Raw genomic sequence first — 55,428 nt, 5'->3', positions numbered from 1 at the left:
GGCCTGCTTACGCCCGATTCAGGCAGCGGCACGTGTCTCGGCTATGACATCGTGCGCGAGAGCGAGCAGATTAAGCGCAACGTCGGCTATATGACCCAACGCTTTTCATACTGGGAAGACCTGACGATCCGCGAGAACCTCGACTTCGTCGCGCGCATCTATCAGATGAACAATCGCCGCGAAGTGGTGGACCGCTCGCTGGAATCGCTCGGCCTGCAAAGTCGCGCGAACCAGTTGACCGGATCGCTTTCGGGCGGGTGGAAGCAACGTCTCGCGCTGGCTGCATGCATGCTGCACGCACCCAAACTTCTCTTGCTCGATGAACCCACCGCCGGCGTCGATCCCACCGCGCGCCGCGACTTCTGGGAAGAACTGCATCGGCTGGCCGCGAACGGCATCTCGGTGCTAGTCAGCACGCACTACATGGACGAAGCCGAGCGCTGTCACAAGCTCGCGTATATCGCCTATGGAAAACTGCTTGCGCAAGGCACCGCGAACGAAGTGATCGCATCGCAAGGGCTCGCGACGTGGCGCATTCATGGCGATCAGTTGAGCGCATTATCGGAGCGGCTGCGCAAGACACCTGGCATCGACCAGACCGTCGTATTCGGCTCCACGCTGCACGCAAGCGGCAGCGATCAAGCGGCGCTGGAGCGCGCGATCTCCGATGCGGTCAAAGGCACCGCACTGCGCGCCGAGCAGATCGACACGGGACTCGAGGACGTGTTCATCTACTTGATGAGCCGCTCCACCGATAACTTCAAGGCACAGTCATGAACGCGCGCAACGGTTTCTCGCCGATGCGCTGGTGGAGCATCGTGCTCAAGGAGTTTCTGCAATTGCGGCGCGACCGCATAACGTTCGGCATGATCGTCGGATTGCCGATCGTTCAGCTTGCGCTCTTCGGCTATGCGATCAACACCGACCCCAAGCACTTGCCGACAGCGGTAATCGCCGGCGAATCCAGCCCGTTCACGCGGAGCTTCATCGCGGCGATGAGTCATTCGGAGTACTTCGATATCATCGAAACGCTTCCCGATGACGAAGCCGGCAGGCGCGCGCTCGCACAGGGCCGCGTGCTTTTCGTGCTCAACATCCCGGCCGATTTCTCGCGCAAGCTTTTGCGCGGCGAGCGTCCGGCCTTGCTCGTCGAAGCCGATGCGACCGATCCCAACGCGGTCAGCAGGGCAACGAGTGCGCTCAATGGCCTTGTTCGTTCCGTTGCATCGAAGGACATCACCGGCCCGCTCGCGTCGCTCAATGGCACGCCCGCCGCGTTCGACGTGCAGGTTCACAATCTCTACAACCCCGAAGGCATTACGCAATACAACGTCGTGCCGGGGCTCATGGGCGTGATCCTGACGATGACCCTCGTGATGATGACCGGCATCGCCATCACCCGCGAACGCGAACGCGGCACGATGGAAAACCTGCTCGCGACGCCCGTGCGCCCTATCGAAGTCATGACGGGAAAGATCGTGCCTTACGTGTTCATCGGACTGATACAGGCAACGATCATCCTCGTGGCGACTCGCTTCGTCTTCGGCGTTCCGTTGATTGGCAATCCCGTCGCGATCTATCTGGCCGCATTGCTTTTCATCGCCGCGAACCTGACGGTCGGCATCACGCTGTCGTCGCTCGCGCAAAATCAGCTTCAGGCGATGCAGCTCACCGTCTTCTATTTTCTGCCGAATATCCTGCTGTCCGGCTTCATGTTCCCGTTCTCGGGCATGCCGAAGTGGGCGCAATTCATCGGCAATCTTCTGCCGCTCACGTATTTCAACCGTCTCATTCGCGGCATTCTTCTCAAGGGCAACGGCTGGGCAGACTTGTGGCCGTCCGTGTGGCCGCTGGCGCTTTTCACGCTGATCGTCATGGGCATCGCGCTGCGGTTCTACAGGCGCACGCTCGACTAGGAGACACGCCGATGAAAACCGCGCTGGCCGTTTGCCTGCTCATGCTGGGCGGCTGCACCGTCGGCCCCGACTTCCACGCGCCCGCCGCGCCCGATACGCAAAGCTATACGCGAAGCACATCGCCCGCTTTCTCGACAGCCGATCACGCGTTGCCGCAGTGGTGGAAGCAGTTCGGCTCCGATGCCCTGAACCGCCTCGTCGATGAAGCATTGCGAAACAGCCCCACGCTCGCGCAGGCACGCGCGCGGTTGACGCAAGCGCGCGAGGACTATCAGGCGCAGGCGGGCGCGACGTACTACCCCGCCATCGACGCATCGCTCTCCGGTTCGCGGCAGAAAGTAGACCCCGCCGCGTTCGGCGTGCCGGTGCCGAGTCCCGGCCCATTTACGCTCTACGACGCCTCGGTGAGCGTGTCGTATTCGCTCGATATCTTCGGCGGCGACCGTCGTGCGCTCGAAGCACTGCGCGCGCAAGTCGACTATCAGGTGTTCGAACTCGATGCGGCGCGGCTGTCGATTGCGGGCAATGTCGTGTCGACCGCCATTCGCCGAGCTTCGTTGCAGGCTCGAATTACGCTGACGAAAGGCATCGTCGATGCGCAGACGCAGCAGCTATCCATCATGGAAGCCCGCATGGCGGCGGGCGGCGTTTCACGCTTCGATGTACGCAGCCAGCGCACGCTCCTCGAACAAACGCGCGCGAGCGTGCCCGCACTTCTTGCTCAGCGCGATGCGGCCGATCACCGGCTCGCGATTCTGCTGGGCGTCGAGCCATCCCGCGCGGATTTCGACGCCCTCACGTTCGATACCTTGCGCGTACCCGATGACGTTCCGCTCACGCTGCCTTCGACGCTCGCGCGTGAACGTCCCGACATTCGCGCGTCGGAAGCGCTGCTACATCAGGCGAGCGCGAATGTCGGCGTTGCGACGGCGGATCTGTATCCGAAGTTTTCGCTGTCGGCGGGCGTGGGCTCGCAGCGCACGAGCATCCACGACATGCTCGACAAGCTCAACGTTTGGAACATCGGACTCAACCTGTCGCAGCCGCTCTTTCGCGGCGGTGAATTGCGAGCGAGAAAGCGCTCGGCTGAAGCCGCCTACGATGCCGCTGCGAGCGCGTATCGCGAAACCGTGCTGGATGCGCTTCAGCAAGTCGCGGATACCTTGAGCGCATTGCAGAACGATGCGGACGCCCTGCGCGCCCGTGATATCGCAGCGAACGAAGCGCAAGCGAATCTCGACACGACCCATGCACGCTTTGCTGCGGGCGGCGTGAGCCGCTTCGACTTGCTCGACACACAAAGGCAAGCGCTGCAAACGCAGCTCGATCGCACGCTTGCCCATGCCAGCCGTCTCAGCGATACGGCTGCGCTTTTCCAGGCGCTTGGCGGTATCGAAAGCGAGACGCTGACGTCACGCGCATCGGCGCGGCGATGAATAGATCGCGACGCAGCGATCTGTTCTGCAAATGGCGCTTCGCGCAGTTGATCGCGCAGAAGAAGCTCGCGCTCACGCAGGGCGATTTGCGTGAGCGCGATTCCGTATGGGTGATCGCTGGATAAAAGCACGCCCGGGTCGGTGCCAAGACTCTTCTTCGCATCGGGACCATGCTGCCTTTCGCCATATGCAGACCGAAACGGCAAGCCCCTGCTACTCGCCGAACTTCGCCTGCACCGCCCGGCGAATCTCCGCGAACGCCACCGGCTTCACCAGATGATGATCGAAGCCCGCTTCCTTGGATCGCTGGCGGTCATGCGCCTGGCCGTATCCCGTCACGGCGATCAGCAACGCATCGGCGGTGGCGGGACGCTTGCGCATCTCCGCAGCGAGCCTGAAGCCGTCCATGCCCGGCAAGCCGATGTCGAGCAGCACGATCTGCGGCAAGAACACTTCCGCGATCTTCAACGCCTCGGCCCCGTCGTGCGCCGTGCGCACATCGAAGCCGTCCGCTTCGAGCAGAAGCGACATGGCGGTCGCGGCATCGACGCTGTCATCGACGAGCAGCACGCGCTTGCCGCCGATGATCTGCGGCGCTTCATCGGCGGGATGCTCCGCCAGCGGCGGCGCCTTCGCGAGCGGCAGCCACACGACGAACTCGCTGCCCTGCTGCAGCCCCGCCGAATACGCCTCGATACGCCCACCCTGCAATTCGACCAGCGTCTTCGCGAGCGGCAAGCCGATGCCGAGCCCGCCCTCCGAGCGTTCGAGCGAGGTCTCCGACTGCACGAACAAATCGAAGATATGCGGCAGGATGTCCGCCGCGATGCCGATGCCCTTGTCACGCACCGCAATGCGCACTTCATCGCCGAATTGCGCGGTTTCGATGGCGATCTCGCCTTCCTCGAGGCTGTACTTCGACGCATTCGAGAGCAGGTTGCCGAACACCTGCGCGATGCGCACGCTGTCGCCGACGATGTAGAGCGGCGCATCCGCGAGGCGCGTCGTGAGCTTATGACGCTTGCGCTGAAGCGCAGGCTGCGCGGTCTCGATCGCCGCTTCCACCGCTGCCGCGATATCCACCGTTTCCTGGCGCAGCGTGATCTTGCCCTGGGTGATGCGCGCGACATCGAGCAAGTCGTCGACGAGGCGGCTCAAGTGCCGCACCTGCCGGTCGATGATCGTTCGCACGGTCGCGAAGTGCTGCACGGACGGTGCGCGCTGCGGATCGAGCAGATCGACGGCATTGCGAATCGGCGCCAGCGGATTGCGTAGCTCGTGCGCGAGCATCGCGAGAAATTCGTCCTTGCGGCGGTCCGCATCGCGCAACAGCATTTCGGCGGCCTTGCGCTCGGAAATATCGTTGACGATGCCCGCGATACGCACGGGCCGCCCATCCGCGCCGCGCACCTGCGACGCACGCTCGGCCACCCAGCGCGGCCCGCCGTGCGCCCGCGCGATACGATATTCGACGTGATACGGCGCGCCGCTCGTCAGCAATTGCCGATATGCCGCCGCCACGTGTTCACGGTCCAGCAAGTGCACGTCGCCGGACCAGTGATCCCGGCCGGGATGCGGCGCCGGCGCGCCTTCGCCCGCATCCCACAGCCGCGCGTAGGCGGGACTGACGTAGAGCAATTGATTGGCAGCGGGATCGAGCATCCAGAAGACGTCGTCGATATTGTCCGCAAGCTGCCGGAAGCGTTCTTCGCTCTCGCGCAGCGCGCTTTCCGCGAGCCGCACGCGCAGCAGCGCGCGCACGTGCGCGATGAGTTCGGCCGGCTCGACGGGTTCGGTCAGATAGCTGTCCGCGCCGCCTTCGAGACCGCGAATGCGATCGAGGCTATGCACGGCCGCCGCCGATGTCTGCAGCACCAGCGTCCCCGCGGTTTCCGGCGACGCCTTGATCTGGCGGCACACCTCAAGCCCGTTGATATCGGGCAGCTTGACATCGAGGAGCACGAGATCGGGCGATTCGGCGCGCACGCGTTCCAGTGCGGTCGTGCCGGTCCCCGCTTCGATCACGTTGAAGCCGGCCCGCGACAGGATGCGCGTCTTCGCGTACCGCGCGCCGTCGTTATCGTCGACGTTGAGGATCAGAACCTCGCTCCAGTCGCTCTTCATGATGTCGTTCCTTCCCCGCGAAGCGCCCCGTTCACTCTGCCCGACACCATGTCCAGCACGCTCGCGAGTTCGCCGCCCGAGATCGGCTTCTGCAAGAACGCTGCCGCGCCCAGCGCGCCGGCTTCATCGCGATCTTCCGGTTCGCCGAGCACGACGACAGGAATGTCGCGCGTGGCCGCCTGCGCGCGCAGCGCCGCAAGCCAGATCCACGCCTCCGACGGCGCGGGCCGCACGGCAAGCAGCAGCGCGGCGGGCGGCGTGCGGGCGAGCGCGCGGCTCGCTTCATCGAGCGTCGCGGCGCTCGTCGTGCGATACGGCGATTGCCGCAGCACGGCTTCGCAGTCGAGCCGCTCGATCGGATTGCTTGCGACGAGCAGCACCGCCGGTCCCGTTTCGCCGTGTGCGGCGCTTTGCGCGGCCTCGGACGCGCCATAGAAAGCGGGAATCGTCGCGCTGAAGGTCGATCCGCGCCCGAGTTCGCTTTCGAGCGATACATCGCCGCCGAGCAGCTTGCATAGCTTGCGGCAAAGCGGCAGCCCGAGCCCGGTGCCTTTGACGTATTGCTGAAGCCGGTTCTCGACCTGGCCGAACTCTTCGAACACGACCTGCTGATGCTCCGGCGCGATGCCGATGCCCGTATCCGTCACCGAGAACGTGATCAGACGGCGCACTTCGTCGTAGCTTGCGGACACGCGCACTTCGCCGCGCTCGGTGAACTTGAGCGCATTCGACACGAAGTTGCGCAGCACCTGCGCGACCTTGGCTTCGTCGGTGCGGATCGGCGGCAAGCCCTCGCACGGCTCGAATATCAGCTCGACGGTATTGCCCGGCGTGAGCGGCCGCAGCATGCCGCGCAGCGCCGAAAAGAGCGTATCCACTTCGAATTCGACGGCACGCACTTCGATCTTGCCCGCTTCGATCTTCGCGAGGTCCAGCAGATCGTCGACAGTTTCGGACAAGTCCTCCGCCGCCTTGCGGATGAAGCGCACCTGCTTTTCCTGCTCTTCCGTCAGTTCGCCGTCGATGCGTTCCAGCAGCAGCTTCGAGAGCGCGCGGATCGACGAAAGCGGCGTGCGGAATTCATGGCTCATGTTCGACAGAAACCGCGACTTCGACTCATCCGCGCGGCGCAGATGATCCGCGCGCGCATCGAGTTCCGCATACAGCGCGACGACGCCGCGGTTCGTGTCTTCCAGCTCGCGCGTGAGGCGTGTCAGCTCTTCCTGGCGCTCTCGCAAGTCGGCGAGCGCGCCGATCAGTTCGCGATTCTGGCGCGCGAGTTCGGCGGTCGAGTCTTCGTTGTCCTGCCGCGCGAGCGTCGCCGCGACCGCGTGCGCCGCGTTCGCATCGGGCGATGCGCTCTCGGGCAGCGCCTTCGCGAGCGAGATCGACGTGCCGCCGTCGGGATCGTCGGCGATCGCGCATTGCTCCATCAGCCGTTGCGCGGCGAGCAGGCCGAGCGCGGCTTGCGACGCGTCGTTCTTCATCGCGCGAAGACGCTCGCCCGCGCCCGCGCCGGCGCGAAAGCGGACGACGAAACGCGGCGGATAGGTCGCGTTGTCGAGCAGAAATTCCGCGCGCGCGTGCGGGCCGGCCGCCAACACCGTGCGCGCGGCTTCGAGCACCGACGTGGAGATGCGCGTCTGGTCCTGCGTCGAGAAGCCGAGCGCGGCGCTTGCATCGCGCGCCTTGCGACGCGCCGCGACGATATCGCGCTCGCCGTCGATCTCCATCGAATAGAGCGCGAGCGCCATCATGCGGCTCCCGTCGCCCGTGCGACGAACACGGTCACGTCGTCGCGGCCGCGCGAGAAATCGCGATACAGCACGGCGGCGGCGAGCGCCGGATGCCGCGTGCCCAGGCCCGGATAACGTTCAAGATCCCAGCGCGATCCCAGCCCGTCCGAATGCAGCACGACGAGCGAGTCGGGCGGATAAGGCACATCGAACTGCTGCGCGCGCCGCGCCGAATGCCCGACGATGCCGCTATGCGACACCAGATGCCGGTGCGAATCGTGCGTCCACACGCTCGCCGAGATATTGCCGATGCCGGCGAAAGCGACCTTCCCGCCCGCCGCCGATTGGCCCAACGGCATCCGCGCAATGCCGACCGCCGCGCCGCGCGTCGGGCGCAGCGCCTCGTTGGCAAGCTCCATGATGCGTTCGAGCGGCGCGTCACCGTGCGCGCCCAGCACGCGCGCCGCCTCGATTGCGGCGACGTTTGCGAGCGGGCCGTGGCCGAGACCGTCGGCGACGAGCACGGTGAATGCATCGTCGCCGGCGCGACAGGACCATGCATCGCCGCTTACGGTTTCCGTGTGAAGCGGCAGATTCACGACGCCGTAGCTCACGCGCGCATCGTGCGCTGATGCCGTGCTCGGGCCGTTCCAGCACACGACGCGCAGCACCGTGCCGTGTCCCGGCATGCTCCAGATGTCGAGCTCGCCCGACAGACGCCTGATGGCGCCCATGCCGTTGCCGGGGCTGCCGGCTGTCGTATAGCCGTCTTCGAACGAACGATAAAGATCCTGAATGCCCGGCCCGCGATCGATGCACAGCACTTCGATGCCGTACCGCTGCGGGCCGTCCAGCAGCGGGCGCACGAGCAATTCGCCGCTGCCCGCGTGCTTCAGCAGATTGGTGCCGCATTCCGTGACGACGATTGCAAGCTGGCCCGCGACCGTCTCGTTGAAACCGAGTCCGCGTGCGAGTTCGCCGATCGAGCGTCGCGCGAAGGCGATCTGACTCGCCTCGACGATCTCGTACCGCTGCTGCGCCGCCATTGATTCCTTTAGAACGGTTTCCATTTGGTGATCGAGACGTGCGTGCCCTCACCCGGCGCGGAGCGGATGTCGAACTCGTCGCACAGGCGTTTCGCGCCGCCGAGGCCGAGTCCCAGGCCGCTGCCCGAGGTAAAGCCGTCCGAGAGCGCGCGGGCGATGTCGGGGATGCCGGGCCCGTTATCGACGAATTCGAGCTTGAGGCCACGGCGGCCATTGCGTTCGACGAGCGTGCAATGCACGTCGCCGCCACCGCCGTAGATGAGCGTGTTACGTGCCAGCTCACTCGCCGCCGTCACGAACTTGGTCTGATCGATGAGGGACAAGCCCTGCGCCACGGCCTTCTCGCGCACGAACTGGCGCAAGCGCACGATCTGCTCGTCGGAGCGGATCGGCAGCGTATCGGGCGGTGACGAGGCGGCCGGCATGGCCGTTGGATAGAAGGTCATCATGGACTGGTTCACTTGCGGCCGTCAGGCTGCGCCGCCGCCGGTGAGAAGCGCCATGCCCTTTTCCACGTTGAGCGCGGTCCGCACGCCCGACAGCGTGAGCCCGAGCTCGACCAGCGTGATCGCGACCGAAGGCTGCATGCCGACGACGACCGTCTGCGCGTCGAGCACGCGGGCCATCGCCGCCGTATTGCCGATCATGCGCCCGATGAAGGAATCGACGACATCGAGCGATGAAATGTCGATCAGCACGCCGTTCGCACCGTCCTTGACGATGCGGCTCGTCAGATCGTCCTGCAGCGTGAGCGCGAGGCGGTCGTGCATGTCCACCTGAATGGTGACGAGCAACAGCTTGCCCATCGTGAGAATTGGAATGCGATCCATCGCCTGGCCCTGTTCAGTCGCGTTGCATGCTGTTGAAGAACTCGCGCGCCGTCATTCGGGCGACGACGAATCGTGCATGCCGGCGGCCGCGCCGTTGCGCGCCGCGTGCTCCTGCGCGCCGGCCATCGTCACCGACTTGCCGGTGCGCTGCAACGCGACGACGAACGCCGCCGCGAGCGTGGCTTTGGTCGTCACGTTCGACAGGTTCACGCCGAGATGCACGATGGTCTGAGCGATCTGCGGACGAATGCCGCTGATGATGCAGTCCGCGCCCATCAGACGCGCGGCGGCGACCGTCTTCAGCAAATGCTGCGCGACGAGCGTATCGACGGTCGGCACGCCGGTGATGTCGATGATCGAAATAGCCGCGCCCGTCTCAACGATCTTTTGCAGCAGGTTTTCCATCACGACCTGCGTGCGCGCGGAGTCGAGCGTGCCGATCAGCGGCAGCGCGAGGATGCCGTCCCACAGTTGCACGACAGGCGTGGACAGTTCGAGCAACTCTTGTTGCTGGCGCACGATCACTTGCTCACGGCTCGCCTGGAACACTTCGGTGGTGTACAGGCCGAGTTCATCGAACAGTGCGCTGATGGTCCACGTCAGATCGGCGAGCATGGCGGGTTCGTTCGCCAAAGCGGCGCGCAGGCGTGTCACGAGCGGCTGCTTCAGCGAGAACACGAACATCGCGGTTTCAACCGGCGAGAAGCCCTGACGCGCACGCTGAGCGGACATATCCGCCAGAAACGCGCGCACTTCGTGCCATTCGGTTCCCTTGAAGTCCACCCGGTCCGAAGCGCTGAGCACCGTCAGCAGCAGCGAAACAAATTGCGAGAACTGATTGCGAAGCTCCGCTTCGCCGACGAGCCCGCGACGCGACGCGATGGCGTGCTGCTTCGTGATCCATTCGTTCAGCAGTTCCGTCTGGTTGTTGCCGAATACCTGGGCGAGCCGTGTTCCGCCGACCATTTCCATGCCGAGTTCCCCGTGCGAATAGTGATTTTGCGGGCGACAAGCCCCGACGAAGATGCTTTCGCGTTGCTGAAAAAGGAGGCAGCGAATGATCGCGCACCGATGTCGAGCACCTGAAGGCGCTCGGAATGTAGCACGCCATCTCGAAATTCGACAGTGCGCGGGACTCAGTTTTGAAAGAGATCGCGCAGCTATTACGGCGAGGCTTCGAGACTGGCTGCGCAATCGGGAAATGCTTCCGTCTGCGCTCGCTCATGCGGTCACATGTTCCGTGACGATGGGCCGGAATCAGCGGCCGTCGTTCGCCATACCGCAGATAGCAGCCCGAATATTTTCCGGCGTTTCGGCGGTGCAATACTGAACCGGCATCCCAAAACGCGACGCCGGAGCGCCAATGTCCCACACGACTCATCCCGTCGACGAAGTGCTGCCGGTCGGTCAGATGCTCGCCGTCGGCATCCAGCACGTGCTCGTCATGTATGCGGGCGCGATTGCGGTGCCGCTGATCATCGGCGCGGCGCTCAGGCTGCCGAAAGATCAGGTGGCGTTTCTCATCAGTTCGGACCTCTTCGCATGCGGCGTCGTGACGCTCGTGCAATGCATCGGCATATGGAAGTTCGGCATCCGCCTGCCGGTCATCATGGGCGTAAGCTTCGCGCCGGTCGGTCCGATGGTCGCGATGGCCACATCGGGCGCCGGGCTGCCCGCGATCTTCGGCGCGACGATCGCGGCGGGCGTGTTCGCCGTCGTGATCGCGCCGTTCTTCGGACGCCTGATGCGCTTCTTTCCGCCGATCGTCACCGGCACGATCATCCTCACGATCGGCATGACGCTGTTTCCGGTGGCGATCAACTGGGCCGGCGGCGGACGCGGCGCACCGCATTTCGGCGATCCGCGCAACCTGATGATCGCGGGCATCGTGCTGCTCGTGATTCTGCTCATCAACAAGTATCTGCGCGGCTTCATCGCGAACATTTCCGTGCTGCTCGGGATGGCGATCGGCTTCGCGATTGCGCTGCCGCTCGGCCTCATCGACTTCTCCGGCATCGGGCGGGCCGCGTGGTTCGCGCCGGTGCGGCCGTTCGCGTTCGGCATGCCGACCTTCGATATCGCGGCGATCGCGTCGCTGTGCCTCGTGATGGTCGTCATCATGGTGGAGTCGCTCGGCATGTTCCTCGCGCTCGGCGATCTCGCGCTGCGTCCGGTTTCGCGCGCCGACGCCACGCGCGGCCTGCGCACGGACGGACTCGGCACGGTGATCGGCGGCATCTTCAACACGTTCCCGCACTCGTCGTTTTCGCAGAACATCGGGCTCGTCGGCATAACGGGCGTCAAGAGCCGCTGGGTCGTCGCGGTGTCGGGCGTCATCCTGATGCTGCTCGGGCTTCTGCCGAAGCTGTCGAATCTGATTGCGTCGATACCGGTGGTCGTGCTGGGCGGCGCGGGCATCGCGATGTTCGGCATGGTCGCCGCGACCGGCGTCAAGATACTCAGCAAGGTCGATTTCGACAGCAAGAACAACTTGCTCATCGTCGCGATCAGTCTCGGCGTCGGCGTCATTCCGCTGACGGCCCCGACGTTCTTCGGCCAGATGCCCGCGTGGGCCGCGCCGCTCACGCATAGCGGCATCACATTGACCGCCGTTGTTGCGATCCTTCTGAATGCGCTGTTCAATCGCGGCCATTCGACGGACGACGTCCAGCGCGAGCTCGCGGCGGACATGCCCCTGAGCCTGCGTCAGCGCGATGACAACGCATGACGCTCTATCATGCGGCTATTCCGACACTATCCGCCGCGCTCGATGATGGAACTGCTAGGGCTTCTGCTTGCCGCCATCGCACTCGCGTACCTTGCTGCACTGGGCGCGCTTTACTGGCTGCAAGGCCGCCTCGTCTATCCATTGGAGCAGACGCAAACGGTCGTCGACGCCACGCTCGACGCTCATACGCAACTGATCAGCGTCAGGACGCAGGACGGCCTCGATCTGATTGCTCGCTATAGAGCGCCGCCCGATGCAGCCTCGCCGACCATCCTGCTCTTTCATGGCAACGGCGAAGACCTGACGCAGCGGGCGCATATTGCGCTCGAATTGATCGAAGCCGGTTACGGCGTCCTGCTTGCGGAATATCGCGGTTATGGCGGCAATCCCGGCAAGCCGAACGAAGCGGGCCTTTATGCCGATGCGCGCGCCGCTTATGCGTATGCCGCCGAGCGTTCGCGCTCCATCGTCCTGCATGGCTATTCGTTAGGCTCGGGCGTCGCAGTGCAGCTTGCAAGCGAATGCCGCATCGATGCGCTGATACTCGAAGCGCCGTTCACCAGCATCGTCAATGTCGCCGCTGCGCGCTTCAGGCTCTTTCCCGTGCGATATCTTGCACGCGACCGTTACGACAACCTCGCCAAAATCGCATCAATACACGCGCCGCTTCTGATTTATGGCGGCACGCGGGATTTCGTGATTCCGCCCGCGCATTTCCAGCGTCTTTTCGATGCCGCGAAAGGCGACAAACATCTCGCCTTCATAGAAGGCGCGGATCATATCGACGTCTGGAGCAAAGGCGGACGCACGCACGTGATGCAATTTCTCGCATCGCTCAAGGCGCGCGACAGGCAAGAAGTTCACGGCGCAGACTGACGACCGTGCTTTAAAAATTCAGTCGCCGGATGGGAACCGCTGCAAGTGCGCTTCGTCAGAATCAACTCGTATCCGATGAGCCATGCGCCGACCGGCGCGCTCCATTTACCGATTTTTATTCGATACCTGAGAGGAGCGGTCAATGTTTCAGTATCCCGGCAATATCGCTTATCAAATGCCTTCGCTAGCACGCGCCAACCTGCAGGCGTTTCTCAACGCAAGCGGCCGCTTCGCCAGCGGTTTGCAGGAACTCACCGAACTCAACGTTCAAACGGTGCGCACGGTGATCGAAGAAAGCAGCAACCTGCTGAAGCCCGGTGAAGACGCGGGCGCGAGCGTGCTCGGCTGGCAATCCGCGCTGTTCGCGCAGTTTCCGTTGAAAGCGGCCTCGTATGGACAGAACGTCTGGTCGATCATCACGTCGACGGAAGCGGACATTCTCGGCGAAGTGCGCAGCCAGTATGAACGCAACGGCATCACACTGAAGGGCCTGTTCGACACGGCCGCAAGCGAAGCGCAACAAGGCGCGCAATCCGCTGCACAAGAGACTGGCCTGGTCATCACGAGTCTCGCCAATACCGCAAGCGAAGTAACGCAAGCGGCCACGCAAGCCGCGCAGGAGACGGGCGGCGTCATCCTCGACGCAAGCGGCGACATCGCCAGCGAAGCGGCGAGCGCGCCCAAGCAACTCGGCGAAACGGTGGAGACGCCGATTGCGAAGGCGTCACGCGCATCGTCGAAACGTCAAAGCTAGGCAGCCGCTTTCTTTCTGCTGCGCGATTCCTTCAGCACGACCCACGCGGGCGCATGATCGCTCGCGTGCGGTTCGCCACGCACCCATTTGTCGACGCCCGCATCCTGCAGCTTCGAAGCGAGATCCTTGCTCAGCAGAATGTGGTCGATGCGTAGCCCCGAATTCGTCTGCCAGTGCTGACGAAAATAATCCCAGAACGTGTAGATGCGCTCGTCCGGATGCTTCTTGCGCAGTGCATCGGTCCAGCCTTGCGCGAGCAGCCTGGCATACGCGGCGCGGCTTTCGGGTTGCAGCAGCGCATCCTTCAGCCATGAGCGCGTGTTGTAGATATCTTCGTCGGTCGGCACGACGTTGTAATCGCCCGCCAGCACGACCGGGTGTCCGCTCTCGAACAACGACGCCGCATGCGCGTTGAATCGCTCGAACCAGTCGAGCTTGTAATCGAACTTCGGGCCGGGCTGCGGATTGCCGTTGGGAAGATAGAGACAGCCAATCAGCACGCCGTGCACGGCCGCTTCGATATAGCGGCTATGCGTATCGTCTTCGAATCCCGGCAGACCGCGCCGGCTCAGGATCGGCTGCGTATCCTTCGCCAGAATGGCGACGCCGTTCCACGACGCCTGCCCGTGCCAAAGCGCGCCATAGCCCGCCTTTTCGATGGCCGCAGCGGGAAACTGGGCATCCGTGGCCTTCAATTCCTGAAGGCACACGACGTCCGGCGCTTCGCGTTCGAGCCATGTCAGCAAGGCATCGATACGCGAGCGAATGCCATTGATGTTAAAGGTGGCGATTTTCATTCGGCGGTGTCCATCTGTCGATGGCGTGTTTTTGACGATCCTACGCGCGATGCACGATGCGTGCCGCGCGTCTCGTCACACCGCTGCGCCTACGACTGAACGCCCCAACGCCGGACCGTTACGCGCTCGACGGTATCGAACACGAGATGCTCGACGGCGAGCCCGATTACGATGACCGCCGCAAGCCCCGCGAACACGCGGTCGGTGTAAAGCTCGTTGCGATTCTGAAAGATGTACCAGCCGAGACCGCCCTTGCCCGAGCTTGCACCGAACACGAGTTCCGCCGCGATCAGCGTGCGCCACGCGAAAGCCCAGCCAACGCGCAAGCCGGCAAGAATCGAAGGCAAGGCGGCGGGCACCAGAATTAGCACCACATGGCGCAAGCCGGTGAGCCCGTAATTACGCCCTGTCATGCGCAAGGTCGATGGCACCGCCTGAAAACCCGCATACGTATTGAGCGCAAGCGGCCACAACACCGAATGAACGAGCACGAAGAGCAGGCTGCCCGTGCCCAGCCCGAACCACAGCAACGCAAGTGGCAACAGCGCGATGGATGGCAAGGGATTGAACATCGCGGTGAGCATCGAAAGGATGTCGCGACCGATGCGCGTCGAAACCGCAAGCGATGTCAACAGGAACGCGAGCGCCGCGCCCAGAAAATAGCCGCGCAACAGCACCGACATGGATATCGCGACCTTCTCGATCAGTTCGCCGGACAGCACGCCCTGCACGAACGCTGCGCACGTCGCGCTGAAGGTCGGCAACAGCAGATCGTTATCGACGAAGCGCGCCGCCAGTTCCCATATGCCGATCAGCACGAATGCAATCAGCGTCTTGCGCAGCCATGCGCGATCGGTCAGGCGCTTTGCAAGCGGCAAAGGTGCTTCATGCCGGACCTGATCCGGTGTCGACGGAACCGCTTCGAACTCGGGCCGCACGGGCGGCTCCATGAATTGCGGCGTGCTCATCGGGCGGCCTCCTCTTCGAACAGCAGGCGATGAATGCGCGCGACACTCTGCTGAAACTCGCCGCGCCCCACGCTTTCCTGCGAATACTGATGACTGTTCAATTCGGCGCGCACACGGCCCGGATGCGGCGTCAAAAGCAAAATGCGATTGCCGACGATGAGCGCCTCTTCGATCGAATGCGTGACGAACAAGAGCGTGAACCGTTCATCGCTCCAGAGGCGCAGCAGTTCCTCCTGCATGCGGCGGCGCGTGAGCGCATCGAGCGCGGCGAAAGGTTCGTCCATCAACAGCACGCGCGGCTGCATGGCGAGCGCACGCGCGATGGCGACGCGCTGTTTCATGCCGCCCGACAGTGTATGCGGATAAGCGTCTGCAAATCGCGAGAGACCAACTTTGTCGAGGAAATGAAGCGCGCGCTCGCGTGCTTCCGCGCGGCTTAGTCTGCGCGCCACGCGCAGTGGAAACACGACGTTCTGCAATACCGTCTTCCACGGCGGCAGCTGATCGAATTCCTGAAAAACGACGATGCGATCCGCGCCCGGTCCCGTCACGCGTTCGCCATCGATCTCGATGCTTCCCGCCACCGGCTCGATGAAGCCCGCAACCGCCTTGAGCAACGTCGACTTGCCGCAACCCGATGGGCCAAGCAATACGAAGCGGTCCGCACCATACACGTCGAAGCTCACGTCATGGGTCGCGCGAACGAGACGTTCTGGCGTGCGGTATTCGAGCGTGACGTTACGCGCGGATAGCAGTTTTCCGCTCGTGGCAGCGGCGCGGCCGCCTTCGACCGGATAAAGCAAGTGGGGATTTGCAGCCATGTCAGCAACGCATCAAAGCAAACCATCAAGATACCGGCGCGTGCTTCGTGCGCTAAACAATCATTGAGCATATCCAATGCATGAGCATGGATAAGCGCATAAGTGCTTTAGCTGCCGTCCTTCGTCGCGGGGTCGCTGAAGAAGTAGTCCTGCCATGACTTCGGCTCGTTCCTGATCACGCCCACGCGATGCATGAATTGTGCAAGCGCGAACGTGTTCTCAGGCGCGACCTTGAATTGCACCGCCGGATCCTTGATGACCTTCACGAGCAGATTGCGGTCGATCTTCGCCTGATTCACGCGCAGGTAGATATCGGCGGCATCTTCCGGATGCTGCGTGACGAAGCGCGCGGCATCGGCGAGGCCATCGACGAAAGCGCGATACGTCTTGGGATTCGCGTTCCTGAACTTTTCGGTGGCATAAAGCACGGTGGCGGAGCTGGGGCCGCCGAGTACATCATATGAATTCAAAACGATATGCACCTTCGGATTACCCGCCAGCTCTTGCTGCTGAAACGGCGGATTGCCGAAGTGCGCGTTGATCTCCGTGCCGCCCGCGATGATCGCCGCTGCCGCATCGGGATGCGGCACCGCCTGAGTGAGTTTGTCGAGCCGGTCGTATTGCTTGTCGCCCCATTGCTTCGCCGCTGCGTATTGCAGAACGCGCGATTGCACCGATACCCCGACCGCCGGCACCGCGATGCGGTCCTTCTCGCTGAAATCGGCGATGGTCTTCACGCGCGGGTCGTTCGACACGAGGTAATACGGCAGATTACCGAGCGATGCGACGCCCTTCACATTCTGGCGGCCGTGCGTGCGGTCCCAGATGGTCAGCAAAGGCCCCACGCCTGCTGCGGCAATGTCGATGGAACCGGAAAGCAGCGCATCGTTGATGCTCGCGCCGCCCGAGAGTTTCGCCCAGTCGACCTTGATATCAATGCCCTGCTTCCTGCCTTCCTGTTCGATGAACTTCTGATCGCGCGCCACGTTGAGCAGCAGATAGACCACGCCATATTGTTCGGCTATGCGCAGCGTGCCTTCGGCGTGGACAGCCGGCACGCCTGTGCCGATCGATAGCGCCAGCGCGGCGGCGAGCGCGCGCCATGCGCCCTTCCCTTGTCGAGAATGCATCGGAAACCCCGTGTTTTATGGACTATTCGTGTGCTGTCAGAACGGCGTGTCGCCTTCGATCGTCGTGCGATACAGCTTGCGGCGCTGATCGTCCGGCGTACCGGCGGCGAGATGCATGACCGAGCGGTTGTCCCAGAACACCATGTCATGCTCGCGCCACGCATGGCGATAGACGAACGCAGGCTGCACACTATGCGCGAAGATTGCATCGAGCAACGCGCGGCTCTCGTCCTCCGGCATCCCGATGATGCGCGTCGTGAAATGCTCGCTGACGAAAAGCGCTTTGCGGCCGGTTTCCGGATGCGTGCGCACCATCGGTTGCACGACGGGCTTCACTTCCGCGATCTGTTCCGCAGTGAGATTGGGTCGCCACGGACTGCGCTTTTGCAGCTCCGCATATTTGGCGAGATAAGTGTGCTCCGCCGTGCGCCCCTCCACTGCTTGTCTGAGATGCGCCGGCAGCGTGTCCCATGCAAGATGCTGATTGGCGAAAAGCGTATCGCCGCCAGTGGCTGGCAACTCTTGCGCATGCAGCATCGAGCCGAGGCTCGGCTTCTCCTTGTATGAGAGATCCGAGTGCCAGAAATGGCCGGCGTCGCCGAGGCCGATCGGCTTGCCGTTCTCGACGATGTTCGACACGATCAGCACTTCAGGATGCCCGCTCAGTGCGAACTGATGCAGCACGTGTCGCTGCAAGGGGCCGAAGCGCTTGCTGAACGCAACTTGTTGCTCGGGTGTGATGCGCTGATCGCGAAACACGAGCACGTGATGGTCGAGATGCGCATGATGGATGCGCGCAAAATCGGCCTGCGCGAGCGGCCTGGACAGATCGAGACCGATCACCTCGGCGCCTAGCGGGCCGTCGAACGGACGAATCGTGATGCGTTGCTCGACGGCTTCTTCGGAAGCGTCGTGGGTCGAAGAGAGAATCGTCACGGTTGCTTTTTAAACGGCGAATAGACGAACAATCTACGCCGCACGCGACGCATGAGCAAACAACGATACGCGATTTCGTTATTCGCCCATACGCTAAGGACTCACTGAATCATCGAGCGCATCGAAGGGCAATTCGACCTGCACCGGCGCGACGAACGCGTCCGCTTCTCCCGGCACGCTCAACGCACTGACGCGCAAGCCGAGCAGGCGCAGCCGCCTATCGAGCGGAATACGCTTTAAACACTCCGTCGCGGCGCGGCGAATCTCGGTGGCGTCGGCGGTTGCGACGGGAATCGTCAGATCGCGCGTGACGGTGCGAAAGTCGTCGAAGCGCAGCTTGATGCCGACCGTTCGGCCGACATAGCCCTTGCGTTGAAGATCGTCCGCGACGCGCTTGCATAAGTCAGTGAATTTGGCCGATAAGGTCGTGCGATCGTGCTTCGGATGGAGATCGCGCTCGAAGGTAGTTTCGCGGCTCATCGACTTCGGCGTGGAACTGACGACCACGTCACGATCGTCCTGTCCCTGCGCAATGCGCGCAAGCCACGCCGCATACGTGGGGCCGAAATGCGTTTGCAGAAAACCGAGGTCGGCGGCCGCGATATCGCCTACCGTCACGAGGCCAAGCGCCGCGAGCTTTTCGTTCGCCTTCGGACCGATGCCGTTCACCTTGCGCGCAGCCAGCGGCCAGATGCGTGTGGGCAGATCGTCCATTGTCAGAATGGTGAGACCGTCGGGCTTGTCCAGCTCGGAGCCGATCTTTGCCAGCAGCTTGTTCGGCGCAATGCAGATGGAGCACGTCAGGCCGGTCGCTTCGTACACGGCGTTCTTCATGCGCTTGCCGATCTCGGCGGACTCTCCCGGCAGATCGCTGACGTCGATATAAATCTCGTCGATGCCGCGATTCTCTATTTGCGGCGTGAAGCTCGCAATTGCCGCTTTGAAAAGGCGCGAATAGTGACGGTATGACTCGAAGTCAGTCGGCAGCAAAATGGCGTCGGGCGCAAGCTGCGCCGCTTTCATCATGCCCATTGCAGAAAAAACGCCGAATTTGCGTGCTTCGTATGTGGAGGTCGTCACCACGCCCCGGCCCGCGTAATCGCGCAGGCGCGCGAAGCGGCGTGTGCCATCGGGAAGCGTCTCCGGCATCGCGTTGCGCCCTCCGCCCACGACGACCGGCTGCCCGCGCAGTTCCGGATAGCGCAGCAGTTCGACCGACGCAAAGAACGCGTCCATGTCGAGATGCGCAATACGTTTAACGGGGCTAGGCGTGGCGAGTGTCGAGGGTGACGCGTTCATCGACGGATGAAAGACTCAAAGGCGGCAAGGCCGGATAGAAAATGGCCTACTGTACATTCATACAGTGATTTTCGCCAGTGCCCCGCCCGATGCTTACTCCGGCGTGCGTTTTTCCGCGAGCGCACGGCGGCAGTCGTCGAATACCTGTTTGACGACGTCGGATTGATAGTTGAGGTCTTCGCTATCGAGAATTTCTTCGACGGCGTCGCGCGCCCAATCGGCTTCGAGCATCGCGCAATGACGCGTCGCAAGATCGCGGGCGATGGCGGCCAGTTTCGCGATGGTCAGCCAGTCCGCGAACCGCTGATGCCGGTCGAGCCATTTATGCGCCGCTTGCACATGGAACGACGCCGCCGGCCAGTCGCCATTCAGATAGAACGCGCCCAGGCTGCCGCATGTGAGCCAGCACAGCAATTCGACGCGATCGCGGGCACTGAGAGTACGAGGGACATCGTTCATGGCGGCAGTTCACGAAAGACGTTTCGACGAGAAGCGCTAAGCACGCGCTTACGTTCGGTATTGAAACACGATAGCACGTGATGGTGCGGCGCGGCACTGCTCGCATTGGTCGAGATCGTGCGGTGACGAACGCTTTCGTCTGCCTCATTAACCGCTAATTCACGAAGCCTAAGCTGCTTTGCATCGACGGCTGCTACCAGGGCCCGGCAAGCGAGACCGTCGATTCCTCAGTGAATTGTTGATGACGGAGCCCATCATGTTCGAACGCCTTTCTCAATCCCTCGTCGAATTCATCTCCTCGCGGCGCGACGCCGGGACCGATGCCTACTTCGCTTCTTCGACCGATCTCGCGGACCTCGAGCGCCGCATGCGCCACGTTGAACAGGAAGCGCCCAGCTATACGCTGCCTTTTTGCGGTTCAGTGAGATCGCATGACAATGCAAGCCGCCTTTAACGGCTTATCGCCTTCAGCGCGCGTCTATTTCGCATCGTCGCGGCCGGGCTGGCCAAGCATCACGGTCCAGCCAAGACCGCGCACATTGCGAATCACGCTTGCACCGAACTTCTTGCGCACCGAATGAATGAGCACGTCGACCGCGTTGCTCTCGACTTCCTTGCCCCAGCCGTAGAGACGGTCTTCCAGTTGATCGCGCGAGAATATCGTGCCGGGGCGTTCCATCAATGCGTGCATCAAAGCGAATTCGCGCGCCGATAACACGCCTGAAGTCTCGCCGCATGTCAGCGTGCGTTGATCGAGATTGAGATTGATGGACTCGTCGCCCAGACGCGAGACCGCATAGCCCGCTTTCCTGCGCAGTACCGCGCGAATCCGCGCCAACAACTCGGGCATGTCGAAGGGCTTCAGAAGATAATCGTCTGCGCCGAGATCGAGACCTTGCACGCGCGTGTCGAGGTCGTCGCGTGCGGTGAGGATCAGCACGGGCGTCGCGTTGCCCGCCGTGCGCGCCTGTCGCAACAGTTCGATGCCTGTCATGCCCGGCAAGCCGAGATCGAGCAGCACCACGGTGTATTCGGCGGCGTCCATCGCCTTGCGGCCCGCGTTGCCGTCACGCACCCAGTCGACGGCGTAATCCGCGTCCTTCAGTGCGCGCATCAGACTCGTGCCGATCTGCACGTCGTCTTCGATCAGAAGAATTCGCATATTGCACCTTGCTCATCGCAATGGGCAGACGTCAAAGCGCGAGGCGCTGCAAAAGCACGACCGGTCTTGAGCGGTTCATCGCGCCGCGTGGCGAATGAATTGTAGTCGGCGCTCACGCGGTTGCAGCATTGCTTCGCGCGGGCGCATCGTCCGTGCTTTCATCGACGGGTAAGCCGAGTGCCGCGACGATGCCGGAACGCCCGTCGTCGCGATTGCGCAAACTCACTTCGCCGCCATAACGCACCGCGATGGCCTTGACTATCGATAAGCCGAGCCCGCTGCCTTCCACCTCTGCGTTTGCGCGGAAAAAGCGCTCGAATACACGCGGCAGCAATGCCTCGTCGATGCCCGGACCGGTGTCGATGACTTCGATCCACACCATGTGCTTATCGCGACGCATACGGACATCGACGATTCCGCCATCGGGCGTATAACGCACCGCATTGGACAGAAGATTCATCACCGCGATGCAGATGTCCGCTTCCACCGCGCGCACGTGCGCGCTGATCACGTCTTCCGCGCCGACATCGAGGCCGCGCTGAAACGCAATCGGCAGCACATCGGCAATGGCGTCCTTCATGACGACGGACATATCCACGCGCGCCAGCACGTTGCCGCTCAACGGCGCGTCCGCGCGCGCCAGCCTCAACAACTGCGTGATGAGACTGCCGCTGCGTGCGATACCGCGCCTGAGTTCGTGAAATCGCTCCTGATTGCCGGGCGCAATATGCGGCGCGAGGTTATCGGCCTGAAGCTGAAGCGCAGTAAGCGGCGTGCGCAATTCGTGCGCTGCGTCGGCAATGAATTTGCGCTCGCTTTCTATGGACCTGGCGAGCCGTTCGATCATTGTATTGATGGAACGAATGAATGGCGCGAGTTCCGCAGACACGCCGACACTCGGCAGCGGCCCGAGATGCCCCGCGTCGATGGCCTGCACTTCGTTGCCCAGCCGGTTGAGCGTGCGCAGCGAGCGCTGCACGACGAGCACCACGGCAATCCACATGAGCGGCAACAGCACGGCAATGGGCCACAGCGTTCGTGTGGCGTTCTCTTCCGCCAGCGCCCGGCGTACGGAAGAACGTTGCGCCACCTGAATCGTCATCGTCGGTTCTTCTCGCGTGAAGATGCGCCACTCTTCACCGTTGAACGTGGCGTTCGAGAAGCCCGGCGGCGCATCGGGCGAGAAGCGCTGCGATGGATCGGTCGTGCGAAACGGCGCTTCGTAGCCAGGTTTCCACAGCACGACGACGATATCGCGATCATCCTGCGAGCCGCGCGCCGGATTCTTCGGAATGCTTTCAGCGAAGCCGTCTCGCATGCGCGCCGCTACCTGTTCGAGACGTAAATCGAGCAGCGCATTGATGCCGGCCTTGCTCAGGTGATACGAACTCACCCCCTGCACGATGCCGACTGCGCTCACCAGCAAGCCGAGCGCAACGACCAACTGGTTCCTCAGCGATTTGATCATGTCATTCCGCAGCGTCGAAAGAGTCGGGGCAAGCCGCGCGACCGAACGGCGGCACTTGCATCGATCAATACACTAACGCAGCGTTCGGCCCATCGAATGCCATGACGTTCGACGCATGGCGCCGATGGGCCTGACTATCTTCATCGCTTTCGAGCCGATGCCTCCGGCACGCAGGCGCTTAGTCCTGCGCCTGAACCAGAGGACTATCCTGCTTGTCTTTCGTCACCGCCGCATCGTTGCTGCGTTGCGTCGCGGCTTCATCGGCGGCAATGGTTTGCGCGTTCATGCCTTGTTGCGACGCGGGCGCGCCGGTTGAAGGCGTGTAATGCGGTGCTGGGCCATAGCCGCTTGCAAGCGCATAAGACGCGGCAAGCGAAGCTGCAACAAAGATAACGCCACTGAGTTTGCTCATCATGATCGTGCTCCTGAGGGTTTCATGTATCCACTTCATCGGCCTCATTGCACGGGTTCAGCAAGCGACCTTCCGAAATGTGCACGCAGTCTACGTGCGTGCCTTCACGTTGAAATCCCCCCAGAAGCGCGGATAAGAATGGGCGGGTGATCGTTCCTGTATGAAGTCCTTCGTCTTCAGACGTTGTCCTCGACGCCTATCGATACCGCGCCCGCGTTGATCGTCAAACGCGTGCGCTTGGCGAGCGCATTCTGCGGTGCAGTGCCATCCGCATTCAAGCTCTTCACCTTGTTGAAGATCGCGATGAACTGGCCCGCCGTCACCGTTGCAGATGCATAGCCCAGGCCGTCGTGATCCGCATAGAGCATGTCGGGGTTGTTCTGCTGGATGAAGGTATCGAGCACGCCGGAAGAACTGATCAGCGACGCGAGCGGCATGCCCGCCGAATATGTCGCCACGTCTCTGAAGAAGGGCCGGCTGCTGATGCCGGCGGCCATCAGATCGACCATGACCGGCGTGCCTGTCGAGGGATCGGGATTGTCTCGCACGATGCCGGCCTGAAACGCATGCAGGTCGCCCGTGATCGCGACGAGGTTCGCGATGCCCTGTGTCTTCACGAACGACATCAGTTCCGCCTTGTGCGACGGGTAACCGTCCCATGCATCGCAGTCGAGCACGAAAACCGTGTTGGCGGGCGCGGGCGCAATCGACCGCAAGTCGAGCCACAAACGGTTCATCATCACCTCGTTGCCCCAGACCTTCCACGTCGCGGTGGACGCCTTCAGCGTGTCCTTCCACCACTGCGTCTGCGTAGGGCCGAGTATCGACGGCGCGCGGCCGAGACGCTGCGTATCGAGCGCCTCGAATTGCGCGAGCACTTGTTGAGGCACGAAGTAACGCGAGCCGACGATGTCGTTGCCGTTCACCGCATCATGGCCGAGCCCTTGTGCAATCGCCGCCTCGCTGACGACGTGATCGTCGCGATAGAGCCGCTCGTCGGTCATCATGAGATGCAGCAAAGCGCCGAAGCGGAAGTCGCGATAGATGCGGATGTTGTCGTAGTTCGCGTTATTCAGGTCGAACGATACGTCGCCCCAATCCACCGGCAGATATTCGGCCCACGCCTGATTCGCGTTGCGGCGGCGCGTGGTCTGCCGCTCGTTCGCGTTCGTATAGGTTTGATGATCCTGCCAGCAGTCGTCGGAGAACTCGTGGTCGTCCCAGATCGCGATCATCGGAAAGCGCGCGTGCACTGTCTGCAAGCGCGCATCGCCGCGATACGTGCGATAAAGCGTCCGGTAATCGGCGAGTGAATTCGCGTAGAAACCGCCATCCGCATGCGGCACGCCGTCGGGCAAGGTGATCAGCGGATGCGCGGGCTCGGCGGCGTCTCTCGGCGAGCCCACCGTTTCGTAGATGTAGTCGCCCAGATGCACGACGAAGTCGAGATCGGTTTCCGCCGCCATCAACGTCATGGCTTGCCAGTGATTCGCGCTCCAGTTCTGGCACGTGAACCACGCGAAGCGCAATCGTTCGATGGATTGGTTAGCGGCAGGCGCGGTGCGTGTGGTGCCCGTCGCGCTGATATCGCCGCCCGCGACGAAACGATAATAGTAAGTCGTCCTTGCCGTCAGTCCGGTCACTTTCGCGCGAACGGTATAGTCGTAATCGGGCACCGCGCTCAACGCCACGCTCGCCGCGAGTTGCGAGAAATCGGCAAGCGGCGACACTTGCAAAGTCACCGGTACAGGCTGCACCGCGCCGCCTGCGTTAGCGACGCAGCGCGTCCAGAACACGACGGACGTATCGCGCGGATCGCCGCTCGCGACGCCTTGCGGGAACGCATAGGCGCCCGTGGGCGGCGGCGGTGGCGTGCCGCCATTTCCGCTTCCTTCGTCGTCGCTGGAATGATGACAGGCGACGAGCGTCCCCGACGCCGCCGCAACCGTATAGAACGCGGATAAAGACAAGAAGCGGCGGCGGTCCATAAAGCCTCCATTGGAACGGCATCTGTTCTGAGGCTATAAACCGGACCTGTCGCTGTCAAGGAACGTGAGCGTCGTTGGGCCAGAAACAGCACATGCGTTTGCTTATCTGGCTAGCGCGATTGCACAGCCCTTAATGGAAACACGAGCCTCGCGGAAGCAATGCCCAGAGCGCCGCCAAGCAGCGTTTCCCAGGCGCGCGCCGCGAGCAGCGGTACCGAGTGCACACCGCTTGCAACAAGCGTCACGATGAGCGCAAACGCAAATGCGCCGCACGCGATGTCATAGCGATCCGGCAAGGCCATCGCATAGACGATCATCGCAAGCGCGGCCATCGTCCAGACGACGAGCGGCGCGTGCTCGGCCAGCGGCAGGCAAACAAGGCCAACGGGCACGCCGACCAGCGTGCCATAGATGCGCCGCCGCACGCGCTCCGCCGTGCCCACTGCCGATGTCGCGACGACATACACGCAAGCGGTAATCGCCCATGCGGACTCGATGAGCCCGACCGCCGCGTTGAGCAGGACCACGACGAGCGCGCCGCATGCAGCTTGCAAGCCCATCGCCAATGCAGGCGATATGTTGCGACTGCCGTAGGCGGTTTCGGAAGCGAGCGCCGGCAATACAACCGGCCGCTCCGCTGGCCCGCTGAGAACACGCGGCACGATAGCGGCGATCATCGCGATAAGCGATGCGAGCGCGATCGCCCATGCATCCGTGAGCGTGAGGTTCATTGCATAGGCCGCAAGCTGACCGATATAGACTTGCGAGCCGACGCCCGCGCCGGTCACGCCGAAGCGCTTCAGATAGCCCACGCAGAACGCGCCGGCCACGAGAATCAACTCGGCACCGCCGCGCCCGAACTCGCGAAACATCGGTCCAAACAGCGCGAGCGTCAATGCGCCGAATGCGGCGGCGGCACAGAGTATCGCCAGATCGCGGCTCGATTGCGCACGCGTCGTGCGCGCTTCGGACACGCTCGCCCACAGTGCAAAAGTCGCTGCGAGCGTGCCGACGGACACACTCGCCGGGGCCTCGCGCGTCACGTCGTGCAAAGCGCCGATCGCCGCCGCGAGACCGTAGGCCGTCACGAGCCGCAAGCCTTTGATGCGGCGATGCGCACCGGGGTCGATACGATCGAGCCACGCAACCATCGCGGTGATAGAGCGCGCGCGTGCCGGTTGTCCGTCGTCCATCGCGTTTCACCTCGAATGCGAACTGGCCTGCAACGGATTCTAGGCGGTCTTTCTTCGCGTCGTGCGCTTGCCTGCGGTCGATTGCGAAGCGCCGTCCTCATGCGCGGCGGCTTTCACGATGCAGTCGGCAAGGAGCGTCGCCGCGTCGCGAGGAACGCGTCGCGCACGCTCGACGAGACCGATCTCGCGATAGAAGGTATCGTCGCCGAGATCCAGCGCAACCGCGCCGCGGGGCCAGGCACCGATGCCGGCCGACTTCGGCACTAACGCGACGCCCGTCCCACGCGCGACGAGTTGCGCGATGCCCTGCAATTCATCCACCTCGATCGCATCGTGCACGGCGATGCGTTTCCTGCGCAGGAAAACGTCCACTTGCCGCCCGCCGAACGAACGGCGATCGTAGCGAATGAACGGCTGCGTTTCGATCAATTCGCGCCAATTCACTCGCTTCGATGACGCAGGCGCGAGCAAGACGAACGGCTCCGCGACGAGCGTGCGCCATTGCAACTCGGAAGGCATCGAGAAAGGCGGACGGATGATGACGGCCATGTCCGTTTCGCCTGCATCGACTTGAGCGAGCAGGCTGAGCGATACCCCCGGGACGATGCGAATGCGCCACGCGGGCAACGTGCGCCGAAACATGGCGATGGCATCGGGTAAAAGCACCGCATGTGCCGATGCAATTGCGCCAACGTTGAGCGTCCCGCCGCGCTCATCGCTTCCTTCGGGTTCCGCAAGCCGCGCATAAAGTGCGATGAGTTCATCGGCGAGCTCGAGCGTGCGGCGGCCCGCGTCATTGAGCGTGGCGGACCGGCCGGTGCGATCGAATAGCGAAAAGCCGAGATGCGCTTCAAGCCGCTGCATTTGCGCGCTGACCGCCGATTGCGTGAGTCCGATCTGCGCGCCCGCCGCTGCAAACGTCCCGTGGCGCGCCACCGCGATGAAAGTCGTGAGTTCGCGCAGCATGTCGATTAATCAATTTCCGTTGAGCTGACTCCCGGAATATATCGTTATTCAGCAGGAATTTTTATCAATAAAATCGGAGCCCTGCTGCTCTCACTTTCAGGAAAGGACCGTCACATGAGCACCCCGCACGACGCCATGCCGCCGTTTCATCTCGCGTTTCCCGTCCATAGCCTCGCTGCCGCCCGCGAGTTTTATGGCGATCTGCTCGGCTGCCCTGAAGGGCGCAGTTCGAACGAATGGGTCGATTTCAATTTCTATGGTCATCAGATCGTCGCGCACCTTGCGCCGGAGGAAGCGGGACATCGCACGACGAGCGCCGTCGATGGCGACGCCGTTCCGGTGCGCCACTTCGGCGTCGTGCTGTCGATTCCTCAGTGGGAAGCGCTTGCCGAAAAGCTGAAGGCTGCAGGGACGCGCTTCATCATCGAGCCGCATGTTCGCTTCAAGGGCGAAGTCGGCGAACAGGCCACGATGTTCTTTCTCGATCCGTCGGGCAATGCCGTCGAGGTCAAGGCGTTTGCCGACATGGCGTCGCTCTTTGCAAAATGAAGGCTTGCCGCGTTGCATGAACGCGCTGAAACAGAAACGGGACGCTCGCGAGCGTCCCGTTTTTACATCGGCCGAGCTAAAGCTTACTGACCCGAGCCGCTTGCGCTGACCGGTGCGCCGGGGCCGCTCGGCGTTGCGGTGCCGCCGGGCGCGGTCGACGGACCCGTCTTCATCGACGACGAATGGCTGCCGTGCGACTTCTTCATGTGCGTCGACTTGTGCGAGGTGCCGGAACCTTGCGTCGTGGTTTGCGCATTGTCGCCGGCTTGCAGGCCCGTAGCGGAACTCGGCGGATTGTCCTGTGCAAATGCCGATGCACAGACGAGAGCGAATGCGCCGGCAGCGCACGAGAGAGCGATACGTTTCATGTCCAAAGACTCCTGTTAGCAGTTGCGAATGCGATCCGTGCATTGTTCTATGCTGAGCGCCGCGGCGTGACGCACGGCGGCTCGTCGCCTTCGGTCAGGAGCACGCGACGTGCCACAGTCTGACGAATCGGTGACGAGAAAAACAAAAAGCCTCGCGCAGCAGAGCCACGCGAGGCTACGTCACATCATTGGCAATAACGAACGCTCAGTGTCCGACCGGCCCCGTGGCCTTGAGATCGCCCGACGTCCTGGACTGCGGATGCGCCGCCTGCTTGATCAGCAACGCGACAGCCGAAATGACGCCCGCCACCGCGATCACCGCGAAAATTCCGCCGAACGTGAAGTGCAAACGCGTCAGCTCGGCGACGAGGAACGATCCAGCGATGCCACCGAAGCGGCCGATGCCCAGCATCCACGCGACGCCCGTGCCGCGGCCTTGCGTCGGGTAGAACGCCGCGGCCAACGCGGGCATCGACGATTGCGCCGTGTTCATCAACACGCCCGCGAGGAACACGACCAGCACCAGCAGTCCGACGTTGCCCGCCGCCTGTCCGATGCAATACACGCTCACCGCCGTCAATGCATAGCACGCTGCGATGATGCGGTTCGCATTGAACTTGTCCATCAGCACGCCGAGCAGCACGGCGCCCACGCCGCCCAGCGGGAACAATGCGGAGATCAGCGTCGCGCGTTGCGGGCTGAGGCCGGATTCCTTGAGCAGGATCGGCATCCAGTTGATGGATGCATAGAAGATCACGAGGCCCATGAAATAGGCGAGCCACAGCATGATCGAGCCGACGATATAGGAACGCGACAGCACCACGCTCACGCCGCTCTGCCCTTGCACCGTGGGCGCGGTTTCGGTCATGAAGAACGAGCCGGCGTTGCGGGCGTCCTGCGAGATGCGCGCAAGCGTCGCGCGAATCTTGTCGACGGGCTTCGCCTTCGCCACCATGTATCGCACCGATTCAGGCAGCGCGATGAGCAGCAGCACCGACAACAGAAGCGGTGCAACGCCGCCGAGGAACAGCACGCTGCGCCAGCCGAAATGCGGGATCATCCAGGCCGCGAGAAAGCCGCCGAACGCCGCGCCCAGCGGAAAGCCGCAGAACATCAGATTGATGAGTGTCGCGCGGCGGCTGTCGGGGCAGAACTCGCTCATCATCGTGACGGCGTTGGGCATCGCCGCACCGAGGCCCAGGCCCGTGACGAAGCGCAGCGTCGTCAGTTGCGTAATGTCCGCCGAATAGGCTGATGCAAAGCACGCGACGCCGAAGAGAATGACCGATGAAAGCAGCATCGACCGGCGGCCAAGCCGGTCCGACAGCGGCCCGGACAACAGCGCGCCCGCCGCGAGGCCGAACAGCGCCGCGCTCAGCACGGGTGCCAGCGCGGGCCGGCTGATATGCCATTCCGTCACGAGCGACGGTGCGATGAAGCCGATCGCGGCGGTGTCGAAGCCATCCAGCAGGACGATGACGAAGCACATCCCGAAGATGAGCCACTGAAACGGCGAGAACGGATGCTCGTTGATGAACGTCTGAACGTTCACGCTAGGACTTCTGCTCACTTCAATCCCTTTACGTAAGAGGCAATAGATGTTCGCCAAATGTTCGTTACGCGAACAGCGATTCACATAGCGAACTATGCGATGCGCGTGAGAGTACGCAACAACGGATGCGTTCGCAACGCGGGGATACCCGGAAATCGCGCTAATCGTCAGCAGACGCGCAGGCCCGCGCGATAGGTTTCCCTCGGCACGACGAGCCGCTGCGCCCGCGCGACCCGCACGAAGTCCGCCCGCAGGCCCACGGCAAGCGCGCCGCGATCGTGAAGCCCCGCTGCATGCGCCGGCGCCCACGAAACAGCCGACACCGCACGCGGCAAGCTCCAGCCTGCGCCATCGACGAGATCGAACACCGCGATGAGCAGGCTCGACGGCACGTAGTCGGACGAAAGGATATCTAGCAGCTCTTCGCGTGCGAGTTCCATCGCCGATACGTTGCCCGAGTGCGATCCCCCACGCACGATGTTCGGCGCGCCCATGATCGTCGCGATGCGGTGCGCGTGGGCGGCGCGCGCTGCGTCCAGTGTCGTCGGAAATTCGGCAAGCGCGATGCCGTCACGCGCGGCTTCTTCGACGTGTTCGACGAGCGTGTCGTCATGGCTTGCTAGCGGTATGTTCTGGACTTTGCAACGCTCGACGATTGCCTTGCGATGCTCCGCCGCATAACGCGCCTGTTGCTCAGACCATTGCTCGAGCGTGGCTTGCGCGTGCGCGTCGCTCCACTTGCCATGACGTTCCTGAAACACGCGCCACTTCCCGTGGTCTTGCCATTGGCGCTGTCCCGGCGTGTGATCCATCACCGAGGCGAGCCCGAACAGCGGATGCGCGCTGAGCGAATCGAAGACCTCGACGACATCCGATGTGCCCACTTCGCAGCGAAGGTGCAGAAGGTGATCCGCACGCAACAGCCCGCTCTCGGCGAGCTTGCCGATGGCATGGGCGCACTCGACCTGCACCGCGCGGCCGCGCAGGGCGTCATCGGGACGCGAGCCCACGCCGAGCGCGTCGAATACGGTCGTGATGCCCGCCGACGCCACTTGCGCGTCGTGCACGATGATCGCCGCTTCGTGGTTCCATAGCACGCCCGGGCGCGGCGCGAGATGCTTCTCGATGTTGTCCGTATGCAGTTCGACCAGCCCCGGCAGCAGATAGTCGCCGTTCCAGTCGATGGCGTCGCGCGCCGCCGTGCTGCCCGCCGCGATGTCGGCGATACGTCCGTTTTCGATACGCATGACGCCGGTGAAGGTTTCATCGCGCGTGACGATTTGCGCGTTCCTGATGAGCATGTCCGTAGTGTTCCGTTGCGCTTGCATTGTTGTTCGGGCTGAGTGAATGGCGGTCGCCAGAGCATTACAATCGGTCCGTGATATTCAGGCGATGCGAATGACAGCCCCATCTGAATCGAATGATAAAGCGGCGGACGCGCTTGCTGCGGATAGCAGTCCGCGCGTGGCGCTTTACTATGCGCCGCCCGCCTCGTCCGCGTGGTGGCAGGAAGGCTGCGAATGGCTGGGCCGCGATGCGGAAAGCGGCCGCGAAACGCACGCGGCCATGCACGCGTGGACTCAGTCGCCGCGTCGCTACGGCTGGCACGCGACCATCGTTGCGCCGTTCCGATGCGCAGCGGGCGTCACGCTGGCGGACGTGCAGGCGGCGGCTCGCGCGTGGGCGAACGGAATCGTCCGCTTCGATATGCCGGTGCGCATCGCGCAGATGAATAACTTCGTTGCGCTGCGCGCCGCGCACGACGATGACGACGCCCGCATGCGAACCATTGCGGCAAGCGCGCTGCGGGCCATCGCACCGTTGCAAGCGAAGCCTTCGATCGAAAGCATCGAGCGGCGCATTCACGCCGGCATGAGTGCACGTCAGATTACGCTGCTGCGTGAATGGGGCTATCCCTATGTGCTCGATGAGTACCGCTTCCACATGACGCTGTCCGATTCACTCGATGACGCGAACGCGCGCACATTGATCGCCTCGCACTGGGCGCCGCGCATCGCGCGACTCGGGCCGCTCCCCGTTCACGGCGCGGCGCTGTTCATCGAGCCGGAACCGGGCGCACCGTTCACACTATGGCAGCGTCTGCCCTTCAACATCGCACAGGACGAGGCATGAGCCAGCTCGACAGCGCCAGACTGATCTACGTTATGGGCCCATCAGGCGCGGGCAAGGACGCGTTGCTGGCATTCGCACGCGAGCGCGTCGGTGCGAGCGTGATGTTCGCGCATCGCTATATCACGCGTGCATCCGGCGATGGCGAGAACCACATCGCGCTTACGCACGACGAATTCGCATCGCGCGTCGAACATGGCCTCTTCGCGATGCATTGGGAAAGCCTCGGCTTGCGCTATGGCGTCGGCATCGAGCTGGATGCGTGGCTTGCCCGCGGCGTGCCGGTCGTCGTGAACGGCTCGCGACAACATGCCCACGTGGCCCTCGCACGTTATCCCGATGCGCGCTTCGTTCATATCGATGCCGCGCCTGCCGTGCTGGCCGCACGGCTCGCACGGCGCGGACGCGAAGACGTGCGGCAGATTGAAGCGCGGCTGGCGCGCAAGCCGTCGCTGGAAGTGCCCGCTGGCGCGCGCATCGTTCGAATCGACAATTCGGGCTTGCTTGCAGATGCCGGCTCGCGCTTTCTCGGCGTCGTCGAAGAAGCGGCGCAACGTCCGCTCGTATAAGAAAGGCGTGTCCGGCACGCTGTCTCATGCGCCGATAGAATGAGCGAATGCCCAAGCCACCCATGAACTTGCCGCGGCACGAGCACCCCTTGCCGCTTCATACGCCCAGTACCGCATCGCTGGCGACAGCCGCCGCCATCGCGCTGATAGCGTGGCTCGCCATCGCAGCGCAGATGGACCTCAGCATCGCGCGTTCGCTCGGTCGCGGCCTGACCGTGATCGAAGGCCTCGCGCGCATGAGCAGCTATCTGACGAATCTGACCGTGCTGCTGACGGCGCTCTGCTTTACATGCGTCGCCACACGCGCGCAAGCGCCCATCGCGCGCTTCTTTCGTCAGCCGACTGTCGTGACTGCTGTCGTGGTGTATGTCGTGTTCGTCGGCATCGCGTACAACGCACTGCTGCGTTTCTGGTGGACGCCGTCGGGGTATCGCGCGTTCGTCAACGAGATGCTGCATACCGTCGTGCCCTTGCTTGCTGCGCTTTACTGGCTGTTATTCGTGCCGCGCTTTCATCTTTCATGGCGACGCTGTGCGCTCTGGCTCGTCTATCCGCTGTGCTATCTGTTCATCACGCTATGGCGCGGCAGTGCCTCGGCGTTCTATCCGTACTGGTTCATCAACGTCGCCGAGCTGGGCTATGAACGGGTCTTCTTCAACGCGACGCTGCTCATCGTCGCGTTCCTCGTATTGATGAGCGTGTTTCTCGTCATCAATCACCGGCGCGAGGACTTGAGCGTGCCCGATCCGGAAGTCGAATCCGACGACATGGCGGATTCGGGCGCACCGCGTTGAATCGCGCTCAGGCGTCTTTCGTATCGAACATCAGCAGATCGACGCCGGCCTGCGCGAAGTTCGCGAGATCGGCGGCAGTCGCCTGACCTTCGGGCGAGGCAAGCGCGGACTTGATAGCGTCGAGCGAATCGAACTCCAGCAGCGCGACGAGATGATACGGCGACTGGCCTTGCGGCAAGGCCAGGGGCCCGCTGCTCACCCGATAGCTTCTCAGCCCGGGCATTTTCTTCGCAAGCGGCGCGTGCGTCGATGTGTAGTGGGCGTCGAACGCCTGGTTGTCGGACGGAGTTTTGTAGAGCGCTACAAGTTGGGCCATCGTTGTCTCCTCGGGGCGGTGGTCATTGCTTTTCCAACTGCAGATAAAGGCGTTGCACGTTCTGCGGCTGTGCAATCGCATAGAGCTTGTAGCCGCTGAACTCGGGCGTCTGGATCGAATGCATGGCATCGGTCAGGCCGACGCCGTCCTTATACGCACGCTTCACCGACGCATCCAGTTGACGCAGATAGATGCCCGTGCGCATGATGTCGTCGCCGTCGAGGGGCGAGCCGAATGCGGGAACCACGGTCTTGAGATCGAGTGCGCGAAGATTTTCCAGTGCGCCAAGCCAGCCCGGAATCTGCTCGTTGCGCAACTCGGGAATGCGGCCATTGGAGACGAGACTACCTGCGAACAACACGCCCGTTTGCGTATCGAGGACCGCGAGATCACCCGGCGTGCTAGCGGGTCCGAAGTGCAGCAATTGCAGCTTGCGTCCGCCGCTGTCGATCTCCGTCGTGCCATCTATCGTGCGATCCGGAACCGTCACGCGAGAACCGGCCATCTCGTCTTCGCCCAGCGTCTTGCGCAAGTTCGCAAGACAGATCGAGCATCGCTCGCGAATCAGTTGCGCGGTGCGAACGTGCGCCAGTATGGGCACGTCGCGATCGCGAAACGCACCCGCGCCGAACACGAATTCCGGCGCCTGATGCGTGATGATGACGAGTCTGACCGGCAAGGGCGTGACTTTGCGGATAGCTTCGATCATCGCGCGGCCATAGCGATACGACGGCCCCGTGTCGATCACCGTTACGCCGCTCGTCCCCACGATGAACCCGTTATTCGCGACGATGCCACGATTCGCGGGTGCAACCGCGTCGCCCGTGCCGATGAACGCATACACGCCCGGCGCGATGGCGACCGGTGCGGGCATGCCCGCGAGCGCGGCCACCGCAGCATGCGCGAACGCGAAAAGAAGCGCAGCGATCGCGGCCCTCATTTCATGGCCGACGTTTGCGGACTCGATTGCGCATCGATTGCGACGGCGCTTTCGAACGTCTTGTTCTTCGTGTCCTCGATATGCGCCTTCAGTTCGCCATTTCCGTTGGGCAAGAAATAGAAGCGGAAATTCGGGTTCTCGCTGATCGAGAAGTTGACGTTCGCGGTCATCACCGGCTTGTCCGCATACGTAATGGCCACCTTGCGGATGAAATAGGCGGTCGCGTAGTTTCGCGTGACCTGATTCATCGCCATGCCCGTTCGGTTAGGGTGCCGAACCATCACTTGTGCAAGCTCGGGCTTGCCGCCTGCGGGTTTGCCTTCGGCTTGCAGACGCACCGCGCCCGCTGAGCGTTCGGCGGCGTCCTCGTCCTTGTCGGCGGGAGCGGAACAGCCTCCCGATGCCTTCACGAAACGCACGGCGCTATAGAGATGGCCGTCGTTGGTCTCGGCTATCACGCGCATGAACGTGTAGTCTTCGACTCGAACCCGCGTCTCGATGCTTGCGAGGCCCGACTCCGGCGTAAATTCGAAAGAACCCGCATACGGCTCCGGGTTTTCGTCGATGAAAAGATAGACCTTGCTGATGTATCGCGCCGGCGTTTGCGGGAATTGAGCGTTGATTGCGATGGGCACCACGGCGGCATCCGCTGCACGCGCGGGCGCATCGAGCTTGACGACCGCATCGCCATGCGAATCGATCGTGCGGCCCTTGAAGGCGCCTTCCTTGAAATCGAGCCAGCGCGCGACCTTGTCGGGATCGTCGTCGGGTGATGCGGCTTGCGTTACGCACGGCGCAAGCGATGCAAGCACAGCCGTGAACGCTGCAACACGCTTCCTCAACATGATGTCCTCCTGTGCCGCTACTTCTCCCATTCCAGCTCCGCATAAGCCGCTGTCACGTTGCGGCGATGATAGACGTCGTACAGCAGCCACTTATTCCGCTGATCGACGCCTACCGTGTCCACGGCTTGCTGAATAGTATCGCCCCGCTTGATGGCCGCTCGCACATCGCGCGCCAGTTCCGCGAGGTACTGCTCTTCCGCTTCGATAGACTGGGGCCAGGGGGCATCGAGCGGGCCGTGCCCCGGCACCACATGACGCGGATTCATCTGCTTAATGCGCGCTATATCGTCGAGCCAGCCAACGACACTGCCATCTACCACCGGTATGCATCCGACGAAAAGAAGATCGCCTAGCCATAGCGTTCCGCTCTTCTCATCGTATACCGTGATGTCGTTGTTCGTATGCGCTGTTTTCCATGTTTGCAGCGTCAACGTGCGGCCGCCGAGATCGAGGGAGGCGCTTCCATCCACCGTCAGCGTTGGCGGAACGATCTCGCTTCCTTCTGCCGCCGCTCCGAGTTCGCGCTTCAGCGCGCGAAGATAATTGTCGGCGCGCGCCGCCTCGGCTTGCGCGAGCTTCACGCTGCCGACGAATCGCACGTGCTCGTCCTTGAATGCCCCATTGCCGAACATATGATCCGGGTGCATGTGCGTATTGATGACGTAGCACACAGGCAAGGGCGTGACCGCGCGAATCGCCGCGCGAAGCTGCCGGCCTTCGGCGAGCGTGCCGCCCGTGTCGATCACCGCGACACAGCGCGCGCCGACGATAAATCCCACGTTAGCAATATCGCCGCCGTTAGCGGGCGTCGCGACATCGTCGTGTCCGCGATGCACATAGTTGCCCGGCGCGATCTGCTGCGTCGCGAACGCCGATGCGGCATGCGCTTTCATCAAGACGCAAAGCGCGAGAAAAACCAGCGCGCGCAGCATCGACGACACGGTCATTGAACGCTTTCCGCATCGGCAAGACGTTTCGGACGCAAGAGGCCGAACTCCGCGTACTCCTGCTCGAGAAACGGCTCGGCGTGTTCAAGCAGAAAACGTCGAAACGCGAGACACGTCGGCGACAATTGTTTAGAGCGCGCATGCACGAGCTGCCACGTTCTTTCGACCGGCGTGCCGTTCACATCCAGCACGGCGATCTCCCCGGTACGCAATTCGAGCGCGAGCGTATGCAGCGAAATTAGGCTCACGCCCATGCCTGCCATCACGGCCTGTTTGATGGTTTCGTTGCTTCCGAGCGTCACGCTGCGTGAAGGCACGAAGAGATTCTGCTTGAACACATGTTCCGATACGGCGCGCGTGCCAGATCCTGGCTCACGCAACAAGAAGGTATCGTTGGCAAGCTCCTGCAAGTCGAAGCGCCGCGCATGCCGCAAAGGATGCGACAGCGGCGCAACGATGACATGCGGATGCCATGCAAGCGGCTCGGCCGTCGTTCCGAGTTCGGGCGGCGGCCGGCCCATGATGGCGAGATCCGTCGCATTATCCTGCAGCAGCCTGAGCAAGGTCTCGCGATTGCCGACCGAGAAGCGCACATCGACCTTCGGGTATTGCCGCGAATAAAGCGCAAGCAGCTTCGGCGCAAAGTAAGTGGCCGAACTCACGATGCTGACCGCAATCGATCCGCTATCGGCCTGTCTGAGCGACATCATCGCGTCTTCGGCGTCCTTGATTTCACCGAGAATGCGGCTCGCATGATGTTGCAATCGCTCGCCCGCTTCTGTCAGTGCAAGCCGGCGCGCGACGCGTTCGAATAGCGGCAAACCCACTGCGTCTTCGAGTTGCTTGATCTGCATCGATACCGCCGGCTGCGTGAGATGCAGTTCTTCAGCGGCACGCGCAAAGCTCGGGCAGCGCGCGGTAATCACGAAGATCTGAAGCTGACGCAGCGTGAGGGAACGGATGAAGTTCATGCGCGAGAGGCGGCATCGAACCGCTTACCGGCTCGCACGCGGCGCGTTTCCCGTCTTGGCGGGCGCACCTTGGGGCGGCGGCGAGATATTCTTGAGCGCACCCTGGAATGCAATGGTCTCCTTCTGCACCGGATGCGCGAAATCGTTGCCCGCGCCCGGAACTTCGGTTCGAATGAGAAGGACGCGGCCCGGCACGTCATCGGCGATGACGAACGTATAGCGTTTGCCGACATATTGCGCGAAGCGGTCCGCGTTTGGATCGTTGAGGTAAGGCTGAATCACGATCTGCCGCGCATTGACGTTCTTGCTGTTCTTGAGACCGAGCGCCTCCGCTGAAACTGGCGTGATCGCCGGGCTTGCGGCGAGCGCCAGGCGTACGCGCTGCTGAAAATAGCGCTTCTGTCCGCCCGTCAACTGCTGCATCTCGGCGATGTCGTGTTCCAGAAAGTAGATGATGACCGGATTGCATGGCAAGCCGCCCGGCACGTCGACGTTGCCCGTGCGATCCGTCAGCCGTGCATCGTTCTTCGCATTGCCGGGGCTCGTCACGATCACGCGCATAGTATCGCTGACTTTCGCCGGCGGGCCCGAATAGTCGACCGCGTAATCCAGCTCCGTCATCGCTTCGATGCCGGTCATGTGCGGCTGCATGAAGAGCATGCGCTCGGCCGGCGCGATCTCCGGACTCGGCGCGGATGCGGGCGGCGCATCCGCGCCGAATGCGTTCGTCTCCGCGACGACAGCGAGCGCGCACGCCGCGACCAGCGCGCGAAGCCTTGCATGTGCGGCGTTCATTGCACTTGCGCCGGTTGCATCGGCTGTAGCGGCAGCAAGGGGACTTGATAGCTCGTCAGTATCTGATCGATCTTCGACTGATTGGAAGCGATCCAGCCATCGACCTTGTCGCGCCACGCCTTCTCGCCATAGCGCACGCCCATCGAGATTTCGAAATCGAAGCGGATGCCCGGCTGCGGCGGGAAGGCCACGAGCCGCACCTTGTTATCCGAGCGATTCACGAAATAGCCCGCGATAGGACCCCACACGAAAGCGGCATCGACATTGCCGCGTGTGAGATCGCGTTCGATCAGCTCGCCGGGAAAAGCTTCGGGGTCGCCGCTTTGCCCTTGATACGACACAGCCTGATCGATGAGATTATTTCGCAGCAGCCAATCCACTGCGGGACTCTTGACGAAGATCCCGAGCTTCATCTTCTTGAGCTGATCGGGCGGCAAGTTGACGAGGTCCGCCGGCGTCTTGATGCTCGCGTATTCGGGCCGGTTCGGAAGCACCATCGCGTAGGTGGAATGCAGATAGGGGCGCGTTGTCGAGGTCAGCTCATACCCTTTGGGCACGCCGATGATCAGATCGCACTTGAAGCGTTCGGTATCGGGCACCTTCTGGCGCAGCGTATTGCGCACGAAGCCCATGCGCTGCGGATAGTACGTGTATTCGAGCTTATAGCCGAAGTCACTCGCCATCTGGCTCGCGATCTTGTTCTCGTAGCCTTCGCCCTTTTCGTTGGAAAGCGGCATGTTGTTCGGATCGGCGCATACGCGCAATACGCCGTCTGCGCCATCGTTGTTCGGCAGATCCGGCGGCGGGCCTCCTGCGCCCTGTGCATATGCTGCATGCGCGGCAAGCGCCGTGAAACATGCGGTCAGGAACCGCAACGATCGGAACAATGCGCCGCTGGCAGGACGGTGATGCATGAAGCCTCCGGGAGTGAACGCGGTCATCGAACGTCGACGTGCTTACTTCGCATCTATCGCCTGCAAGTCGCCCGGATTGATCTTGCCGTCTGAACGTCCCTTCAGATACGCGTAAAGATTCTCCCAATTCTTTTGCATCATCTGGCTTGCGCTGAAGTCGGGCATACCCTTATCCACGCGCCCGCCGAATACGGTGCGATGAAACTCATTCTTGTCGAGCGTCTTCAATGCATCGACCAGCGACGGGCCGACCATGCCTTCCTGCTTTGCGCCATGACAGCGTTCGCACGCGAGCGCGCGCCATGTACGCCAGCCCTGCAGCGTATCGTTGTCGACCTTGTTGCCGTCGACGACCTTGTACGCCACCTGTTTCATCTGCCCCGAATCGGTCTGGGCAAACGAAACGGACGACGCAGCGAGCGCCATCGAAAGCAGCAAGAGTGATCGGCCTTTCATGCGTTTGTCTCCGTGAATATGATTTTTTTTTGCGCGGCGGCGCGTCTTGCCGCCGCGCGATACCACTACGTTAAGGACGCTGCATCAACCGCCGGGAATGGCGAACACGAACAGCGTGCCGCCGAGCGCCGTGTACTTGGCCAGTTCCTTGTAGCCACCGACCGCGCCCAGGCCTTCCGTCGACTTCTCGAGACCCGCCGCCATGCCGATGCCGGCCCAGCCGCCAATGCCCGAATAGACGCCGACGTATTGCTTGCCCTGATACTGATACGTGAACACGTTGCCGATGATCCCCGACGGCGTCTTGAACTTCCAGAGCTCCTTGCCGTCCTTGATGCGAACCGCCTTGATGTACCCTTCGAGCGTGCCGTAGAACACGATGCCCCCTGCCGTTGCGAGTGCACCGGACCACACCGAGAACCGCTCCGGCTTGGACCACGTGATCTTGCCCTTGGCCGCATCCCACGCGATGAAGTTGCCCATCGAACCCTTCTCGTTCGGGCCCGGATACATCGACAGCGTTGCGCCGACGAACGGCTGACCCGACACGTAGTCCACTTGGAACGGCTCGTAATCCATGCAGACGTGATTAGTCGGCACGAGGAAGAGACTCGTGTTCGGATCGAATGCGGCGGGCTGCTGATCCTTTGATCCAAGGGCTGCGGGACAGATGCCTTTCACGTTGACATCGGGGCCTGCCTTCTGCGTCGAATAGGTTGCATTGCGAATCGGCAGGCCGCTTTTCAGGTCGACGCTATCGGCCCAGTTCACAGCGGGGTCGTACTTCTGCGCCACGAGCAGTTCACCCGTTTCACGATTCAACGTGTAGCCGAACCCATTGCGGTCGAAGTGAACGATAGCGGGCACCTTCTTGCCGCCGATGTTCAGGTCCGACAGGATCATCTCGTTGACGCCGTCATAGTCCCATTCGTCGTGCGGCGTCATCTGATAGACCCACTTCGCCTTGCCCGTATTCAGATCACGCGCGAAGATCGACATGGACCACTTGTTGTCGCCGGGGCGCTGAGTCGGATTCCAGGTGCCCGGATTGCCGGTGCCGTAGTAGACAAGGTTGAGTTTCGGATCCCATGCGTACCAGCCCCATGTGGTGCCGCCGCCGTATTTCCACTGATCGCCTTGCCAGCTCTTGAGCGATGAGTCCGCTCCGATCGGCGTCATCTTTCCGTCGGTCCAGGTCATGGTTTGCTGCGGGTCGAGCAGCATTTCATCGTCGGGACCGGTGCTATAGGCCTTCCAGACTTCCTTGCCGTCCTTGATGTTGTAGGCGATGAGCCGCCCGCGCACGCCGAACTCGCCGCCGGAGATGCCTGTCAAGACCTTGTCGCCGAATACGTGTGGTGCGTTCGTATTGGTCTCGCCCTTCTTGGCGTCGCCGTTCTGAGCCGACCATACGACGTCGCCGGTCTTGGCATCGAGTGCGACGAGTTTGGTGTCGGCCTGCTGGAGGAAGATCTTGCCGTCGCCATAGGCGAGACCGCGATTGACGGTGTCGCAACACATCACCGAGATGACTTGCTGATCCTGTTTCGGCTGGTACTGCCAGATGAAGGTCTGGTCTTTCAGATTGATGGCGATGACCTTGTTCGGGAACGGCGAGTGGATGTACATCGTTTCGCCGATGACGAGCGGCGAGCCTTCGTGGCCACGCAGCACGCCGGTCGACATGGTCCAGGCGACCTGTAGTTTGCCGACGTTGTTTTCGTTGATCTGCTTGAGCGTGCTATAGCGGTGATTTGAGTAGTCGCCCGCTTGCGCCGCCCAGTTCGAGGGGTTCTTGATAAGGCTGTCGAGTTGCGGATCGGCCTGCGCCACATAGGAATTCAAGCCTGCCGTCGCGACCACCGCCAGTCCAAGAACCAGGGTGCGTAAGTTCATGTCTCCTCCAGAATGATGATGCTTCCGACCCACGGATGACCACGCTACCGGCTTGCATCGTGCGCGCCTTCTGGATGCAGGTAACGCGTTGCGCTTTGCCCGGTTCTTTGCCGGACGCTTGCGTATCGGGGCCAATTGCATATTCCATGCCGGTTTGTTGCGCTCTTTATGTGCAGTGCGATCGTGCGTAACGGTTCTTTGTTTGATGGCCGTGCGCGCCGGCGGTGCGAGACATACTGTGTCAAATCCGCGAATTTCTTTGCTTTTGTTCTGTGCTGTGGGGCTTTTTGTTTCTGACGCGTTGCAGCAGGGTTTTCGTTGCTGCGTTGGGCGGCGGGCGTGCATACTGGCGCGTGTGTTCTCTTGCCAAGCGAGGCATCGCCATGAGTTCTACGGAGAAGGTTTATACCGACGACGAAGTGCAGCAGCGGCTTACGGGACCGCTTTCGCACTGGTATCTCGAGGATGGATGGCTTAGGCGCAAGTTCAGAACGGAAGGCTGGAAAGGGACGCTCATGGTCGTGAATACCGTCGGGCATCTGGCCGAAGCGGCCTGGCATCATCCGGATTTGACGGTTTCCTACGCGTTTGTCGTCGTCAAGCTCAAGACTCACTCTGCTAAGGGAATTACCGATAAGGACTTTGCGCTTGCTTCGAAGATCGAAGAGGTCGTGCAGTGGCAGCCTTCGCGGGAAGGCGGGCCGCTCGAGGGGACCCCTTCCGGGGATCAGCGGTTTCGGTATATCAAGTACGATTGATTTCTTTTGCTTTTTGCCTTTTTCCCTTTTTCCCTTTGCGTGGGCGGCGGTGTTTTTTTTGGTTCTTCGTGTCGGTCTTTTAGGCTGCCTCTCTCCGGGGCGGGAAACTGTGACGGGATATCGTTGTTGTTGTTCGTTGAGCTTGTATTCGTGTCGGTCTATTAGCTCGCCCCTCCCCGGGGCGGGGGTCACTTTCTTTGCCGCTGCAAAGAAAGTAACCAAAGAAAGCAGCTTTTTTCTGAACCGCACAAAGCACTAACTTGCGTGGTCACTTCGTAGAACCTCCGTGGCACTCAGATTGAAACAGCCCTGAATCACCTTCCGCGCCCGCTGAGCGCCACGTCCTCCGAGCCCCTTGGCTCGACAAAACCATCTGCTCACAAACGCCCCCAATACTGCGCACTCTCAAATGAGTCGAATGACTCCGCAGGACTACGTTCAGTTCGGTTGCAAGCGCATCACCATCTTCTCCTCGCCTCGACTTCGCTTTGCTTTGCCGTGCCTTTTCGCGTCGGTAGGGGGGCGCGTGGTGCTTGATGTGCGTTCGGTGTTAACGAGCCAAGGGGCTCGGAGGACGTTAGTTGTCAGCGGGCGCGGAAGGTGATTCAAGGCTCTTTCAAGCTGAGTGCCACTGATGTTCTACGGAGTGACCACACAAGTCAGTGCTTCGGGCCAAAAAGCTGCTTTCTTTGGTTACTTTCTTTGCAGCGGCAAAGAAAGTGACCCCCGCCCCGGGGAGGGGCGCGCCAATAGACCGACACGAATACAAGCTCACCGAGACAAAAACGAACAACGACAAGAGTCCTTGGTACACCTTTTGCCTTAACCAAAAACCCCCCACCCGGCGCAAGAGAAAACGTCCAACTTCTGTGGAATACGAAAAACCCCGCCTATCGCCGCCCCGTGCGATCACCCTTTCAGCCTCGGCCCGACTGCATCTGGGCTTCATCGATCCAAACGGCTCGTTGGGCCGATCTTTCGGCAGCGTCGGCCTGACGATCGAGAACCACGACACACGGCTCACCGCCAAGCTAACGCAGCACGCAACACGCATCCACGGCGCAACGACGCGAGCACAACGCGACCGCATCGCGACGCACGTCGAACAACTACAGGCAGCGTTGAAAGAACCCCGCCACATCGATATAGAAGTGCACGAAACCCCCCGCGCCCACACCGGCCTCGGTTCCGGCACTCAACTCGCGCTCGCAGTAGGAACGGCCTTCGCCCGCATCACAGGCCGCCACATCGACACAGCTGAACTCGCACACATAACGCATCGCGGCGCGCGTTCCGGCATCGGCATTCACGGCTTCGATCACGGCGGCCTGATCGTCGACGGCGGACGCAGCAGCGCCTCCACGCTACCGCCCCTCATCGCGCGACAGCCGTTTCCGGATGCATGGCGCATTCTGCTCATCGACGACACCTCGCGCGAAGGACTGCACGGCGATGCCGAGAAACGCGAGCTTGCAGCACTCGCACCCTTTCCCGCATCGCTCGCGGCGCACCTCTCGCATCGCGTGTTGATGCAGCTCCTGCCCGCAGTCGCGGAAAGCGATTTCGATACCTTCGCCAGCGCCATCACCGACATGCAGCAAACCATCGGCGAATACTTCGCGCCCGCGCAAGGCGGCTTCTTCGCAAGCCCCGCCGTCGCACGCGCGCTCGAAGCCGTCGCGGCGGAGCAGAAGGCCGGCGTCGGGCAAACATCATGGGGGCCAGTCGGCTTCGCGTTCGTCGCGAGCGCCGAACACGCCGAGCGCGCGCTCGAAACCGCCAGGAAAGCCGCGCGTAACCCGTCGCTCACGTTCACCATCGCGACCGCCCGCAATCGCGGCGCAACATGGCGCGCCGCAGATCATCGACAGCCCGGCGCCGATGCCGCCTGACGGCAGCACACGCACGTATTCCCATCGATACGAGTCCATCACCATGCACGAAGCCACCGAAAGACCGTACGTCCTGCACATGTTCACGAGCACGCCGCAGATGAGTCCGTTCGATGTCAACATGGCGGCCGATGCCGGTTATCAAATCCTCGTGCCGTACTGCAACGTCGACATCGACAGCGTCGTGCAGCTCACACAAGACGCAATCTTCTCGCGCGGGCCGAAGGGCGTATCGCGCACCGGCATCTTCATCGGCGGACGCGACGTCATGCTCGCCGCCGACATGCTCGAACGCGCACGCAACGCAATGGTCCCGCCGTTCGAGGTCTCGGTCTTCGCCGATCCGAGCGGCGCATACACGACAGCCGCCGCGCTCGTCGCGCTCGCGGAAAAGCATCTGAAGGCCGTGCATAACGTCGGCTTCGACGGCAAACGTCTGCTGATACTTGGCGGCACCGGCGCGGTCGGACGCGTGGCGGCGGCGATGGCCGCATCGCTCGGCGCGGACGTCGCCGTCGCGAGCCACTCCAGTCAGTCACGCGCCACACAAGTCAGCGACGAGATCAACCGCCGCTTCGATATCGCCACATCGGGCGTCCCGACAGGCACGCCCGAGCACCTGCATCGCGAACTCGTGCGTGCGGAGATCGTCTTCGCGACAGCCGCAGCCGGCGTGCAAGTGATGACCGCCGCCGATCTCGCCCACGCGAAGCATCTGCTGATCGCCGCCGATGTCAACGCCGTGCCGCCCGAAGGCATCGCCGGCGTTCACGTGATGGACGACGGCAAGCCGCTCGCAGGCGCCGCGCGTTCGGATGCGATCGGCATCGGCGCGCTCGCGATCGGCAACGTGAAGTATCAGGCGGAGCATCGGCTCTTCCTGCGCATGCGAACCGGGGGAAAACCCGTTTATCTGGGCTTTCCCGAAGCATTCGACGAAGCGCGCGTCATCGTCGCGGGCCAAGACTCATGATGGCCTCGCGTGCGCCTCGCGTCGCGGTGGCGGGTCTGTCCGCGCGTCTGCTCGCACAATCGGCCGAGCGCGCGGGCCTCAACGTGGTCGCGCTCGATATCTTCGGTGATCGCGATACACGCGCGCACGCCGACATGTGGCTCGATATCGGCGGCGACGGATTGTCGATCGATCGCGGCCGTCTCTACGATGCGCTCGAATGCGCCGCACGCCTGCCGCGCATGCTGGGCCTCATCGTGACGAGCGGCCTCGAACCGCTCGCGATGGAACTGAGCCGCGCGCCGCGCGTGCCGCGCTTCATCGGCAACGGCGCGCAGGCGCTGGCCGTGCGCGATCCACGGCGCTTCTTCGCGTTGCTCAATGAAGTTCGTGTGCCGCATCCGGAAGTGCGCTTCGCGCCGCCAGAGGACGCGCGCGGATGGCTCGTCAAGCGTTCGGATGGCTGCGGCGGGACGCATATCGAGTGGGCACAAAACGTCGATCGCATTCACGCCGATGCCTATTTCCAGCGGTTTTCGCGAGGCCGTTCGATGTCGGCGCTCTTCGTCGCCGCACACCGCGAAGCCACGGTGATCGGCTTCGCGGAGCAACTCACGACGGCAGCAGGCAGCCTGCCTTTCGTGCATGCGGGTTCGCTCGGGCCGATCATACTGCCCCGCGATATCGCCGAACGCGTCGTTCAGGCAATCGAAACGATCGTATGGAAAACGGACCTCACGGGACTGAACAGCATCGACTTCCTGCTCGATGACGATACCTTCCAGGTCCTCGAGATCAACACGCGTCCTTCTTCGACGATGGCGCTCTATGAAACCGCATGGCCCGATGCGTGGCCGCGTGGTTTGATCGGCGCGCATGTGGAAGCCTGTCTCGACGGCGACTTGCCGCACACGGCCTGCACGTGGAAACATGCCCCGCCGCTGATCGCGGGGCAACGTGTCGTGTTTGCGCCTCAGGGCTTCACCGTATCCAGCCTGTTCAGCGATGCGTGCTTTGTAGATGCCGAGTGCCATGACGTGCCATCGCCCGGCGCGCGCATCGAGGCGGGCATGCCCGTCTGCACGATCACCGCGACAGCATCCACGCTCGATGCATTACGCATCGAACTGGATCGCCAATGCACGAGTCTTCTGCAACGCATCAATGTGAACTAGCCCATGACTTCGACTTCCGCACTCAGCGTCAATGCACTCAGCGAGGCGCTCGTAAGACAACTCATCGACGATGCGCAACGCCTTCGCGTCGACATTATTCGCACGCCGGCAGGCACCGTTATCGTCGATGCAGGCGTGAACGCGGCAGGCAGCATCGAAGCGGGCCTCTTGATCGCGCGCATCTGCATGGGCGGATTGGGGCACGTGACGCAGCGCATCGCTTTCGATGCCGCTCCGCTCTGGCCTGGCTTCATCGAAGTGCATGCGTCGAATCCGGTGCTCGCCTGCCTCGCGAGTCAATACGCGGGCTGGAGCCTTTCGGCGACCAAGGAGCAAACGGGCGGCAAGAAGTTTTTCTCGTTGGGCTCCGGCCCCGCCCGCGCGCTCGCGTGCAAGGAGCCGCTTTTCGATGAACTCGGCTATCGCGACCGTCACGATCGCGGCGCGCTCGTCATGGAAGTGGACCGCTTGCCGCCGCAAGTCGTCATCGACAAGGTGCTCAACGATTGCGGCCTCGCGCCGGCGAACCTCGTCATTGCAGTGACACCGACGCAGTCTGTTGCGGGGACGGTGCAGGTCGTTGCACGTGTCGTCGAAGTTGCGTTGCACAAGACGCATGTGCTCGGCGTCGATCTGAACGAGATCGTCGATGCGAGCGGCAACGCGCCCTTGCCGCCGCCCGCGCCCGACGGCGTGCAGGCCATGGGCCGCACCAACGATGCAATCCTGTACGGTGGCCGCGTGCATCTCACCGTAAAAAGCGATGCGGTTGCAAGGAAGCTCGCGGCCGAGTTGCCATCGTCGAATGCGCGTGGTTATGGCGAACCGTTCGCGGACATCTTCAAGTCCTTCAACTACGACTTCTATCAGATCGACGCGGCGCTATTCGCGCCCGCCGAAGCATGGGTCTCCAGCCTCGAAAGCGGCATCACGTATCACGGCGGCACGTTGAACAAGGCGCTGCTGGACGCGCAATGGCAGGCGCGATGACACGCATTGCGATCATGACCGACGAGACGGGCTGGCACACGAGCCGCCTCAGGAAAGCATTCCGCGCGCGCGGCGTCGAAGCGCGTTGCGTCGATCTCGCGGATTGCCGCATCGACACGTCATGGAAGCCGCATGGTCTCGCGATTCCCGGCTTCGGCCACACGCTGCCCGATGCCGTGTTCGTGCGCGGCATTGCGGGCGGCACGTTCGAACAAGTCACGCTGCGGCTCGGCATCCTGCACGCGCTGCGCGAAAGCGGCGTGCCCGTCTATAACGATGCACGCGCGATCGAACGCAGCGTCGACAAGTCGATGACGAGTTTTCTGCTGAACCGCTATGGCGTACCCACACCCGCGACGTGGGCCGGCGAATCGTCCGCATTTGCCCAGCGCGTGCTGATGCGCGAACGCGCCGCAGGACGCAAGCTGGTGATGAAGCCGCTGTTCGGATCGCAAGGCAAGGGCTTGCAACTGCTCGGCGATGACGCCTGTGAACCGCTGCCATCGCTCGAATCGTTCAGCAAAGTGGCTTATCTTCAGCGTTATGTCGATGGCGGCGAGCCCGGCTTCGACTGGCGCGTACTGGTGATCGGCACCCGGGCGGTCGCGGCGATGAAGCGCGTCGGCGGCGAAGGCTGGATTCATAACTTCGCACGCGGCGCGGCGTGCGAAGCCGCTGAGTTGACGCCTTCGCTCGCGGATGTCGCCGTGCGCGCAAGCGCGGCGCTCGGGCTGGATTACGCGGGTGTCGACCTGATCGCTTCCGCCGCATCCGACGAGCGGCCGCTCGTGCTCGAAGTGAACGGCGTGGCGGCGTGGCGCGGACTGCAATCGGTGACATCGTTCGATATCGCGACACTGCTCGTCGACGATCTTCTCGACGGCAAGCTCGCTGCATCGCAACGGGCGATGACGTTCGCGAGCGGCCATGGACGCGCCTGACCCAACGCGAGAACAACGCGCACGTGCAGCGTTTTTGCGCGCATGCCGGCTCGATGTGGAGACGGCCAAACCGGGCAACGTGAGCATCGCGAGCGCAGGACACGGCATGACGTCGGCGCAATTCATCATCAGCGCGGGTACGGCCGCAGCCGGGCTTTTCGTTCCGGGCGCGAGCGTCGGCGCGCGCATTCTCGATGCCGTGCGCCGCACCTTCGATGCGGTCGCCTGCAATACGAATCTCGGCATCGTGCTGCTTGCCGCGCCGTTGTGCGCTGCGCTCGAACGCGTGCCGCGCGATGCGGACATCGACATCGTTCATTGGCATGCGGAAACGGAGCGCGTGCTCGCATCGCTCGATATCGACGATGCCCGCCTCGCCTATCGCGCGATCGCCATTGCGAATCCCGGCGGCCTCGGCGACGCGCCGGAGCAATCGGTACACGAAGCGCCGACCGTCGATCTGCGCACGGCGATGTCGCTCGCCGCGGATCGCGACAGCATCGCGCGACAGTACGCGAACGGTTTCGCGGATGTGTTCGATGCGGCGCAACGCGCGAACGTCACGAAAAACACCGCAATATTAGGGATATTCCTTAGCTTCCTCGCCGCCTTGCCCGACTCGCACATAGTGCGCAAGCAAGGCGCGGCGATGGCGCAAAGTGTCACGCGCGATGCAGCCGTGCATCACGCGCGCTGGCTCGTCGCCGGCTCGCCTGCCGACGATCCCGAACTCGCCGCATGGGACGCCGAACTCAAGGCGCGCGGCATCAATCCCGGCACGAGCGCGGACCTTGCCGTGGCGGCGCTCTTCGTCGCGTTGATGACGGCCTGAAAGAAGAAAACGCGCTACGTCCCCCTGCAAACGTGGCACGGATCATGTTTAGGAAGTGCGCGGTTATGCCGCCCCGTTTTTCAACGAGCCTTGCGCGGTTCTCATGCCGTCGCTAGCGAAAGAGCAAGTCGGTCGTCCCAAGAACCACCCATCACTGGAGGAAGAGCATGGCCAAGATCAACCGCGTCCTGATAGGAGAGTCGCTGGTCGGCGAAGGCAACGAGGTCGCACATATCGACTTGATCATCGGACCGCGAGGCTCCGCTGCCGAGACAGCGTTCTGTCACGCGCTCACGAACAACAAGGATGGCTTTACATCGCTGCTCGCCGTGGTCGCGCCGAATCTCATCACGAAGCCGAACACGATTCTCTTCAACAAGGTGACCATCAAGGGCGCGAAGCAGGCCGTGCAGATGTTCGGCCCGGCGCAGCATGCGGTGGCGCTGGCCGTGGCCGATAGCGTCGAGGACGGCACCATTCCGGCAGACGAAGCCGACGACCTCTTCATTTGTGTCGGCGTGTTCATCCACTGGGAAGCGTCCGACGACAAGAAGATTCAGGAGTTCAACTATCGCGCGACGAAGGAATCCATTCAGCGAGCCGTTGCAGGCGAGCCGAAAGCGGCTGATGTCGTAGCGAAGAAGGGTTCCGTCGCGCATCCGTTCGCGGCGTCCTGACCGAAGCGACTTGTCCCGCGGCCGGCGCGCATGGTGCAACGCCGGCCGCTCATCATCGACGATAAAGCGAGATTCATCGAATGATCCAACGTTGCCGCACGCTCGCGATGTTCGCCGCGCTCTCGCTCGCCTCGTCGCTTTCCTTCGGCGCGGACGCGCAAGGACATGACTATCCGACGGAGGGCCGCGTCGAATACGTGCTGAGCTGCATGGACGACAACGGGCACGACTTCGTGAACGTGTACAAGTGCTCGTGCGCGATCGACAGAATCGCGAAGGTGCTCAACTACGACGACTTCGTCGAGCAGTCCACGTTTTCCAAGTACGCCACGTTAGGCGGCGAAGGTGGAGCTGAATTCCGGGTGGACCGCGCGAAGGCGCAGACCAAGAAGTTCCGCGAGTTGCAGCGCGATGCGTTCAAGGCCTGCGGCATCGTGCAGCGCACATCTACCGGAAAATAGGCCGCTTAAGGCCGCTTGAAGTTACTGTGGGACATATCCGCGTCCGATCCAGCCGAGGCCCGTTGTCTCTGACCATGAACGGCGGCGCTCGATCACGACGCCGACCGCATCGACGTCATCGAACTTGGCGGGCTTCGCGAGCGAGATTTTCAGCCAGTGCGCGCCGAAATCCGCGATCACCATCTGCGCGATGCGCTCGGCCAGCGCCTCCAGCAATTGCAGGCGATGCGACGCGAGCAGCGCATGAATGGCGTCGCGCACGGCCGCGTAATTGATCGTGTCGTCGATGTGATCCGTGGTGCACGCGCGGATCGACGGCACGCCGATCATGAGGCTCATGCGAACGGGCTGCGCGTCGTGCAGTTCGTTCTTGTCGATGCCGATGACCGTCTGGCCCGTCAATCCGTCGATATAAACGATATCCATCGCGGCGTCGTGCTGTTCAGTGAAGGCTTCGCGGATCGGATCGAATCGGCCCATGTGTCAGTGCCTCGCGTGAGTGTGCGGCGCTTCAACGCCGCAGGAATCCGTAAGCTGCAAGCAAAAAGCGGGCGCAAACAAGCTTCTTTATGCGACTACCAATTGAACACAGGCGTCATAGGATGTACAGTTTTTGAGAACCGGGAGTCCGAACAACGGCATCCGCCCGGCTACGAGGCGCGCACGCGTGCGGCAAACAGCACGACGGCAATGGATATCGAGCCGCAGCGCCAGCGGAAATCACAACGGATACGGCGTCCGAAGGCTGCGCGGCGAACGCGCGGCGGAACGCGGCGCCACGGAGACACGCCCTCATGTCGTCGCTTGCTGACGTAGATACGCATGTCCGGGAAGTGCTGAATATCGTCAATAACCCGCTGGCTTCACGGCGCGCGAGCGATTCCGTCGCGCAATCGTGGATGCGTTGCCTCACCGAATTCCATCTCGATCCGGGCCGCTTCGTCATGCCGCCCGTGCTCACGCAGCGCGAACTGACCGAGCGCCGCGAAGCCGCGAGCGATCTTATCGCGTGTTCGAAGCTGGAGATGACCACGCTCTATCAACAACTGGCGGACCCCGAATTGGCCGTCGTACTCGTCGATGCCGACGGCGTGATCGTGCATCAGGTGTCGTCGGTGCCGTTCGGCGAAGCCGTCGCCGCCGATGGCCTGCGCGTCGGCGCGCTTTGGAGCGAACGCGAGGCCGGCACGAACGGCATGGGCACATGTCTGATCGAGCGCGATTGCATTGCGGTTTGCCAGCACGAACATTTCTATCCGCGCTATACGTCGCTCACCTGTTCCGCCGCGCCGATCTTCGATGAACGCGGCGCGGTGGTCGGCGTGCTCGATGTCACGAGCCGCTCGAAGCTCCTGCAGCAGCATTCGCTCGTGCTCGTCGGCATGTCGCGGCAGATGATCGAAAATCGTCTGATCGATGCGCGCTACCGCCACGCGAACATGATTCACTTCCATAGCCGGCCGGAGTTCGTCGGCACACTGCACGCGGGCAAGCTCGCCGTCAGCGACGAGGGCATCGTGCTGGCCGCGAGCCGCAGCGCGCTGTTTCAGCTCGATTTGCGTTCGCCGGGCGAGCTATGCGGCAAGCGCATCGAAGAAGCGTTCAACGCGACGCTCGAAGACATGATCGCGCGCAGCATTCGCGGCTCGTTCCATCCGGTCACCGTCTATAGCGCAAAAGCGAACAGCCGTTTCTTTCTCACGGCGCAAACGCCGCGCGAGGCCGCAAGCAACGGAACGCGCATTCTGATGAACGACACGCGCGCCAAACCCGCGCGCAAGGAAACGCGCGACGCCACCGGCACGGGCCGTCTCGACAAGCTCTCGCACCTGGAGTTCGGCGACCCGCGCATGGCCTCGCAGATTCAGCTTGCCGCACGCGTCATTCAACGCAAGATCCCGATCATCCTGCGCGGGCAAACGGGCACGGGCAAGGAAGTGTTCGCGAATGCGCTGCACAGCATCAGCCCGAACGGAAGCGGCGCATTCGTCGCCGTGAACTGTGCATCGTTGCCGGAGAATCTCATCGAGAGCGAACTATTCGGCTATCGCGCGGGCGCATTCACCGGCGCGCAGCGTGAGGGCCGGCGCGGCAAGATCGTGCAGGCCAACGGCGGCACGCTTTTTCTCGATGAAATCGGCGATATGCCGCTCGCGTTGCAAGCGCGTCTCTTGCGCGTGCTCGAAGAACACGAGGTCACGCCGCTTGGTGCCGAAACCACCGTCAAGGTCGATTTTCAACTGATCAGCGCGAGTCACCGCAATCTCATCGAACTCGTGCAGAACGGCATGTTCCGCGAGGACTTGTACTATCGGCTCAACGGTATCGAGATCAATCTGCCGCCATTGCGTGAACGCGCCGATGCGCTCGCGCTCATCGGCCATATTCTCGAGACCGAATCCGACGATCCGCCTGCCTTGAGCGCCGAAGCGCGCCAGGCGTTGCTCAACTATCCGTGGCCCGGCAACATCCGGCAATTGAGGCATGTGCTGCAGATGGCGATCGCACTCTGCGATGGCAACGAAATCCGTTGCGCGCATCTGCCGCCGGAAATACTGAGCGGGGCATCGGCGCGTGCGACGAGCCCGGCGCCATCGGCGGCGCCTGCGCATCTCACCGACGATGCGCAGATGAGCGCGCTCAACGCCATTCAGGTGAAAGAGCGCGAGACGGTGTTGCTGCTGCTCGACGAGCATCGCTGGAACGTGAGCAATGTCGCGAAGGTGCTCGGCATCAGCCGCAACACGCTTTATCGCAAGATGCATCGGCTGCATATCCGGCTGTCGCATGATTCGTCCTCGCCGCACGACGCATGACGCAGCCGACGCCCGCCCGCCGGCTCGACGAGTTCAAGCCCGACGCACATTTCGCGTGGTGCGTGACAGGGTCCGGTCACATGATCGAAGAGTCGATCGATCTGGCCTTGCGCCTGCCGCGTTGCGACCTGTTTCTTTCATCGGCGGGCGAAGAAGTGCTGCCGCTCTACGGCTGGCCCATGAAAAGGCTGCGCGAGCACTTCAAGGTGTTTCGCGACAACAGCGCGAGCAGCGTGCCCGTCGGCATGCTCTATAACGGCGACTATCACACGGTCGTGATCGCGCCCGCGACGAGCAACACGGTCGCGAAGTGCGCGCTCGGCATCTCCGATACGCTGCCCACCAATCTCTTCGCGCAAGCGGGCAAGCAATGCGTGCCGGGCATCGTGTTCGCATGCGATACCGCGCCGAGCGTCATCACGCAGACGCCGCACGAATGGGTCGAAGTGAGGCCGCGTGCGATCGAGTTCGAGAACGTCGAGCGGCTTGCGCGCATCGAACATACGACCGTCGCCTATACGCTCGACGACCTGCGCGCCGCGCTCGACCGGCGGCTCACGCAACTCACGCTCGCATGGAACACATCGTCTTCCTGACCGGCCGTCTTGCCGAGCAGAGCTTGTATCGCGTGCTCGAAGGCATTGCGCCTGTCGATGCAGCATCGCCGTTCACATGGGAAGTGCGCGAAATTGGCTTGCAGGTGGCGGGGCTGATGACCGCCGACATGATCCGTCGACGCGTCGCGCTGCCGCTCACCGAAGGCACGAATCGCATGATCGTGCCGGGCCGATGCCGCGGCGACCTCGATGCGCTCAGCGCGCACTATGGCGTGAAGGTCGAGCGCGGGCCGGAAGAAGTGAAGGACCTGCCGCAGTTTTTCGGACGCGAGGCGCGGCATGTGGATTTATCGCGCTACGAGACGGAGATTTTCGCGGAGATCGTGGACGCGCCGCGTCTCGACCTCGATGGCATCGCCGTGCGCGCGCGCGAGTATGTGAGCCAGGGCGCGAATGTCATCGATATCGGCTGTCTGCCCGAGACGCCGTTTCCGCATCTCGAAGATGCGGTAACGATGCTCATGGAACAGGGTTATCGCGTCAGCGTCGATTCCATGCTCGCCGAAGAGCTGTTGCGCGGTGCGCGCGCCGGCGCGGATTATCTGATGAGCCTGAACATCGATACGTTATGGATCGCCGATGAAACCGCGTCGACGCCGATACTCGTACCGCGCGAGCCGCACGATATGGCCTCGCTCGATGCGGCGATCGACGCCATGCAAAAGCGCAATCGCGCCTTTCTCGCCGACCCCATTCTCGACCCGATCCCGTTCGGGCTCGCCACGTCCATCGCGCGCTATGTGAGTCTGCGCGAACGTCATGCCGATGTCGCGATCATGATGGGCATTGGCAACGTCACGGAACTGACCGAAGCGGACACGAGCGGCATCAACGCCGTGCTCATGGGGATGGCCGCCGAATTGCGGGTGGCGGCCGTGCTGACGACATCGGTCAGCCTGCATGCACGCCGCGCGGTTCGCGAAGCCGATGTCGCGCGGCGCGTGATGCATGCCGCACGCGAAACGCAGACGCTGCCGAAGGGCATGACCGGCGATTTATCGGCGCTGCATGCTAAACGGCCATTTCCGTATAGCGCACAAGAAATCGACGCGCTCGCCGCATCTGTTCGTGATCCTAACTTTCGCGTGCAGGTGTCGGAGGAAGGCATTCACGTCTATAACCGTGACGGGCATCGCCTGGATGTCGATCCGTTCGCGCTCTATCCGCAATTGCAGCTGGAAACAGATGGCGGCCACGCGTTCTATATGGGCGTGCAGCTTGCGCGTGCGGAAATCGCGTGGCAATTGGGCAAACGCTTCGATCAGGATCAACCGCTGGACTGGGGATGTCAGGTAGATCGGCCAGAAGAGGATCTGAGCGCATGGCACGCGCCCGGACCGACGATGAAGAAGCGCTAAGCCTTCCACTTGATCGAGCAGCCGAGAGCCGGGTATTGCTCGTCCGGCTGGCGACCCTCGACGATGGCGCGCATCGCTTCGTAAAGGTCCCTTCGCGCGTCCGGTAATGGTTCCTTGCGCGATGCATCGATGCGCCCTCGATAACGCAAGCGCAGTTCCGCGTCGTAGCCGAAGCATTCCGGCGTGCAGACTGCGCCGTAAGCGCGCGCCACTTCCTGACTTCCATCGTGGAGATAGGGGAACGGCATCCGGCACTCTTCTGACACGGCGATCATGCGGTCGAAGGCGTCGTCGGTATAGATGCTTGCATCGTTCGAATTGATGCTCGCCAGCCCGACGCCTAGTTCTTTCAAGTCCATCGCGTCGCGGATCAGATGGGGAAGCGCCGCCTTCACGTAGGGGCAATGGTTGCACATGAAGACGAGCACGAGGCCCTTCGGACCGCGCAGCGTGTCGAGGTTGTAGGTGCGGCCATCGGTGGCGGGAAGCGTGAACTCGGGCGCGACTGCGCCGAGTTCCGCAGTCGGGGATTCAGTCGGCATGAGATAGCTCCCAATTGGCCGTTCGGCAGATTGGCGTGCGTGGCGGAGTCGGTTAGCATGGAAGTCCTTGTTAGTTATACGGAGTATCCATGTACATTTTCAACGGCCCCAGCCCTGATCACTGATACCGCTTCGCCATCGCCTCCATCCCCAACGGCCTGATCCGCTCCGCCTGCCCCTCACACCCGAACGCCCGAAACCGTTCGATGCAAAGATCGCGCGCCGCCGCCGTCGCCGCTTTCAACGCATGCCGCGGATCAAACTCCGATTTGCTCGATGCCATCGCGCGCCGCATCGCCCCGTTCATCGCGAGGCGAATGTCCGTATCGA

The 55,428-nt window shown here is 62.5% G+C and carries 58 protein-coding genes (2 of these 58 cut by a window edge); 24 read left to right on the top strand and 34 right to left on the bottom strand.

From position 1 onward, the window contains the following. The 4 genes in view from AB6804_RS14640 to AB6804_RS14625 are tightly spaced (at most 11 nt apart) and all read left to right on the top strand, a layout consistent with a single transcriptional unit that may run on beyond the window. A protein-coding gene (locus tag AB6804_RS14640; protein WP_370887034.1) for an ABC transporter ATP-binding protein crosses the window boundary here: on the top strand, window positions 1–777 show its 3' portion. Its footprint begins 180 nt before the window's first position; 777 of the gene's 957 nt are visible here — the last part of the coding sequence; the start codon falls outside the window, past its left edge; its stop codon occupies window positions 775–777. After that, the gene (locus AB6804_RS14635; protein WP_370887033.1) at window positions 774–1,916 is read left to right on the top strand and encodes an ABC transporter permease; all 1,143 of its coding nucleotides are present in this window, start codon (window positions 774–776) and stop codon (window positions 1,914–1,916) included. The genes AB6804_RS14640 and AB6804_RS14635 overlap by 4 nt, the downstream gene beginning before the upstream one ends. Before the next feature lie 11 nt (window positions 1,917–1,927). Further along, window positions 1,928–3,352, top strand: coding sequence for an efflux transporter outer membrane subunit (locus tag AB6804_RS14630; protein ID WP_370887032.1), 1,425 nt, complete (start codon window positions 1,928–1,930; stop codon window positions 3,350–3,352). Next, window positions 3,349–3,477, top strand: coding sequence for a hypothetical protein (locus AB6804_RS14625; RefSeq protein WP_370887031.1), 129 nt, complete (start codon window positions 3,349–3,351; stop codon window positions 3,475–3,477). Before AB6804_RS14630 ends, AB6804_RS14625 begins: the two co-directional genes overlap by 4 nt. An 88-nt stretch (window positions 3,478–3,565) precedes the next feature. On the opposite strand, the gene AB6804_RS14620 is transcribed toward AB6804_RS14625, so the two are convergent. From AB6804_RS14620 to AB6804_RS14595, 6 genes are read right to left on the bottom strand one after another with little or no spacing between them, the layout of a single operon-like run. Continuing rightward, on the bottom strand, window positions 3,566–5,476 hold the full coding sequence (locus AB6804_RS14620) for a response regulator (RefSeq protein ID WP_370887030.1): 1,911 nt from the start codon (window positions 5,474–5,476) through the stop codon (window positions 3,566–3,568). Beyond that, complete coding sequence (locus AB6804_RS14615; RefSeq protein WP_370887029.1) at window positions 5,473–7,233, bottom strand: ATP-binding protein; 1,761 nt, start codon at window positions 7,231–7,233, stop codon at window positions 5,473–5,475. The genes AB6804_RS14620 and AB6804_RS14615 overlap by 4 nt, the downstream gene beginning before the upstream one ends. After that, window positions 7,230–8,282, bottom strand: coding sequence for an ATP-binding SpoIIE family protein phosphatase (locus tag AB6804_RS14610; RefSeq protein WP_370887028.1), 1,053 nt, complete (start codon window positions 8,280–8,282; stop codon window positions 7,230–7,232). Before AB6804_RS14610 ends, AB6804_RS14615 begins: the two co-directional genes overlap by 4 nt. After that, window positions 8,267–8,707, bottom strand: a complete 441-nt coding sequence (locus AB6804_RS14605; RefSeq protein ID WP_370887027.1) for an anti-sigma regulatory factor — start codon at window positions 8,705–8,707, stop codon at window positions 8,267–8,269. The genes AB6804_RS14610 and AB6804_RS14605 overlap by 16 nt, the downstream gene beginning before the upstream one ends. Before the next feature lie 21 nt (window positions 8,708–8,728). After that, a complete protein-coding gene (locus AB6804_RS14600; RefSeq protein ID WP_035970761.1) occupies window positions 8,729–9,088 on the bottom strand; it encodes an STAS domain-containing protein in 360 nt (119 codons plus the stop codon). 51 nt (window positions 9,089–9,139) lie between these two features. Continuing rightward, complete coding sequence (locus AB6804_RS14595) at window positions 9,140–10,060, bottom strand: STAS domain-containing protein (protein WP_370887026.1); 921 nt, start codon at window positions 10,058–10,060, stop codon at window positions 9,140–9,142. A gap of 391 nt (window positions 10,061–10,451) precedes the next feature. Between AB6804_RS14595 and AB6804_RS14590 the strand changes: the two genes are divergently transcribed. The 3 genes from AB6804_RS14590 to AB6804_RS14580 all read left to right on the top strand — a co-directional run bounded on the left by AB6804_RS14590 (window position 10,452) and on the right by AB6804_RS14580 (window position 13,446). Continuing rightward, a complete protein-coding gene (locus AB6804_RS14590) occupies window positions 10,452–11,816 on the top strand; it encodes a nucleobase:cation symporter-2 family protein (RefSeq protein ID WP_370887025.1) in 1,365 nt (454 codons plus the stop codon). A 9-nt stretch (window positions 11,817–11,825) separates the two neighbouring features. After that, a complete protein-coding gene (locus AB6804_RS14585; protein WP_370887024.1) occupies window positions 11,826–12,692 on the top strand; it encodes an alpha/beta hydrolase in 867 nt (288 codons plus the stop codon). A 142-nt stretch (window positions 12,693–12,834) separates the two neighbouring features. Continuing rightward, window positions 12,835–13,446 (top strand): phasin family protein, encoded by a 612-nt coding sequence (locus tag AB6804_RS14580; RefSeq protein WP_370887023.1) that lies wholly within the window; start codon window positions 12,835–12,837, stop codon window positions 13,444–13,446. On the opposite strand, the gene AB6804_RS14575 is transcribed toward AB6804_RS14580, so the two are convergent. The 7 genes from AB6804_RS14575 to AB6804_RS14545 all read right to left on the bottom strand — a co-directional run bounded on the left by AB6804_RS14575 (window position 13,443) and on the right by AB6804_RS14545 (window position 19,856). Next, window positions 13,443–14,243, bottom strand: coding sequence for an exodeoxyribonuclease III (locus AB6804_RS14575; protein WP_370887022.1), 801 nt, complete (start codon window positions 14,241–14,243; stop codon window positions 13,443–13,445). The genes AB6804_RS14580 and AB6804_RS14575 overlap by 4 nt on opposite strands. Window positions 14,244–14,332: 89 nt before the next feature. Then, the gene (locus AB6804_RS14570) at window positions 14,333–15,211 is read right to left on the bottom strand and encodes an ABC transporter permease (protein ID WP_370887021.1); all 879 of its coding nucleotides are present in this window, start codon (window positions 15,209–15,211) and stop codon (window positions 14,333–14,335) included. Further along, entirely contained in the window at window positions 15,208–16,032 is an 825-nt protein-coding gene (locus AB6804_RS14565) for an ABC transporter ATP-binding protein (RefSeq protein WP_370887020.1), read from the bottom strand. The genes AB6804_RS14570 and AB6804_RS14565 overlap by 4 nt, the downstream gene beginning before the upstream one ends. 107 nt (window positions 16,033–16,139) lie before the next feature. Further along, window positions 16,140–17,162, bottom strand: a complete 1,023-nt coding sequence (locus AB6804_RS14560) for an ABC transporter substrate-binding protein (protein WP_370887019.1) — start codon at window positions 17,160–17,162, stop codon at window positions 16,140–16,142. A gap of 36 nt (window positions 17,163–17,198) precedes the next feature. Continuing rightward, window positions 17,199–18,098 (bottom strand): TauD/TfdA dioxygenase family protein, encoded by a 900-nt coding sequence (locus AB6804_RS14555; RefSeq protein WP_370887018.1) that lies wholly within the window; start codon window positions 18,096–18,098, stop codon window positions 17,199–17,201. 93 nt (window positions 18,099–18,191) lie between these two features. Beyond that, window positions 18,192–19,397: a DNA polymerase IV gene (gene dinB / locus AB6804_RS14550; RefSeq protein WP_370887017.1), complete on the bottom strand. Its 1,206-nt coding sequence runs from the start codon at window positions 19,395–19,397 to the stop codon at window positions 18,192–18,194. A gap of 93 nt (window positions 19,398–19,490) precedes the next feature. Beyond that, entirely contained in the window at window positions 19,491–19,856 is a 366-nt protein-coding gene (locus AB6804_RS14545; protein WP_370887016.1) for a hypothetical protein, read from the bottom strand. Between the two features lie 256 nt (window positions 19,857–20,112). Here AB6804_RS14545 and AB6804_RS14540 point away from each other — a divergent pair, with 256 nt between their 5' ends. Continuing rightward, on the top strand, window positions 20,113–20,310 hold the full coding sequence (locus AB6804_RS14540) for a DUF3563 family protein (protein ID WP_370887015.1): 198 nt from the start codon (window positions 20,113–20,115) through the stop codon (window positions 20,308–20,310). Window positions 20,311–20,334: 24 nt separating this feature from the next. Here the strand turns inward: AB6804_RS14540 and AB6804_RS14535 are convergent, their stop codons facing one another. The 6 genes from AB6804_RS14535 to AB6804_RS14510 all read right to left on the bottom strand — a co-directional run bounded on the left by AB6804_RS14535 (window position 20,335) and on the right by AB6804_RS14510 (window position 27,045). Continuing rightward, complete coding sequence (locus tag AB6804_RS14535) at window positions 20,335–21,018, bottom strand: response regulator transcription factor (RefSeq protein WP_244795213.1); 684 nt, start codon at window positions 21,016–21,018, stop codon at window positions 20,335–20,337. 112 nt (window positions 21,019–21,130) lie between these two features. Next, a complete protein-coding gene (locus tag AB6804_RS14530) occupies window positions 21,131–22,486 on the bottom strand; it encodes an ATP-binding protein (RefSeq protein ID WP_370887014.1) in 1,356 nt (451 codons plus the stop codon). Window positions 22,487–22,664: 178 nt separating this feature from the next. Beyond that, window positions 22,665–22,901 (bottom strand): hypothetical protein, encoded by a 237-nt coding sequence (locus tag AB6804_RS14525; protein ID WP_370887013.1) that lies wholly within the window; start codon window positions 22,899–22,901, stop codon window positions 22,665–22,667. 173 nt (window positions 22,902–23,074) lie between these two features. Further along, complete coding sequence (locus tag AB6804_RS14520) at window positions 23,075–24,886, bottom strand: alkaline phosphatase (RefSeq protein WP_370887012.1); 1,812 nt, start codon at window positions 24,884–24,886, stop codon at window positions 23,075–23,077. Between the two features lie 110 nt (window positions 24,887–24,996). Continuing rightward, entirely contained in the window at window positions 24,997–26,079 is a 1,083-nt protein-coding gene (locus AB6804_RS14515; RefSeq protein ID WP_370887011.1) for an FUSC family protein, read from the bottom strand. Between the two features lie 39 nt (window positions 26,080–26,118). Next, the gene (locus AB6804_RS14510; RefSeq protein ID WP_370887010.1) at window positions 26,119–27,045 is read right to left on the bottom strand and encodes a LysR family transcriptional regulator; all 927 of its coding nucleotides are present in this window, start codon (window positions 27,043–27,045) and stop codon (window positions 26,119–26,121) included. 114 nt (window positions 27,046–27,159) lie between these two features. On the opposite strand from AB6804_RS14510, the gene AB6804_RS14505 reads away from it, so the two are divergent. Continuing rightward, window positions 27,160–27,594: a VOC family protein gene (locus tag AB6804_RS14505; protein WP_035970703.1), complete on the top strand. Its 435-nt coding sequence runs from the start codon at window positions 27,160–27,162 to the stop codon at window positions 27,592–27,594. Window positions 27,595–27,677: 83 nt separating this feature from the next. Here AB6804_RS14505 and AB6804_RS14500 read toward each other — a convergent pair whose 3' ends face one another. The 3 genes from AB6804_RS14500 to AB6804_RS14490 all read right to left on the bottom strand — a co-directional run bounded on the left by AB6804_RS14500 (window position 27,678) and on the right by AB6804_RS14490 (window position 30,842). After that, window positions 27,678–27,962 carry a hypothetical protein gene (locus AB6804_RS14500; RefSeq protein WP_370887009.1) on the bottom strand — a complete coding sequence of 95 codons (285 nt, stop codon included), beginning with the start codon at window positions 27,960–27,962 and terminating at the stop codon, window positions 27,678–27,680. Between the two features lie 205 nt (window positions 27,963–28,167). Then, window positions 28,168–29,532 carry an MFS transporter gene (locus AB6804_RS14495; RefSeq protein ID WP_370887008.1) on the bottom strand — a complete coding sequence of 455 codons (1,365 nt, stop codon included), beginning with the start codon at window positions 29,530–29,532 and terminating at the stop codon, window positions 28,168–28,170. A gap of 149 nt (window positions 29,533–29,681) precedes the next feature. Next, a complete protein-coding gene (locus AB6804_RS14490) occupies window positions 29,682–30,842 on the bottom strand; it encodes an alpha-D-ribose 1-methylphosphonate 5-triphosphate diphosphatase (protein WP_370887007.1) in 1,161 nt (386 codons plus the stop codon). 70 nt (window positions 30,843–30,912) lie between these two features. Here AB6804_RS14490 and AB6804_RS14485 point away from each other — a divergent pair, with 70 nt between their 5' ends. From AB6804_RS14485 to AB6804_RS14475, 3 genes are read left to right on the top strand one after another with little or no spacing between them, the layout of a single operon-like run. Continuing rightward, window positions 30,913–31,647 carry a DUF1045 domain-containing protein gene (locus AB6804_RS14485; protein ID WP_370887006.1) on the top strand — a complete coding sequence of 245 codons (735 nt, stop codon included), beginning with the start codon at window positions 30,913–30,915 and terminating at the stop codon, window positions 31,645–31,647. Further along, on the top strand, window positions 31,644–32,213 hold the full coding sequence (phnN, locus tag AB6804_RS14480) for a phosphonate metabolism protein/1,5-bisphosphokinase (PRPP-forming) PhnN (protein ID WP_370887005.1): 570 nt from the start codon (window positions 31,644–31,646) through the stop codon (window positions 32,211–32,213). Before AB6804_RS14485 ends, phnN begins: the two co-directional genes overlap by 4 nt. A 47-nt stretch (window positions 32,214–32,260) precedes the next feature. After that, on the top strand, window positions 32,261–33,007 hold the full coding sequence (locus AB6804_RS14475; protein ID WP_370887004.1) for a Pr6Pr family membrane protein: 747 nt from the start codon (window positions 32,261–32,263) through the stop codon (window positions 33,005–33,007). 7 nt (window positions 33,008–33,014) lie between these two features. On the opposite strand, the gene AB6804_RS14470 is transcribed toward AB6804_RS14475, so the two are convergent. From AB6804_RS14470 to AB6804_RS14430, 9 genes are all read right to left on the bottom strand, one after another. Next, window positions 33,015–33,323, bottom strand: coding sequence for an EthD family reductase (locus tag AB6804_RS14470; protein ID WP_370887003.1), 309 nt, complete (start codon window positions 33,321–33,323; stop codon window positions 33,015–33,017). A gap of 22 nt (window positions 33,324–33,345) precedes the next feature. Beyond that, complete coding sequence (locus AB6804_RS14465; RefSeq protein WP_370887002.1) at window positions 33,346–34,263, bottom strand: MBL fold metallo-hydrolase; 918 nt, start codon at window positions 34,261–34,263, stop codon at window positions 33,346–33,348. Then, complete coding sequence (locus AB6804_RS14460; RefSeq protein WP_370887001.1) at window positions 34,260–35,108, bottom strand: quinoprotein dehydrogenase-associated SoxYZ-like carrier; 849 nt, start codon at window positions 35,106–35,108, stop codon at window positions 34,260–34,262. Before AB6804_RS14460 ends, AB6804_RS14465 begins: the two co-directional genes overlap by 4 nt. Window positions 35,109–35,125: 17 nt before the next feature. After that, window positions 35,126–36,055: a quinoprotein relay system zinc metallohydrolase 2 gene (locus AB6804_RS14455; protein WP_370887000.1), complete on the bottom strand. Its 930-nt coding sequence runs from the start codon at window positions 36,053–36,055 to the stop codon at window positions 35,126–35,128. Next, window positions 36,052–37,026: a LysR substrate-binding domain-containing protein gene (locus tag AB6804_RS14450; protein ID WP_370886999.1), complete on the bottom strand. Its 975-nt coding sequence runs from the start codon at window positions 37,024–37,026 to the stop codon at window positions 36,052–36,054. Before AB6804_RS14450 ends, AB6804_RS14455 begins: the two co-directional genes overlap by 4 nt. A gap of 24 nt (window positions 37,027–37,050) precedes the next feature. Continuing rightward, window positions 37,051–37,821, bottom strand: a complete 771-nt coding sequence (locus AB6804_RS14445) for a hypothetical protein (protein WP_370886998.1) — start codon at window positions 37,819–37,821, stop codon at window positions 37,051–37,053. After that, window positions 37,818–38,735, bottom strand: coding sequence for a quinoprotein dehydrogenase-associated putative ABC transporter substrate-binding protein (locus AB6804_RS14440; RefSeq protein ID WP_370886997.1), 918 nt, complete (start codon window positions 38,733–38,735; stop codon window positions 37,818–37,820). The genes AB6804_RS14445 and AB6804_RS14440 overlap by 4 nt, the downstream gene beginning before the upstream one ends. A gap of 42 nt (window positions 38,736–38,777) precedes the next feature. Continuing rightward, window positions 38,778–39,191, bottom strand: a complete 414-nt coding sequence (locus AB6804_RS14435) for a c-type cytochrome (RefSeq protein WP_244795234.1) — start codon at window positions 39,189–39,191, stop codon at window positions 38,778–38,780. An 84-nt stretch (window positions 39,192–39,275) separates the two neighbouring features. Next, window positions 39,276–41,087, bottom strand: a complete 1,812-nt coding sequence (locus tag AB6804_RS14430; protein ID WP_370886996.1) for a methanol/ethanol family PQQ-dependent dehydrogenase — start codon at window positions 41,085–41,087, stop codon at window positions 39,276–39,278. 383 nt (window positions 41,088–41,470) lie between these two features. On the opposite strand from AB6804_RS14430, the gene AB6804_RS14425 reads away from it, so the two are divergent. The 9 genes from AB6804_RS14425 to AB6804_RS14385 all read left to right on the top strand — a co-directional run bounded on the left by AB6804_RS14425 (window position 41,471) and on the right by AB6804_RS14385 (window position 49,765). Further along, the gene (locus AB6804_RS14425) at window positions 41,471–41,845 is read left to right on the top strand and encodes a 4a-hydroxytetrahydrobiopterin dehydratase (protein WP_035963000.1); all 375 of its coding nucleotides are present in this window, start codon (window positions 41,471–41,473) and stop codon (window positions 41,843–41,845) included. Window positions 41,846–42,714: 869 nt separating this feature from the next. After that, window positions 42,715–43,737, top strand: a complete 1,023-nt coding sequence (locus tag AB6804_RS14420; RefSeq protein ID WP_370886995.1) for a beta-ribofuranosylaminobenzene 5'-phosphate synthase family protein — start codon at window positions 42,715–42,717, stop codon at window positions 43,735–43,737. 43 nt (window positions 43,738–43,780) lie between these two features. Beyond that, window positions 43,781–44,710: an NAD(P)-dependent methylenetetrahydromethanopterin dehydrogenase gene (locus AB6804_RS14415; protein ID WP_370886994.1), complete on the top strand. Its 930-nt coding sequence runs from the start codon at window positions 43,781–43,783 to the stop codon at window positions 44,708–44,710. After that, entirely contained in the window at window positions 44,710–45,864 is a 1,155-nt protein-coding gene (locus AB6804_RS14410; protein WP_370887050.1) for an ATP-grasp domain-containing protein, read from the top strand. The genes AB6804_RS14415 and AB6804_RS14410 overlap by 1 nt, the downstream gene beginning before the upstream one ends. 3 nt (window positions 45,865–45,867) lie before the next feature. Continuing rightward, window positions 45,868–46,854: a methenyltetrahydromethanopterin cyclohydrolase gene (mch, locus tag AB6804_RS14405; RefSeq protein WP_370886993.1), complete on the top strand. Its 987-nt coding sequence runs from the start codon at window positions 45,868–45,870 to the stop codon at window positions 46,852–46,854. Further along, entirely contained in the window at window positions 46,839–47,795 is a 957-nt protein-coding gene (locus AB6804_RS14400; RefSeq protein ID WP_370886992.1) for a RimK family alpha-L-glutamate ligase, read from the top strand. The genes mch and AB6804_RS14400 overlap by 16 nt, the downstream gene beginning before the upstream one ends. Beyond that, entirely contained in the window at window positions 47,782–48,627 is an 846-nt protein-coding gene (locus tag AB6804_RS14395) for a triphosphoribosyl-dephospho-CoA synthase (protein WP_370886991.1), read from the top strand. Before AB6804_RS14400 ends, AB6804_RS14395 begins: the two co-directional genes overlap by 14 nt. A 167-nt stretch (window positions 48,628–48,794) precedes the next feature. Beyond that, window positions 48,795–49,304, top strand: coding sequence for a formaldehyde-activating enzyme (gene fae, locus AB6804_RS14390; protein ID WP_244795244.1), 510 nt, complete (start codon window positions 48,795–48,797; stop codon window positions 49,302–49,304). Window positions 49,305–49,384: 80 nt separating this feature from the next. Beyond that, window positions 49,385–49,765 carry a hypothetical protein gene (locus AB6804_RS14385; protein WP_244795246.1) on the top strand — a complete coding sequence of 127 codons (381 nt, stop codon included), beginning with the start codon at window positions 49,385–49,387 and terminating at the stop codon, window positions 49,763–49,765. Between the two features lie 21 nt (window positions 49,766–49,786). Here the strand turns inward: AB6804_RS14385 and AB6804_RS14380 are convergent, their stop codons facing one another. Next, the gene (locus AB6804_RS14380) at window positions 49,787–50,245 is read right to left on the bottom strand and encodes a dihydroneopterin aldolase (protein WP_370886990.1); all 459 of its coding nucleotides are present in this window, start codon (window positions 50,243–50,245) and stop codon (window positions 49,787–49,789) included. Between the two features lie 314 nt (window positions 50,246–50,559). Between AB6804_RS14380 and AB6804_RS14375 the strand changes: the two genes are divergently transcribed. From AB6804_RS14375 to AB6804_RS14365, 3 genes are read left to right on the top strand one after another with little or no spacing between them, the layout of a single operon-like run. Beyond that, complete coding sequence (locus tag AB6804_RS14375) at window positions 50,560–52,581, top strand: sigma-54-dependent Fis family transcriptional regulator (RefSeq protein ID WP_370886989.1); 2,022 nt, start codon at window positions 50,560–50,562, stop codon at window positions 52,579–52,581. Continuing rightward, a complete protein-coding gene (locus tag AB6804_RS14370; protein ID WP_370886988.1) occupies window positions 52,578–53,177 on the top strand; it encodes a flavoprotein in 600 nt (199 codons plus the stop codon). Before AB6804_RS14375 ends, AB6804_RS14370 begins: the two co-directional genes overlap by 4 nt. Then, entirely contained in the window at window positions 53,156–54,556 is a 1,401-nt protein-coding gene (locus AB6804_RS14365) for a DUF6513 domain-containing protein (protein WP_370886987.1), read from the top strand. The genes AB6804_RS14370 and AB6804_RS14365 overlap by 22 nt, the downstream gene beginning before the upstream one ends. On the opposite strand, the gene AB6804_RS14360 is transcribed toward AB6804_RS14365, so the two are convergent. Further along, window positions 54,553–55,098, bottom strand: a complete 546-nt coding sequence (locus tag AB6804_RS14360) for a thioredoxin family protein (RefSeq protein WP_370886986.1) — start codon at window positions 55,096–55,098, stop codon at window positions 54,553–54,555. The genes AB6804_RS14365 and AB6804_RS14360 overlap by 4 nt on opposite strands. Before the next feature lie 118 nt (window positions 55,099–55,216). Then, a protein-coding gene (gene fba, locus AB6804_RS14355) for a class II fructose-bisphosphate aldolase (protein ID WP_370887049.1) crosses the window boundary here: on the bottom strand, window positions 55,217–55,428 show its end. 826 nt of this gene lie beyond the right edge of the window; only the last 212 of its 1,038 coding nucleotides appear in the window; its start codon lies off the right edge, out of view — the gene reads right to left on this strand; its stop codon occupies window positions 55,217–55,219.

Origin of the sequence: Caballeronia sp. RCC_10 (genome assembly GCF_041360715.1) — a bacterium.
Lineage (GTDB): Bacteria > Pseudomonadota > Gammaproteobacteria > Burkholderiales > Burkholderiaceae > Caballeronia > Caballeronia grimmiae.
The sequence above is the reverse complement of the archived record's forward strand: the minus strand, read 5'-3'. Positions and strand labels throughout refer to the sequence as shown.

Coding starts and splice junctions, on each gene's coding strand:
- fae (WP_244795244.1), top strand. CDS start 48,795: ATGGCCAAGATCAACCGCGTCCTGATAGGAGAGTCGCTGGTCGGCGAA.
- AB6804_RS14570 (WP_370887021.1), bottom strand. CDS start 15,211: ATGAGCACGCCGCAATTCATGGAGCCGCCCGTGCGGCCCGAGTTCGAA.
- AB6804_RS14575 (WP_370887022.1), bottom strand. CDS start 14,243: ATGAAAATCGCCACCTTTAACATCAATGGCATTCGCTCGCGTATCGAT.
- AB6804_RS14415 (WP_370886994.1), top strand. CDS start 43,781: ATGCACGAAGCCACCGAAAGACCGTACGTCCTGCACATGTTCACGAGC.
- AB6804_RS14585 (WP_370887024.1), top strand. CDS start 11,826: ATGCGGCTATTCCGACACTATCCGCCGCGCTCGATGATGGAACTGCTA.
- AB6804_RS14475 (WP_370887004.1), top strand. CDS start 32,261: ATGCCCAAGCCACCCATGAACTTGCCGCGGCACGAGCACCCCTTGCCG.
- AB6804_RS14610 (WP_370887028.1), bottom strand. CDS start 8,282: ATGGAAACCGTTCTAAAGGAATCAATGGCGGCGCAGCAGCGGTACGAG.
- AB6804_RS14635 (WP_370887033.1), top strand. CDS start 774: ATGAACGCGCGCAACGGTTTCTCGCCGATGCGCTGGTGGAGCATCGTG.
- AB6804_RS14445 (WP_370886998.1), bottom strand. CDS start 37,821: ATGAACGCCGCACATGCAAGGCTTCGCGCGCTGGTCGCGGCGTGCGCG.
- AB6804_RS14615 (WP_370887029.1), bottom strand. CDS start 7,233: ATGATGGCGCTCGCGCTCTATTCGATGGAGATCGACGGCGAGCGCGAT.
- AB6804_RS14425 (WP_035963000.1), top strand. CDS start 41,471: ATGAGTTCTACGGAGAAGGTTTATACCGACGACGAAGTGCAGCAGCGG.
- AB6804_RS14590 (WP_370887025.1), top strand. CDS start 10,452: ATGTCCCACACGACTCATCCCGTCGACGAAGTGCTGCCGGTCGGTCAG.
- AB6804_RS14380 (WP_370886990.1), bottom strand. CDS start 50,245: ATGGGCCGATTCGATCCGATCCGCGAAGCCTTCACTGAACAGCACGAC.
- AB6804_RS14385 (WP_244795246.1), top strand. CDS start 49,385: ATGATCCAACGTTGCCGCACGCTCGCGATGTTCGCCGCGCTCTCGCTC.
- AB6804_RS14525 (WP_370887013.1), bottom strand. CDS start 22,901: ATGATGAGCAAACTCAGTGGCGTTATCTTTGTTGCAGCTTCGCTTGCC.
- AB6804_RS14460 (WP_370887001.1), bottom strand. CDS start 35,108: ATGTTGAGGAAGCGTGTTGCAGCGTTCACGGCTGTGCTTGCATCGCTT.
- AB6804_RS14485 (WP_370887006.1), top strand. CDS start 30,913: ATGACAGCCCCATCTGAATCGAATGATAAAGCGGCGGACGCGCTTGCT.
- AB6804_RS14470 (WP_370887003.1), bottom strand. CDS start 33,323: ATGGCCCAACTTGTAGCGCTCTACAAAACTCCGTCCGACAACCAGGCG.
- AB6804_RS14535 (WP_244795213.1), bottom strand. CDS start 21,018: ATGCGAATTCTTCTGATCGAAGACGACGTGCAGATCGGCACGAGTCTG.
- AB6804_RS14375 (WP_370886989.1), top strand. CDS start 50,560: ATGTCGTCGCTTGCTGACGTAGATACGCATGTCCGGGAAGTGCTGAAT.
- AB6804_RS14500 (WP_370887009.1), bottom strand. CDS start 27,962: ATGAAACGTATCGCTCTCTCGTGCGCTGCCGGCGCATTCGCTCTCGTC.
- phnN (WP_370887005.1), top strand. CDS start 31,644: ATGAGCCAGCTCGACAGCGCCAGACTGATCTACGTTATGGGCCCATCA.
- AB6804_RS14545 (WP_370887016.1), bottom strand. CDS start 19,856: ATGAACGATGTCCCTCGTACTCTCAGTGCCCGCGATCGCGTCGAATTG.
- AB6804_RS14520 (WP_370887012.1), bottom strand. CDS start 24,886: ATGGACCGCCGCCGCTTCTTGTCTTTATCCGCGTTCTATACGGTTGCG.
- AB6804_RS14490 (WP_370887007.1), bottom strand. CDS start 30,842: ATGCAAGCGCAACGGAACACTACGGACATGCTCATCAGGAACGCGCAA.
- AB6804_RS14505 (WP_035970703.1), top strand. CDS start 27,160: ATGAGCACCCCGCACGACGCCATGCCGCCGTTTCATCTCGCGTTTCCC.
- AB6804_RS14365 (WP_370886987.1), top strand. CDS start 53,156: ATGGAACACATCGTCTTCCTGACCGGCCGTCTTGCCGAGCAGAGCTTG.
- AB6804_RS14565 (WP_370887020.1), bottom strand. CDS start 16,032: ATGGCTGCAAATCCCCACTTGCTTTATCCGGTCGAAGGCGGCCGCGCC.
- AB6804_RS14510 (WP_370887010.1), bottom strand. CDS start 27,045: ATGCTGCGCGAACTCACGACTTTCATCGCGGTGGCGCGCCACGGGACG.
- AB6804_RS14455 (WP_370887000.1), bottom strand. CDS start 36,055: ATGACCGTGTCGTCGATGCTGCGCGCGCTGGTTTTTCTCGCGCTTTGC.
- AB6804_RS14515 (WP_370887011.1), bottom strand. CDS start 26,079: ATGGACGACGGACAACCGGCACGCGCGCGCTCTATCACCGCGATGGTT.
- AB6804_RS14595 (WP_370887026.1), bottom strand. CDS start 10,060: ATGGAAATGGTCGGCGGAACACGGCTCGCCCAGGTATTCGGCAACAAC.
- AB6804_RS14450 (WP_370886999.1), bottom strand. CDS start 37,026: ATGAACTTCATCCGTTCCCTCACGCTGCGTCAGCTTCAGATCTTCGTG.
- AB6804_RS14600 (WP_035970761.1), bottom strand. CDS start 9,088: ATGGATCGCATTCCAATTCTCACGATGGGCAAGCTGTTGCTCGTCACC.
- AB6804_RS14435 (WP_244795234.1), bottom strand. CDS start 39,191: ATGAAAGGCCGATCACTCTTGCTGCTTTCGATGGCGCTCGCTGCGTCG.
- AB6804_RS14605 (WP_370887027.1), bottom strand. CDS start 8,707: ATGATGACCTTCTATCCAACGGCCATGCCGGCCGCCTCGTCACCGCCC.
- dinB (WP_370887017.1), bottom strand. CDS start 19,397: ATGAACGCGTCACCCTCGACACTCGCCACGCCTAGCCCCGTTAAACGT.
- AB6804_RS14370 (WP_370886988.1), top strand. CDS start 52,578: ATGACGCAGCCGACGCCCGCCCGCCGGCTCGACGAGTTCAAGCCCGAC.
- AB6804_RS14580 (WP_370887023.1), top strand. CDS start 12,835: ATGTTTCAGTATCCCGGCAATATCGCTTATCAAATGCCTTCGCTAGCA.
- AB6804_RS14440 (WP_370886997.1), bottom strand. CDS start 38,735: ATGCATCACCGTCCTGCCAGCGGCGCATTGTTCCGATCGTTGCGGTTC.
- AB6804_RS14530 (WP_370887014.1), bottom strand. CDS start 22,486: ATGATCAAATCGCTGAGGAACCAGTTGGTCGTTGCGCTCGGCTTGCTG.
- AB6804_RS14430 (WP_370886996.1), bottom strand. CDS start 41,087: ATGAACTTACGCACCCTGGTTCTTGGACTGGCGGTGGTCGCGACGGCA.
- AB6804_RS14620 (WP_370887030.1), bottom strand. CDS start 5,476: ATGAAGAGCGACTGGAGCGAGGTTCTGATCCTCAACGTCGACGATAAC.
- AB6804_RS14465 (WP_370887002.1), bottom strand. CDS start 34,263: ATGAGGGCCGCGATCGCTGCGCTTCTTTTCGCGTTCGCGCATGCTGCG.
- AB6804_RS14630 (WP_370887032.1), top strand. CDS start 1,928: ATGAAAACCGCGCTGGCCGTTTGCCTGCTCATGCTGGGCGGCTGCACC.
- AB6804_RS14360 (WP_370886986.1), bottom strand. CDS start 55,098: ATGCCGACTGAATCCCCGACTGCGGAACTCGGCGCAGTCGCGCCCGAG.
- AB6804_RS14410 (WP_370887050.1), top strand. CDS start 44,710: ATGGCCTCGCGTGCGCCTCGCGTCGCGGTGGCGGGTCTGTCCGCGCGT.
- AB6804_RS14400 (WP_370886992.1), top strand. CDS start 46,839: ATGGCAGGCGCGATGACACGCATTGCGATCATGACCGACGAGACGGGC.
- AB6804_RS14560 (WP_370887019.1), bottom strand. CDS start 17,162: ATGCATTCTCGACAAGGGAAGGGCGCATGGCGCGCGCTCGCCGCCGCG.
- mch (WP_370886993.1), top strand. CDS start 45,868: ATGACTTCGACTTCCGCACTCAGCGTCAATGCACTCAGCGAGGCGCTC.
- AB6804_RS14540 (WP_370887015.1), top strand. CDS start 20,113: ATGTTCGAACGCCTTTCTCAATCCCTCGTCGAATTCATCTCCTCGCGG.
- AB6804_RS14625 (WP_370887031.1), top strand. CDS start 3,349: ATGAATAGATCGCGACGCAGCGATCTGTTCTGCAAATGGCGCTTCGCG.
- AB6804_RS14395 (WP_370886991.1), top strand. CDS start 47,782: ATGGACGCGCCTGACCCAACGCGAGAACAACGCGCACGTGCAGCGTTT.